Origin of the sequence: Rhizobium sp. 42MFCr.1 (assembly GCF_000377185.1) — a bacterium.
Lineage (GTDB): Bacteria > Pseudomonadota > Alphaproteobacteria > Rhizobiales > Rhizobiaceae > Rhizobium > Rhizobium altiplani.
Genome location: NZ_KB897828.1, coordinates 57,672 through 114,549 on the forward strand (window position 1 = coordinate 57,672; position 56,878 = coordinate 114,549).

General features: G+C 60.3%; 56 protein-coding genes and 1 pseudogene (2 of these 57 only partly in view). 27 read left to right on the forward strand and 30 right to left on the reverse strand.

The window, feature by feature from the left end:
• The 8 genes from C934_RS0113165 to C934_RS0113200 all read left to right on the forward strand — a co-directional run.
• Positions 1-254, forward strand: partial view of a GbsR/MarR family transcriptional regulator gene (locus C934_RS0113165; protein ID WP_018857153.1) — the final stretch only. It extends 325 nt beyond the left edge of the window; only the last 254 of its 579 coding nucleotides appear in the window; its start codon lies off the left edge, out of view; its stop codon occupies positions 252-254.
• A 4-nt stretch (positions 255-258) separates the two neighbouring features.
• Positions 259-1,953, forward strand: a complete 1,695-nt coding sequence (gene cydD / locus C934_RS0113170; RefSeq protein ID WP_018857154.1) for a thiol reductant ABC exporter subunit CydD — start codon at positions 259-261, stop codon at positions 1,951-1,953.
• On the forward strand, positions 1,950-3,641 hold the full coding sequence (gene cydC / locus C934_RS0113175) for a thiol reductant ABC exporter subunit CydC (RefSeq protein ID WP_018857155.1): 1,692 nt from the start codon (positions 1,950-1,952) through the stop codon (positions 3,639-3,641). Before cydD ends, cydC begins: the two co-directional genes overlap by 4 nt.
• Before the next feature lie 76 nt (positions 3,642-3,717).
• Entirely contained in the window at positions 3,718-5,298 is a 1,581-nt protein-coding gene (locus tag C934_RS0113180; protein ID WP_018857156.1) for a cytochrome ubiquinol oxidase subunit I, read from the forward strand.
• Between the two features lie 5 nt (positions 5,299-5,303).
• Complete coding sequence (gene cydB, locus C934_RS0113185) at positions 5,304-6,458, forward strand: cytochrome d ubiquinol oxidase subunit II (RefSeq protein ID WP_018857157.1); 1,155 nt, start codon at positions 5,304-5,306, stop codon at positions 6,456-6,458.
• 12 nt (positions 6,459-6,470) lie between these two features.
• Entirely contained in the window at positions 6,471-6,581 is a 111-nt protein-coding gene (gene cydX, locus C934_RS33645) for a cytochrome bd-I oxidase subunit CydX (protein ID WP_018857158.1), read from the forward strand.
• Between the two features lie 172 nt (positions 6,582-6,753).
• Positions 6,754-7,350 (forward strand): DJ-1/PfpI family protein, encoded by a 597-nt coding sequence (locus C934_RS0113195; protein ID WP_018857159.1) that lies wholly within the window; start codon positions 6,754-6,756, stop codon positions 7,348-7,350.
• Positions 7,351-7,371: 21 nt separating this feature from the next.
• Positions 7,372-7,722 (forward strand): ribbon-helix-helix domain-containing protein, encoded by a 351-nt coding sequence (locus tag C934_RS0113200; RefSeq protein ID WP_018857160.1) that lies wholly within the window; start codon positions 7,372-7,374, stop codon positions 7,720-7,722.
• A gap of 12 nt (positions 7,723-7,734) precedes the next feature.
• Here the strand turns inward: C934_RS0113200 and C934_RS0113205 are convergent, their stop codons facing one another.
• Positions 7,735-8,223: a GAF domain-containing protein gene (locus C934_RS0113205; RefSeq protein ID WP_018857161.1), complete on the reverse strand. Its 489-nt coding sequence runs from the start codon at positions 8,221-8,223 to the stop codon at positions 7,735-7,737.
• A 378-nt stretch (positions 8,224-8,601) separates the two neighbouring features.
• Here C934_RS0113205 and C934_RS0113210 point away from each other — a divergent pair, with 378 nt between their 5' ends.
• From C934_RS0113210 to C934_RS0113220, 3 genes are all read left to right on the forward strand, one after another.
• Positions 8,602-8,862 carry a hypothetical protein gene (locus C934_RS0113210; RefSeq protein WP_018116204.1) on the forward strand — a complete coding sequence of 87 codons (261 nt, stop codon included), beginning with the start codon at positions 8,602-8,604 and terminating at the stop codon, positions 8,860-8,862.
• Between the two features lie 60 nt (positions 8,863-8,922).
• Positions 8,923-9,408, forward strand: a complete 486-nt coding sequence (locus C934_RS0113215) for an NUDIX domain-containing protein (RefSeq protein WP_018857163.1) — start codon at positions 8,923-8,925, stop codon at positions 9,406-9,408.
• A gap of 117 nt (positions 9,409-9,525) precedes the next feature.
• Positions 9,526-10,512 (forward strand): DMT family transporter, encoded by a 987-nt coding sequence (locus C934_RS0113220; RefSeq protein ID WP_018857164.1) that lies wholly within the window; start codon positions 9,526-9,528, stop codon positions 10,510-10,512.
• Positions 10,513-10,592: 80 nt separating this feature from the next.
• Here C934_RS0113220 and C934_RS0113225 read toward each other — a convergent pair whose 3' ends face one another.
• The 5 genes from C934_RS0113225 to C934_RS0113245 all read right to left on the reverse strand — a co-directional run bounded on the left by C934_RS0113225 (position 10,593) and on the right by C934_RS0113245 (position 13,566).
• Positions 10,593-10,943 (reverse strand): hypothetical protein, encoded by a 351-nt coding sequence (locus tag C934_RS0113225; RefSeq protein WP_018116228.1) that lies wholly within the window; start codon positions 10,941-10,943, stop codon positions 10,593-10,595.
• A 168-nt stretch (positions 10,944-11,111) separates the two neighbouring features.
• Positions 11,112-11,411, reverse strand: a complete 300-nt coding sequence (locus C934_RS0113230; RefSeq protein ID WP_018857165.1) for a hypothetical protein — start codon at positions 11,409-11,411, stop codon at positions 11,112-11,114.
• Positions 11,412-11,513: 102 nt separating this feature from the next.
• Complete coding sequence (locus C934_RS0113235) at positions 11,514-11,936, reverse strand: secondary thiamine-phosphate synthase enzyme YjbQ (RefSeq protein WP_018857166.1); 423 nt, start codon at positions 11,934-11,936, stop codon at positions 11,514-11,516.
• A gap of 81 nt (positions 11,937-12,017) precedes the next feature.
• Complete coding sequence (locus C934_RS0113240; protein ID WP_018857167.1) at positions 12,018-12,371, reverse strand: DUF1428 domain-containing protein; 354 nt, start codon at positions 12,369-12,371, stop codon at positions 12,018-12,020.
• A gap of 199 nt (positions 12,372-12,570) precedes the next feature.
• Positions 12,571-13,566 carry a LysR substrate-binding domain-containing protein gene (locus tag C934_RS0113245; RefSeq protein ID WP_018857168.1) on the reverse strand — a complete coding sequence of 332 codons (996 nt, stop codon included), beginning with the start codon at positions 13,564-13,566 and terminating at the stop codon, positions 12,571-12,573.
• A gap of 488 nt (positions 13,567-14,054) precedes the next feature.
• On the opposite strand from C934_RS0113245, the gene C934_RS0113255 reads away from it, so the two are divergent.
• Entirely contained in the window at positions 14,055-15,080 is a 1,026-nt protein-coding gene (locus tag C934_RS0113255; protein ID WP_025659304.1) for a porin, read from the forward strand.
• A gap of 186 nt (positions 15,081-15,266) precedes the next feature.
• Here the strand turns inward: C934_RS0113255 and C934_RS0113260 are convergent, their stop codons facing one another.
• The 11 genes from C934_RS0113260 to C934_RS0113305 all read right to left on the reverse strand — a co-directional run bounded on the left by C934_RS0113260 (position 15,267) and on the right by C934_RS0113305 (position 24,856).
• The gene (locus C934_RS0113260) at positions 15,267-15,647 is read right to left on the reverse strand and encodes a DUF427 domain-containing protein (RefSeq protein WP_018857170.1); all 381 of its coding nucleotides are present in this window, start codon (positions 15,645-15,647) and stop codon (positions 15,267-15,269) included.
• Between the two features lie 111 nt (positions 15,648-15,758).
• Positions 15,759-16,646 (reverse strand): DMT family transporter, encoded by an 888-nt coding sequence (locus C934_RS0113265; protein WP_198011812.1) that lies wholly within the window; start codon positions 16,644-16,646, stop codon positions 15,759-15,761.
• Between the two features lie 69 nt (positions 16,647-16,715).
• Positions 16,716-17,516: an AraC family transcriptional regulator gene (locus tag C934_RS0113270; protein WP_018857172.1), complete on the reverse strand. Its 801-nt coding sequence runs from the start codon at positions 17,514-17,516 to the stop codon at positions 16,716-16,718.
• Positions 17,517-17,628: 112 nt separating this feature from the next.
• Positions 17,629-17,790: a hypothetical protein gene (locus tag C934_RS35140; protein WP_018116301.1), complete on the reverse strand. Its 162-nt coding sequence runs from the start codon at positions 17,788-17,790 to the stop codon at positions 17,629-17,631.
• Positions 17,791-17,870: 80 nt separating this feature from the next.
• Entirely contained in the window at positions 17,871-19,076 is a 1,206-nt protein-coding gene (locus tag C934_RS0113280; RefSeq protein ID WP_018857173.1) for a DUF930 domain-containing protein, read from the reverse strand.
• Between the two features lie 162 nt (positions 19,077-19,238).
• Positions 19,239-19,532: a GYD domain-containing protein gene (locus C934_RS0113285; protein WP_018116303.1), complete on the reverse strand. Its 294-nt coding sequence runs from the start codon at positions 19,530-19,532 to the stop codon at positions 19,239-19,241.
• Between the two features lie 210 nt (positions 19,533-19,742).
• Positions 19,743-21,794: an RNA polymerase sigma factor RpoD gene (gene rpoD / locus C934_RS0113290; RefSeq protein ID WP_007534225.1), complete on the reverse strand. Its 2,052-nt coding sequence runs from the start codon at positions 21,792-21,794 to the stop codon at positions 19,743-19,745.
• Positions 21,795-21,920: 126 nt separating this feature from the next.
• Entirely contained in the window at positions 21,921-22,196 is a 276-nt protein-coding gene (locus C934_RS34670; protein WP_156828755.1) for a hypothetical protein, read from the reverse strand.
• A 56-nt stretch (positions 22,197-22,252) separates the two neighbouring features.
• Entirely contained in the window at positions 22,253-22,600 is a 348-nt protein-coding gene (locus C934_RS0113295; protein WP_018857174.1) for a GFA family protein, read from the reverse strand.
• A 9-nt stretch (positions 22,601-22,609) separates the two neighbouring features.
• Positions 22,610-23,647 carry an L-threonine 3-dehydrogenase gene (gene tdh, locus C934_RS0113300; protein WP_018116225.1) on the reverse strand — a complete coding sequence of 346 codons (1,038 nt, stop codon included), beginning with the start codon at positions 23,645-23,647 and terminating at the stop codon, positions 22,610-22,612.
• 21 nt (positions 23,648-23,668) lie between these two features.
• Positions 23,669-24,856, reverse strand: coding sequence for a glycine C-acetyltransferase (locus C934_RS0113305; protein WP_018857175.1), 1,188 nt, complete (start codon positions 24,854-24,856; stop codon positions 23,669-23,671).
• Between the two features lie 194 nt (positions 24,857-25,050).
• On the opposite strand from C934_RS0113305, the gene C934_RS0113310 reads away from it, so the two are divergent.
• Positions 25,051-25,884, forward strand: a complete 834-nt coding sequence (locus C934_RS0113310; RefSeq protein ID WP_018857176.1) for a universal stress protein — start codon at positions 25,051-25,053, stop codon at positions 25,882-25,884.
• Between the two features lie 102 nt (positions 25,885-25,986).
• Here C934_RS0113310 and recQ read toward each other — a convergent pair whose 3' ends face one another.
• Together recQ and dnaG are read right to left on the reverse strand one after the other, a co-directional pair.
• Positions 25,987-27,843 carry a DNA helicase RecQ gene (recQ, locus tag C934_RS0113315; protein WP_018857177.1) on the reverse strand — a complete coding sequence of 619 codons (1,857 nt, stop codon included), beginning with the start codon at positions 27,841-27,843 and terminating at the stop codon, positions 25,987-25,989.
• The gene (gene dnaG / locus C934_RS0113320; protein WP_018857178.1) at positions 27,840-29,825 is read right to left on the reverse strand and encodes a DNA primase; all 1,986 of its coding nucleotides are present in this window, start codon (positions 29,823-29,825) and stop codon (positions 27,840-27,842) included. Before dnaG ends, recQ begins: the two co-directional genes overlap by 4 nt.
• 662 nt (positions 29,826-30,487) lie before the next feature.
• On the opposite strand from dnaG, the gene C934_RS0113325 reads away from it, so the two are divergent.
• Entirely contained in the window at positions 30,488-31,366 is an 879-nt protein-coding gene (locus C934_RS0113325; RefSeq protein WP_018857179.1) for a hypothetical protein, read from the forward strand.
• Here the strand turns inward: C934_RS0113325 and C934_RS0113330 are convergent, their stop codons facing one another.
• The gene (locus tag C934_RS0113330; RefSeq protein WP_026371789.1) at positions 31,367-31,819 is read right to left on the reverse strand and encodes a GatB/YqeY domain-containing protein; all 453 of its coding nucleotides are present in this window, start codon (positions 31,817-31,819) and stop codon (positions 31,367-31,369) included.
• A gap of 273 nt (positions 31,820-32,092) precedes the next feature.
• On the opposite strand from C934_RS0113330, the gene carA reads away from it, so the two are divergent.
• Both carA and C934_RS0113340 read left to right on the forward strand, forming a co-directional pair.
• On the forward strand, positions 32,093-33,298 hold the full coding sequence (gene carA / locus C934_RS0113335) for a glutamine-hydrolyzing carbamoyl-phosphate synthase small subunit (RefSeq protein WP_026371790.1): 1,206 nt from the start codon (positions 32,093-32,095) through the stop codon (positions 33,296-33,298).
• Between the two features lie 153 nt (positions 33,299-33,451).
• Positions 33,452-33,745, forward strand: a complete 294-nt coding sequence (locus C934_RS0113340; protein ID WP_018857182.1) for a hypothetical protein — start codon at positions 33,452-33,454, stop codon at positions 33,743-33,745.
• A gap of 55 nt (positions 33,746-33,800) precedes the next feature.
• Here the strand turns inward: C934_RS0113340 and C934_RS0113345 are convergent, their stop codons facing one another.
• Entirely contained in the window at positions 33,801-34,334 is a 534-nt protein-coding gene (locus C934_RS0113345; protein ID WP_018857183.1) for a dihydrofolate reductase family protein, read from the reverse strand.
• Between the two features lie 252 nt (positions 34,335-34,586).
• Between C934_RS0113345 and C934_RS0113350 the strand changes: the two genes are divergently transcribed.
• Complete coding sequence (locus C934_RS0113350) at positions 34,587-34,907, forward strand: antibiotic biosynthesis monooxygenase family protein (RefSeq protein ID WP_018857184.1); 321 nt, start codon at positions 34,587-34,589, stop codon at positions 34,905-34,907.
• A 13-nt stretch (positions 34,908-34,920) separates the two neighbouring features.
• Here the strand turns inward: C934_RS0113350 and C934_RS0113355 are convergent, their stop codons facing one another.
• The 3 genes from C934_RS0113355 to C934_RS0113365 form a co-directional block, all read right to left on the reverse strand.
• Positions 34,921-36,324 carry an MATE family efflux transporter gene (locus C934_RS0113355; protein ID WP_018857185.1) on the reverse strand — a complete coding sequence of 468 codons (1,404 nt, stop codon included), beginning with the start codon at positions 36,322-36,324 and terminating at the stop codon, positions 34,921-34,923.
• Positions 36,325-36,466: 142 nt separating this feature from the next.
• The gene (locus tag C934_RS0113360; RefSeq protein WP_018857186.1) at positions 36,467-37,714 is read right to left on the reverse strand and encodes a TCR/Tet family MFS transporter; all 1,248 of its coding nucleotides are present in this window, start codon (positions 37,712-37,714) and stop codon (positions 36,467-36,469) included.
• 156 nt (positions 37,715-37,870) lie between these two features.
• Complete coding sequence (locus C934_RS0113365) at positions 37,871-38,776, reverse strand: LysR family transcriptional regulator (protein ID WP_018857187.1); 906 nt, start codon at positions 38,774-38,776, stop codon at positions 37,871-37,873.
• A gap of 109 nt (positions 38,777-38,885) precedes the next feature.
• Here C934_RS0113365 and C934_RS0113370 point away from each other — a divergent pair, with 109 nt between their 5' ends.
• A complete protein-coding gene (locus C934_RS0113370; protein ID WP_026371791.1) occupies positions 38,886-39,881 on the forward strand; it encodes an aldo/keto reductase in 996 nt (331 codons plus the stop codon).
• A gap of 40 nt (positions 39,882-39,921) precedes the next feature.
• On the opposite strand, the gene ypfJ is transcribed toward C934_RS0113370, so the two are convergent.
• Entirely contained in the window at positions 39,922-40,839 is a 918-nt protein-coding gene (gene ypfJ / locus C934_RS0113375) for a KPN_02809 family neutral zinc metallopeptidase (protein WP_018857189.1), read from the reverse strand.
• Between the two features lie 159 nt (positions 40,840-40,998).
• Between ypfJ and C934_RS0113380 the strand changes: the two genes are divergently transcribed.
• Both C934_RS0113380 and carB read left to right on the forward strand, forming a co-directional pair.
• Positions 40,999-42,027 (forward strand): zinc-dependent alcohol dehydrogenase family protein, encoded by a 1,029-nt coding sequence (locus C934_RS0113380; RefSeq protein WP_018857190.1) that lies wholly within the window; start codon positions 40,999-41,001, stop codon positions 42,025-42,027.
• Between the two features lie 171 nt (positions 42,028-42,198).
• Positions 42,199-45,684: a carbamoyl-phosphate synthase large subunit gene (gene carB / locus C934_RS0113385; protein WP_018857191.1), complete on the forward strand. Its 3,486-nt coding sequence runs from the start codon at positions 42,199-42,201 to the stop codon at positions 45,682-45,684.
• A 57-nt stretch (positions 45,685-45,741) separates the two neighbouring features.
• Here carB and C934_RS35630 read toward each other — a convergent pair whose 3' ends face one another.
• Positions 45,742-46,191 carry a hypothetical protein gene (locus C934_RS35630; RefSeq protein WP_245267950.1) on the reverse strand — a complete coding sequence of 150 codons (450 nt, stop codon included), beginning with the start codon at positions 46,189-46,191 and terminating at the stop codon, positions 45,742-45,744.
• Between the two features lie 771 nt (positions 46,192-46,962).
• On the opposite strand from C934_RS35630, the gene greA reads away from it, so the two are divergent.
• Both greA and C934_RS0113400 read left to right on the forward strand, forming a co-directional pair.
• A complete protein-coding gene (greA, locus tag C934_RS0113395; protein ID WP_018857193.1) occupies positions 46,963-47,439 on the forward strand; it encodes a transcription elongation factor GreA in 477 nt (158 codons plus the stop codon).
• Positions 47,440-47,470: 31 nt separating this feature from the next.
• On the forward strand, positions 47,471-48,520 hold the full coding sequence (locus C934_RS0113400; RefSeq protein ID WP_026371792.1) for a glycosyltransferase family 4 protein: 1,050 nt from the start codon (positions 47,471-47,473) through the stop codon (positions 48,518-48,520).
• Between the two features lie 9 nt (positions 48,521-48,529).
• Here C934_RS0113400 and C934_RS0113405 read toward each other — a convergent pair whose 3' ends face one another.
• The 3 genes from C934_RS0113405 to C934_RS0113415 all read right to left on the reverse strand — a co-directional run bounded on the left by C934_RS0113405 (position 48,530) and on the right by C934_RS0113415 (position 50,952).
• The gene (locus tag C934_RS0113405) at positions 48,530-49,555 is read right to left on the reverse strand and encodes a glycosyltransferase (RefSeq protein WP_018857195.1); all 1,026 of its coding nucleotides are present in this window, start codon (positions 49,553-49,555) and stop codon (positions 48,530-48,532) included.
• A 17-nt stretch (positions 49,556-49,572) separates the two neighbouring features.
• Complete coding sequence (locus tag C934_RS0113410; RefSeq protein WP_018857196.1) at positions 49,573-50,382, reverse strand: glycosyltransferase family 2 protein; 810 nt, start codon at positions 50,380-50,382, stop codon at positions 49,573-49,575.
• A gap of 102 nt (positions 50,383-50,484) precedes the next feature.
• The gene (locus tag C934_RS0113415; protein ID WP_018857197.1) at positions 50,485-50,952 is read right to left on the reverse strand and encodes an Lrp/AsnC family transcriptional regulator; all 468 of its coding nucleotides are present in this window, start codon (positions 50,950-50,952) and stop codon (positions 50,485-50,487) included.
• 234 nt (positions 50,953-51,186) lie between these two features.
• On the opposite strand from C934_RS0113415, the gene trxB reads away from it, so the two are divergent.
• The 5 genes from trxB (at position 51,187) to C934_RS0113440 (ending at position 56,014) form a co-directional block, all read left to right on the forward strand.
• A complete protein-coding gene (gene trxB, locus C934_RS0113420) occupies positions 51,187-52,161 on the forward strand; it encodes a thioredoxin-disulfide reductase (RefSeq protein WP_018857198.1) in 975 nt (324 codons plus the stop codon).
• Between the two features lie 23 nt (positions 52,162-52,184).
• Complete coding sequence (locus C934_RS0113425; protein ID WP_018857199.1) at positions 52,185-53,081, forward strand: LysR family transcriptional regulator VtlR; 897 nt, start codon at positions 52,185-52,187, stop codon at positions 53,079-53,081.
• A 541-nt stretch (positions 53,082-53,622) separates the two neighbouring features.
• Entirely contained in the window at positions 53,623-53,916 is a 294-nt protein-coding gene (locus C934_RS0113430; protein ID WP_018857200.1) for an ArsR/SmtB family transcription factor, read from the forward strand.
• A gap of 97 nt (positions 53,917-54,013) precedes the next feature.
• Positions 54,014-55,138, forward strand: coding sequence for an alkene reductase (locus C934_RS0113435; RefSeq protein ID WP_018857201.1), 1,125 nt, complete (start codon positions 54,014-54,016; stop codon positions 55,136-55,138).
• Between the two features lie 72 nt (positions 55,139-55,210).
• Complete coding sequence (locus tag C934_RS0113440; RefSeq protein ID WP_018857202.1) at positions 55,211-56,014, forward strand: aminoglycoside phosphotransferase family protein; 804 nt, start codon at positions 55,211-55,213, stop codon at positions 56,012-56,014.
• Between the two features lie 40 nt (positions 56,015-56,054).
• On the opposite strand, the pseudogene C934_RS31945 reads toward C934_RS0113440, so the two are convergent.
• Positions 56,055-56,878, reverse strand: a pseudogene (locus C934_RS31945) (NAD-dependent epimerase/dehydratase family protein) (it continues 186 nt past the right edge of the window).

A 56,878-nucleotide genomic window follows, 5' to 3' on the forward strand; every position in this document is an offset into this window, starting at 1 on the left:
TCTCGGTGCTGCGGGAAATCCTGATGCAGCGCCCGGCAAGCGATGCCGAGCGCCATGCCCAAGAGCGCATGAGCGAGATGCACGCCCTGATCGAGCAGCTAACGCATTGGTACGAAGACGTAAAACAACTTGAAACAGAGCGGCTTGCAACGTTACTCTCCTTAGGTGCGAAAGTGACGAAGCTGCTAGAGGCCAAGGACCGAGTCGTTTCGCTCGGCCGCGGCCGCCGGCCCAATCCTGCGAACAAGAGTTAGCGCTATGGCAAGTGCTTGCTTAGACGCAAACGGAAAGCAGGCTTTCGGCAAGCCGTCGAAACCTGTGCCCAGACATGGTGGGCTACGCAAGGCAGCGGCTGTCCAGACCCTGGCATCGCTCATCTGGATCCCGCAGGCAGCGCTTCTCGCAACGGCAGTCGGCCGCATCGCGAACGGTGGCGGCTTCAACGACGTCTTGTGGCTCGCCATCTATATTGCACTGCTCGGGATAGTAAAAAGCTGCCTCGAGGCCACCGGTGGCCGTATGGCATTTCGCGCAGCGCGCGCCGAATTGTCGATGCGGCGTGAACTGGCCGTCGCAGCCCTCGCCCGACGCTCGCCGATCGACAGCAAAAGACCTAGCTCCGGCGAAGCCGCAAGCATCATCGGCGAGCAAGCCGATATGATCGTTCCCTATCTCTCGCGCTTCCAACCCGCCCGCTTCAAGGCGAGTGCAGTGCCGCTTGTCATCCTTGCCTGCGTGTTCCCCATTTCCTGGATTGCAGCTCTCATTCTCCTTTTTGCCATGCCGCTGATCCCGATCTTCATGGCATTGATCGGCTGGCGTGCGCAGGCGGCGAGTGAGAAGCAGTTGGCGGCGACTGGCGGCCTTAACGGTTTCCTCCTCGATCGCCTGCGTGGCATGGCCACGATCCGTTCGCTTCGTGCCGTCGATGCCACCGCGACGAGGCTCAGAGCCGATGCAGACTCGCTGAAGGCCCGCACCATGGCCGTTCTGAAAATCGCCTTCCTGTCGTCGGCGGTTCTCGAGCTTTTCGCTGCGCTGGGCGTCGCGCTGGTCGCCGTCTATGTCGGCTTCTCCCTGCTCGGCGAGATCCGTTTCGGTGCCTGGGCCAGTGGTTTCGACCTGACGAGCGGTCTCTTCGTGTTGCTGCTTGCACCCGCCTTCTTCGAGCCGCTGCGCGAGCTCTCGGCTGTCTGGCATGACCGTGCCGCCGGCGAAGCGGCGACCAAGGCGATCGAAGCGCTGAGTGCGGATGGACTCCAACTGCCCATCGTAAGCGATAAATCCGCACCCCAAACTGCAGCTGGTGCCATCCGCCTGGAGAATATCGGCTTCCGCTACAGCGAGGGCAGCAACGCCGCCATCGATACCTTCAATTTGAGCATTCGCCCCGGCGAGCATGTTGCTTTGCTCGGCGCCAGCGGCTCCGGCAAATCGACCCTGCTCGCACTGATCGCCGGCCACGCCGCCTGTGAGACCGGCGGCGTCACCCTCGACGGACAACCAGCCAGCCCCGCCCTTCAGGCCAAGATCTCCTGGGTCGGCCAGAAGCCGCATATTTTTGCCGGCACGGTCGCCGGTAACATTTCGCTCGGCCGGCCCGGCGTCTCCATGCAGGCCGTGGCAAGAGCCCTTGATCTCGCAAAGCTCGGCCGCTTCGCCCGCAGCCACGCTCGCGGTCCGCTTGGCGATGGAGGCACGGGAGTGTCCGGCGGCGAAGCCCTGCGCATCGCCATCGCCCGCGCCGCCTGTAATGCGGAGGGCTGCATCGTACTTGCGGACGAGCCGACCGCCCATCTCGACGCCGAAACCGCACGCGACATCACCGAGAGCCTGCTCGCTCTGGCCAAGGGCCGCACCCTTGTCGTCGCAACCCATGACCCACAGCTTGCCGCACGCATGGGCCGGACGGTCGTCCTTGATCGCGAAATTGCACGGGAGGCCGCCGAGTGAGCACATCGCTTTCCAGCCTCAAGCCGATCGTTAGGCTTTTCCTGACCGCACGCCGCCGCGGTCTGCTTCTTGGGGCCGCACTTTCCGCGACCACCGTTTCCGCGGGGATTGCCCTGCTCGGCCTCTCCGGCTGGTTCATCACCGCAACCGGCATCGCCGGACTTTCGGCCGCAACGATTGCCGCCTTCGACATCTTCATGCCATCGGCCGGCATTCGCCTGCTTGCACTCGGCCGAACCGCCTCACGCTACGGCGAACGGCTGGCCACTCATGACGCAACGCTGAGCGTCCTCGCAGCTCTGCGCGAACGGCTGTTCCGTGGATGGGCCGCGCCCGGTGCCGCACGCGAGCTCGCACGCCGACCGGCCCGCCTGCTCTTCCGCCTGACGGGCGACATTGATGCACTCGATTCCCTTTACCTACGCGTGCTGGTACCCGCGGGCGTCGCTATTGTCGCAGCGTTTGCAACAAGCGTCGCGCTTGGTCTCATGGATCGGCTTTTTGGACTGGCTGCCGGCAGTGTCTTGCTCGTCGCAGGTCTCGGCATTCCGCTGTTTGCTGGACGCCGGGCAACGAAGCACGTCCGTCGACGCACCCACGGCATCGAAGCCATTCGCGCCCGCACCATCGATCTCGTTGCCGGGCAGACCGACTTGCTGATGGCCGGACGCCTCGACGCGCAGCGTACGGCGATTGCCGATGCCGACCACTACGCCGCGGCCGCCGACGACCGCCTAAACCGCATCGAAGCCGGCATCACAATCGGCCTCGGTTTCACCGCCACTGCGTTGCTGACCGGTGCGCTGCTGGCAGTCGCGGCATTGGCCCATGGGGGCGCAGTCAGCCCACCAGTCGCCGTGCTTGGAATCCTGATCGCCTTCGCCGCTGTCGAGCCCTTTGGTGCCTTGCGCCGTGGGGCGATGGAACTTGGCCGTACGCTTATGGCTGCCCGCCGCATCGCGCCCCGCCTGTCGGCAGATGATGAAGAACTACACCACAGCGCCGCGCCACTTCCCGGCTTTGCGCTTCGCCTGAGCCGCGTCAGCGCGGGACACGACACGGAAACACCCGTGCTTCACAATATCGATCTCGATCTGCAATTGGGGGAGAAGCTCGCCCTAGTTGGCACCAGCGGCGCCGGAAAATCAACACTTCTTTCCCTCCTCGCAGCCGAAATGCGCGCCAGCCAAGGAAGCGTCGAGTGCCTCGACGCCACCCTGCTGACGCAGCGAACGGAGCTTTTCCAAGATAGCCTTCGCGGCAATCTCCTGCTTGCAAGCCCCGATGCACCAGACACCGCCCTGCGCGAGGCGCTCGCCGCGGCGGGCCTCTTGCAGGATGTCGCAGCTTTGCCGCGCGGCCTCGACACGCCGCTTGGCGAAGGCGGCATGGGGCTCTCGGGTGGTCAGTCGCGCCGCCTTGCCCTCGCCCGCCTCTTCCTGCGCGACACGCCGCTCTGGCTGCTGGATGAGCCGACGGAAGGTCTCGATGGCGCCACCGCGCGCGACGTCATCCGCCGTCTGGTGGAGAAGGCGAACGGACGCTCGCTCGTCATCGCCACACATATCCGTCGCGAAGCCGCGATAGCCGATGCCATCGCGGTCATGGAGGATGGTCGCATCACAGAAGTTTCACGCCGTGGAGAGACGGCGTTCGAAAAGGCTTTGAACCGGCTGAGACCGGACTGAGTCACACGACATGGCCGCCAGGCAATCCGGTTTGGCGGAAACTCTTCATACCCCATGGGGCCGTGGGAGAAAAACAATGGAACTAGACATCGTCGCGCTATCGCGCTTCCAATTCGCGCTGACCGCGCTTTACCACTTTTTATTCGTACCCTTGACGCTCGGACTCTCCGTGCTGCTCGCCATCATGGAGACCGTCTACGTCATGACGGGCCGCCACATCTGGCGACAGATGACGAAGTTCTGGGGCATACTCTTCGGCATCAACTTCGCGATCGGTGTCGCCACCGGCATCGTCATGGAATTCCAGTTTGGCATGAACTGGAGCTATTACAGCTACTATGTCGGCGATATCTTTGGTGCCCCGCTCGCAATCGAGGGGCTGATGGCCTTCTTCCTTGAGGCAACCTTCGTTGGCCTGTTTTTCTTCGGATGGGACAAGCTGTCGAGGGTCGGTCACCTAATGGCGACATGGTGTGTGGCACTCGGTTCCAATTTCTCGGCGCTATGGATTCTCGTCGCCAACGGCTGGATGCAGAACCCGGTCGGCTCGGCGCTCAATCCGCAGACAATGCGCATGGAAATCACCAGCTTCTTCGACGTGGTCTTCAACCCCGTCGCCCAGGCGAAGTTTGTCCATACCGTCTCGGCCGGCTATGTCTGCGCGTCGATCTTCGTTCTCGGTGTTTCGGCCTGGTACCTCCTCAAGGGCCGCCACCTCGAAATGGCGAAGCGCTCTATGACGGTTGCCGCCTCCTTCGGCCTTGCCTCGGCACTGTCGGTCGTCGTCCTCGGCGATGAAAGCGGTTACCTCGCAACCGAAAACCAGAAGATGAAGCTCGCCGCCATCGAGGCAATGTGGAAGACGGAACCGGCGCCTGCCGCCTTCACCGCCTTCGGCTTCCCCGATCAGGACGCGCGCGAGACACATTTCGCCGTTCACATTCCCTGGGTCATGGGTCTGATCGGCACACGCTCGCTGACGACGGAAATACCCGGTATCGACCAGCTGGAACGGGAGGCTGAAGGGCGTATCCGCGACGGCATCAAGGCTTACGACGCGCTGATGCAGATCCGTGCCGCCGCAACGCCGGACGCGGTTGCACCTCAACTCCGCACCTCCTTCGAGGAACTGGGGCATGAGCTTGGCTATGCCCTTCTTCTGAAGCGCTATGTCGACGATCCGCGCCAGGCGACTGACGCGCAGATCACCCAGGCCGCGCGCGACACCGTTCCGCATGTGCCGACGCTCTTCTGGTCGTTCCGCGTCATGGTCGGGCTCGGCATGTTCTTCATCGTCCTGACGGCGACCTTCTTCTGGCTGTCGGCACGGCGCCACCTGGATAAGTATCCACTGCTGCTGATGATCGCTGTCTTCGCCATCCCGCTTCCCTGGCTTGCCATTGAAGCAGGCTGGGTCGTCGCCGAGATCGGCCGCCAGCCATGGGTCATTGAAGGTGTGCTGCCGACCGCAATGGCCGTGTCGAGCCTAGGCGCAAGAACGGTTCTGCTGACGATCTGCGGCTTTGCCGCGCTCTATACAGTGCTGATCGTCGTCGAGATGACGCTGATGATCAGAGCCATCCAAAAGGGACCTGAGCCGGACAATGAGCCGGAAGCCGAGCTGATCTCCGAAACCCTCGTTCCAGCCGCGGAATAACGATCATGATCCTGCACGAACTCATAGACTACGAAGTCCTCCGCTTGATCTGGTGGCTGCTTCTCGGCGTGATCCTGATCGGCTTTGCCGCCACGGATGGCTTCGACCTTGGCGTCGGCACGTTGTTGCCCTTCGTCGCAAAGACGGATACGGAGCGCCGTATTGCCATCAACACGATCGGCCCTGTCTGGGAAGGAAACCAGGTCTGGCTGATCCTCGGCGGCGGCGCGATCTTCGCTGCCTGGCCGCCGCTTTACGCGGTCTCGTTCTCCGGCTTTTACCTCGCGATGTTCGCGATCCTCCTCGCGCTCATCCTGAGGCCGGTCGGCTTCAAATATCGCTCGAAGCGCGAGAGCGCCCGCTGGCGCAACAACTGGGACTGGGCGCTGTTCATCGGCGGTTTCGTTCCGTCGCTGATCTTCGGCGTAGCCGTCGGCAACGTGCTGCAGGGCGTACCCTTCCGCTTCGATCCGGCTGACATGCGCATCTTCTACGAGGGGTCGTTCTTCGGGTTGCTGAACCCATACGCGCTGCTTTGCGGCCTGCTTTCGGTCGCAATGCTCGTCATGCACGGTGCAGCCTGGCTGGTCCTGAAAGCCAGCGGTCCGGTCGCGGAGCGTGCAAGAAGCTACGGCAGCCTGGCCGCGCTTGGCGTGATCGCCCTCTTCGCGCTCGGCGGAGTTTTTTTGGCGCTTGGTGTAAACGGCTACAGTATCACCAGCGAGATCGATCCGGCCGGTCCGTCGAATCCGCTCCTCAAGACGGCAGCGCATGACGGCTCGTGGCTGGCCAACTACGGCACCTATCCGTGGATGATGATTGCGCCGGTCCTGGGCTTCCTTGGAGCCGCGGCAGCCTTTGTCGCCATGCGGGCGAAGTGGGAAGTCGCAACGCTGCTTTTCAGCAAGCTCTCGATCTTCGGAATCATCTCGACCGTCGGTCTCTCGATGTTCCCGTTCATCCTGCCCTCCTCGCTCGAGCCAAACTCGAGCCTGACGGTGTGGGATGCCTCGTCGAGCCACACGACGCTATTCGTCATGCTTGTCGTGTCGCTGATTTTTCTACCGATAATCATCGCCTACACTTCCTGGGTCTACAAAGTTCTCTGGGGCAAGGTCGATGAAGGGACGGTCAACGACAAGAGCGGCCACGCTTATTAAAGGAGAAAGACGATGTGGTACTTCGCATGGATCCTCGGCTTGCCTCTGGCCGCCGCCTTCGCCGTCCTCAACGCCATGTGGTATGAACTGATGGACGACGAGGCAAAAAAGAAGAAGCAATAGCGACTTTTTTTGTCTGCCTGGCAATAGAACAGACGGGGACGCGCTCGACCGGTGCTTCCCCTTTGCTTTTTGCGTGCGCGGCCTCATCGGAATCTCGGCTGTAGTATTCCCTTAGTACCCGTTCGCTCGCCTGCCTTGCTAAGCTCCTCCCGTTGGTTTTGGGAGGAAACAGATGCCAGCTTCGAAGATTCTGATGATTACCGGCGACTTCACCGAGGACTATGAAACGATGGTCCCATTCCAGACGCTGCTCGCCTGCGGCTATACGGTTCACGCTACGTGCCCCGGCAAGAATGCCGGCGAGACAGTCGCGACCGCTATCCATGATTTCGAAGGCGATCAGACCTATTCCGAGAAGCGCGGTCACAACTTCGCGCTCAACGCAACCTTCTCCAGTATTCGCGCTGAAGATTACGACGCGCTCGTGATCCCTGGCGGTCGCGCGCCCGAGTATCTGCGCCTCAACCCTGATGTCATCAAAGCCGTCCGGCACTTCTTCGAGGCCGGCAAGCCTGTAGCGGCGATCTGCCACGGCGCTCAGCTCCTTGCCGCAGCCGGTGTCCTCAAGGGCCGCACCTGCTCGGCCTATCCCGCTTGCCGCCCGGAAGTCGAACTCGCCGGCGGCATTTACGCGGATATCGCCATCAGCGACGCGGTCTCGGACAGCAACCTCGTCACCGCACCGGCATGGCCGGCACATCCCTCCTGGTTACGGCAATTCATGGCTGTGCTGGACGCATCGGCGCTGCTACAAACGGACGCCGCCTGAGGAGACGGAGGGAGAGACGAGATGTGCGAGCTGTTCATCAAGGCGGACGCGAAGCTCTGGGAGAGCACGACTCGATCGTTGCGGATTGATGGCATGGTGACAAGCGTTCGACTGGAAAACTTCTTCTGGTCGAAACTGGAAGAGATCGCCAGGCGAGACCGCATGAACGTTACGCAGCTGATTGCCAGGTTGCATCACGAATCCATCGATGCCGGCCACGATCTCGGGAACTTCACGTCTTTCCTGAGGGTGTGCTGCGCGCGTTACCTCGATCTCCAGCTGACAGGAGATATCCCGGCGGATGTCAACCAATCGATTGCCGGGCTGAATGCTCCGGCAATCCTCGTTCGCGAGCGGGAGAAATATCACTGAGCCCGAAAGGGTTCAGTAGCTCGCCTCGACGAAAATCCGCGCTATAGCCTCGACACCGGCCTGATCTTCAGCGTCGAAGCGGGACGCAGTCGGGCTGTCGAGGTCGATGACACCGAGGATCTTGCCGTTGTGATGGAGCGGCACGACGAGTTCCGAACGGGACGCAGCATCGCAGGCGATATGCCCGGGAAATGCATGCACGTCCTCCACGAGGATCGAAGTCCCCTTCTCCACAGCCGACCCGCAAACTCCCCGGCCAACGGCAATGCGGACACATGCCGCCTTACCCTGGAACGGCCCGAGGACCAGCTCGCTGTCCGACTTCAGGAAGTAAAAGCCAGCCCAATTCAGATCCGGCATCATTTCGAACATGAGAGCCGAGGTGTTCGCGGCGTTGGCGATCGTATCGCTTTCACCGTGCAGCAAGCCCTTCAGTTGCTGGCTGAGCTCCCCGTAAAAATCGGCCTTGTTGGCGGAATTAATGGTCGCAGCTTGAAACATGTCCGTGTCGCTTCTGTTTTTGTGGTGAGCGTCGATATAGTGACACGCATGCCGATTGCCAAACGCAATCGTGATGGCCGGGACGGAGCACTGTGTCACTAGATGGTGATAGTTATCGCCAGCCACCTTGTCGGTCGATGATCCGACTCTATCTAGTTCCCTATCACGACCTATTGCGGTCGTGACCCAAGTCGGCCGGCAGCTGCGGTTTGCGCACACGGCGATATCGGGCGATGGTCAGGTAACGCGCCTGCCGCCCCTCATTGTTAGGGCATTCCGACGAGCGGAGCAGCTATGTCGACCAGAGCTGCGCACGAAGTCATGAAACCGCTTCGGCTGGGCAGATAGATCCATTGATTTCAAGCAGAGGTAAGAACGATGACACCGGAAGACAGACGGGCGGTCTTTAGCCACCGCCAGATAGCGGCAATCATTGAAGGTATCATGCAGGAAGATGGCACCGAACTCCCGATCACGGGAAAATCACTTGGCGAGGCGATCCTTTTCGTATCGGAGGAAGCGGCAACCAGCGCGTCCAGCGCCCATGTCATTTACGGCGAGAACGGCTCGCTTAGCTATACCGATTGCCTGAGCGTTTACCGCGACTATGGCGTGGCCCTTCGCCAGACCCCAAATTAAAAGCAGGACGCTGGGCCTTCACGCCCAGCGTTCCTCCCAGAGCAAAAGGATGCAGTCGAGATGGCCAAGCGGAGTGCAGGCCTGCTGATCTACCGCCTCCGCGATGGTAGCTACGAGGTCCTCCTGGTTCATCCCGGAGGCCCCTACTGGGCTAAGAAGGACATCGGCGCGTGGTCGATCCCCAAGGGCCTCGTGGAAGAGGACGAAGATGAGCTTGATGCCGCAAGACGTGAAACCCGCGAGGAGTTGGGCGTAGACGTCGAAGGCAGTTTTCACCATCTCGGGGAATACAAACAACCCGGTGGCAAGATTGTCGTTGCCTGGGCCATCGAGGCCGACACCGATCTCAAAGCCATTGCCAGCAATCACTTTCAGATGGAGTGGCCGCCGCGCTCCGGCGTGATGGCGGAATTTCCCGAAGTCGACCGAGCCGAATGGTTCACACTACCGGATGCGGAGCAAAAGATCCTGAAAGGGCAGCAACCGCTGCTCGCGGATTTCCTTCGACGGCGGTTGCAGAGCCCGCTGGAGGTATATGCGACCTGAAAGCCGGTGAGAGCCTGGGCTTGCGATTGCGCATGGCAGCTATTCGCAATCGGCAATCGCTTTGCCGCCAGCTGTCCGTAAAAGTTGGAAGTCTCTCCTCCCGGACGAATCTGATTCATGACAGCCCTCTCTTCAGCAACGCGCGGTGTTCTCGTCGCGTTTGGCGCCTATGCCGTGTTCGCGTTCAGTGACGCATCGATCAAGATCCTGCATGGCGGCGTGCCCGCCTATCAGATCGCCTTCATCGGCGCGCTGTTCGGTTGCGCCGCATTGCCCTTCATCAAAGACAGGGATGATTCCTGGCTCGATATCGTCAGGAGCACGAACCGTACTCTGTGGCTGATGAGATTCTTTTGCGGCGCGATAGGAGCAATAGCTTCGATCATTACATTCACAAAGCTCCCGATGGCCGAGGCTTTCTGTCTGCTGTTTCTTCTGCCGTCCTTCGTAACCATTCTGTCCGTCATCTTTCTCGGCGAAGATGTGCGCTGGCAGCGCTGGGCGGCCGTGGTCGTCGGTTTCATCGGCGTTCTGATCGTGCTGCGTCCGGGTTTTCGCGAGTTGTCCGCTGGTCACCTTGCGGCGGCAATCGGCGGCCTGGTTGCGGCAATCTCGATCGTCATTATGCGAAAGATGGGGCCCGCCGAAAAGCGCCTGTCGCTGTACGGTGCAGCGCTGCTTGGCACACTTGCCGTCAGCGGCATATTGATGCTCTCGGAGATGGTCGTTCCAACTCCGCGCCAATGGCTGTTCATTGCAAGCTACGGCCTGCTCGGTGGGGCGGGCAACGTCATGCTGATGACCGCGGCCAGGCTGGCGCCGGCCAATCTCGTTGCCCCTCCACAGTATAGCCAGATGCTTTGGGCCATCGCGTTCGGATATTTGATCTTCCACGACGCCATCGACCTTGCAATGGCTGCCGGCATCGTTCTCATCATCTGCTCGGGCTTGCTGACGCTGGCTCGTGAAAAGAAACGCGGCACGCCGCTGCCGCGGGCGGTCGTTTCCGCTGACAATCAGGCGTCGCTTGCGACCTCAACCGACGAGACCGGCGACATTGAGCAACCGGCTCAAACGGCTTCGCACGCGATTCCTCAAGCCTAAAAAGAAACCGCCCTTGCCGAAGTCGAAAGACGTTTGCGAGGGCGGTTTTCTATTTTCTCAGGGTCTGGCGATCGTCGCCGTCAGCGGCGCAGGACCGGGCAGCCGCGGGCGTTGGCGAAGCTGATTTCGTCCGCGCCGCGGCGCGTCCAGCCCTCGACGATCACACGGCGAGGCGTGACGTCGACCACACGTGCACGACGGAAGCCGTAGTCACGTGCGATGTCTTCTGCCAGCCGCGGGTCACAGCCGCGGCCACGCGGCGGCGGGCGGTTATAGTCGGGCGGTGGCGGGCGGTAGTAACCCGGAGGCGGTGGCGGGCGGCCACTACCAATATAGACGTCTACCTGGGCGGAAGCCGGCGCAGTCACCCCGGCAACCGTGCCGACAACGAGCAACGTCGCAAGGCCGGCCTTGGCCAGAAATTGCATCATCGAAATTCTCCCTCGGGTACGGCAAAGGCCTTCCCCATTCGCTACACTCTTGCCGGCAAGGTCATGTCCAACCCTTCCGGATTTGCGCATTCATATGCGATTCGCACAGAGCAGGCCGAAAATGGCGCGGGCAAGGCAAGCCGAGGGCGCCATTGTGGACGAAGTCATTTAGCGGCGGATCACGGGGCAACCGCGAACGTTGGCGAAGACCATCTGGTCCCAGCCGCGATGGTCGCGGCCCGAAACGACGACACGGCGCGGCGTAACGTTGGTGACGCGCGCTGAGCGCAGACCCGACCAACGTGCCTTCTGAACCGCCTGCACGGGCGAGCAGGCATGCATTGGACGGTGCTGAACATGGACTGGTGGACGTCCCCATTCCGAAGCCGAGGCATTCGGCGTAGCGAACGGAATCGAGGCCAATGCGATAAGAGCGGCAAATGAAGCCTTGGTGATGAAATGGGTCATGATACGACTCTCTAAATGGTTGCTTACATCTCCCGTACGGGATTGTGCAGACCATAACCCTATGAAAATGAATGATCTTCGAACTGGCCGTTCAGTTCAGGTTCAGCCGCCGAGATGCAGCACGATCTCGCGCCGATGCGGCCTGTCGCGGTGTTCGAACAGGTAGATTCCTTGCCATGTGCCGAGTGCGAGCCGACCGCCGATAACCGGAACGCTGATGGAAACCTGCGTCAACGCGGCTTTGATATGCGCGGGCATATCGTCGGGACCCTCCGTCGTATGGACAATCCAACGCATCGAAGGATCGGAACTGGGTGGCACCAATCGACGGAAGAATCCGTCGAGGTCGGTGCGAACATCCGGGTCGGCGTTTTCCTGGATGAGCAGCGAGCATGAGGTGTGGCGCACGAAAACCGTCAGCAGCCCTTCGGCCGCGCCAGTGGCGCGAACGAAAGATGCTGCTTCTGCTGTAAACTCGTAAAATCCTTGCCCCCTGGTGGAAATGCTGATGATCTTCTGGGGCATGAACGATGTTCCACTTGCATATCTCTTGCGAGACGAGACGTTCGGCTGACCTTATGTCAGTACCGCATTTCCTCCGAACTCTCAAAGCTGCAGGAAGGGAACGAATCCACCGAAAATCATCCGTTTGCCATCGAAGATGGACTTCCACGCGTCGCCTTGAAGGCGCGGGTCTGCCATCACCTTCTTCATGATGTCGTCCCGGTCCTGGCGTGAGCTATAGACGATCCAGGAAAAGATCACGACTTCATCATCTGCCGCCTGGACCGCACGGGGAAACGAGGTCAGTTCCCCATATGGCACATCATCGGCGATGCATTCGACATATTCCTTGGCCCCATAGGACTTCCAGACTGCGCCGGTGGTGGCGGAAAAGGCCTTGTACGCCTCGATGTTCTTCTGCGGCACAGCCACGACGAACCCATCGACATAGGACATGTTTTTCTCCCTTAGCGTTGTTGCGCGTCCAAGGACGAACGGAGGCGGCTTGGACCGACATCCCTCTTCAACTTAAGATTAGGCAGGATCGGCGATAGGCAAGAGAATTGCCGCCGGGAATAATTTCGAGCCGACTGTCGACAGCTTCTCTAGGGCGCGGCGAATGGCGAAGATCGGCGTCGCTGCGCTCGGGCGCGGGCTAAGCGCCGGACAACTCGATAAGCCGCTGCGCCTGCATGTCGGCCTCCTGGCACTGCGTGGTGACGCGCAGCGTTCGGAACTGTTCCACGAGAAAGTCGACGAGCGCCCGAACCGCAGTCGGCAGTCCTCGAGAGGCCGTAAAGACGAGATAGATCGTGGCCTGCGACATCCGGTAATCCGGCAGAAGGCGGACCAACCGGCCGTCGCGTATCCCCTCGGCGCAGATGTGGTCGGGCAAAAGCCCTACCCCGACCCCGGCATAGATAGCCTCTAGAATCGCCGACACGCTGCGGCAACTCATGCGTGGCTTGTGCTGGTGCCGGTATCGAGTGCCATCCGGTCCGGTGAATTCCCAGACATCCAAATCCTGCCACTCCGTCATCGGCCCGGCAAACGATACCGTTGGTGCATCGGCAAGACATTCGACGCCTTCGATCGACGGCAGCGAGCTCGCAACCTTCTGGTTGGCCACAAGGATCAAATCCACCTTGCTGAGCACTCGCATCGTCAGTTCAGAATCGGTCTCCTCGGTCAATTGCGCCCGAACTGCAAGATCAAGGCGCTCATCGATGATGTCGACTCGCCGATCCGTGGTGAGTATCTGCAGCTGCACCTTGGGGTATCTATTGAGAAACTCCGGGATCATGGTGCCAAGAGAGCCGTCCAGCAATCCGTGCGGCACGCTTATGCGGATTTGCCCCTGTGGCTCGCCGGTTGCATCGTTGATCGCCTTGGCGGCGCGATCGGCTTCGCGCAGCATGTTTTCGCAGTGATTGTAGAAGGCGCGTCCGATTTCCGTCACCCGGAACCGGTTGACCGTTCGCTCGAGCAGCCTGACACCAAGCCGCGTCTCCAGCGCAGTGATGTGCCGGCTGAGCTTTGATTTCGGCATGTTCAGCACCCGCCCGGCGGCGGAAAAGCCGTTGTGACGAACAACTGCGGCAAAATAGACGAAATCGTTCAGATCCTGGAAAACACCCTCTGCATTGAGCATGGGGCACCCCTTTCAGTAAGCACGACAGGCCGGCGGCCCGTTATCGCTTACCTGTCCCGGCAGATGATGCCAACCGCCACGAACAAGATTTCGTTCCAAATTTGGAACACTGCGTTCCAATCAGCGCCCTTCAGTTCGACCGGCGGCGGGACTATCTGCGGGGAGATTTCCTTTGGCGCCATTGCAATGATGGCGCCAGACGCGCTCCCACGAGCCTCCGAAAACAGCACCGGCCACCGCGATGTCCCGCAGAGTTGCGGCGCAAGGTGTCTTTGCGCCTAAGTGTTTGATATTGTTACATAAAAACCACACAAAGAGCCAAACGGCTGTCTCAACGAGGGATTTTCATACCGGGAGAATTGATAGATTTAATCAAGGATGAAATTAAGGCTTCGGCGGTTCGCTGATCCGCCAGCCGAAAGGCAGACTATCGGAACCGCCCCGTCTCCCACGGTGGCAGTTCACTCGAAAAGGAAATGGATTTTCAAATGAACATACGGATGGCTTTGCTGACCTCCGCCGCAGCATTTGCTGCTGCGTCCACGCCGGTCTTTGCTGCTGACGCAATCGTCGCAGCTGAACCCGAGCCAGTTGAATACGTCCGCGTCTGCGACGCGTACGGCACGGGCTACTTCTACATCCCGGGCACCGAAACCTGCCTCAAGGTCAGCGGTTACCTGCGTTTTGAAGTCTATGGCGGCCCGGATCAGAAGGGCACCTCGGACTGGAACGCCCGTACGCGCGCTCAGGTTCAGTTCACCGCCAAGAGCGACACCGAGTATGGTCCGCTCACCGGCGTTATCGTTCTCCGTAACAACGGCGACAACGCTTCGACCAACTCGACCCTGGACTCGGCATATATCGACATCGCCGGCTTCCGCGCTGGTCTGTTCTACAGCTGGTGGGATGACGACCTTTCCGGCGAGCCGGACGTTCTCTCCAGCTTTGAAACCCTGCACAACTCCATTCGCTACCAGTATGAAAACGGCGATTTCTACGCCGGCATCAGCGTAGACGAACTGGAAGACGGCTACTTCAAGGACGGTGAAAACCCGAACAACGTTGGCGTCGCCCTCGGCGTTGGCGGCAAGGCTGGCGTAGTCAGCTACCAGCTCATCGGCGGCTACGACACCGACAACGAAGAAGGCGCTGTTCGAGGCATGATCTTCGCTGATATCGGCCCTGGCACCCTCGGCCTGGCAGGTGTCTATGCATCTGGTCCGAACTCCTACTACTCTCAGTCGGAATGGACTGTTGCGGCAGAATACGCGATCAAGGCGACCGACAAGTGGACCATCACCCCGATGGCCCAGTACTTCGGCAACTACGTTCCCGATCTCGACACCTTCCACGGCAACTCGTTCGACGGCCTCGGCGATGCCTGGAAGGTCGGCATCACGGTCGACTACCAGATCGTCGACAATCTCTATGCCAAGGCAACCGTCGACTACACCGATCCGGACGACGCTGACGAAGTAACGAAGGGCTTCTTCCGCCTGCAGCGCGCGTTCTAATCAAACTCCCCGGCGCCCTGGATCAACCTAGGGCGCCGCCTGGTACTGCGTTTTCTGATCCGATTGACCTCCGATCAGTTACGGGGACTGGTCCGGTTTCCCTGCCGGACCGTCCTTGTTTCCTCCCAAGAATCCGCGGCTCCGCGGCGAACACTACCTTATTCGGCGTTTCGCCCATGAGCTGCACTAGCCCGGAAACTCCTCAACCGAGTCGACCCGATCGGGATAGAAAGCGAGGTGCTCCTTGATCTCGCTGACAGCGGCATACGGACTTTCATAGGTCCAGATCGCATTCACGACCTCCGCACCGCCCAAAACAATGTTGAAATACGACGCCTCGCCCTTATACGGGCAGTAGGTATGGTGATCACTCCGGGTGAGAAGCGCCATATCGACATCAGCGCGCGGTATGTACTGAACGGCAGGATAGGACGCTTCCTTCAGCGACAACGCATTGCGACTATCGGCAATAGCCTGCCCGCGCAGCTTTATGACGACGCGCGCAGGATTGGGCGTGACGGTAATCGGGTGATCGGGACCGGGTATCTTCATCGATTGTGCAGACATCGGCAGCTCCTTCGGCCAGAACTCAGATATAGGAGCCGCGCCATCAAATTGCAGGAGCGGCCGTGGCGGGTCCTCGCTTCCGCCGCCCGTGAACGGCACCGGCAAACAACGCTACTTTGCCGCCATCGCCCGTCGCTGAAACAAGCCGAGTCCTAGGACAGCCGCCAGCACGCAGCCGACGCCGGCAACTTGGTTGGAATGCAGCGGCTCACCGAGTATCACGAAGGCCATCAATAACGCGGAAACCGGTGCGACTGCGGTGAAAAGCGACGCCTCGACGCCGCTCACACGCTCCGCCCCGGCATACCAAAGGATGAAACCGACAACGGTCGGCACCAGCGCGTAGTAGATCACTGCCGACATCGCACCTGCCGAGAATTCCCGTGGCACACCTTCTGCCAAGACGGCCGCCACCATGGCGACGCCGAAGCCAATCCCCGTCATCAATGCAGACTGCGTCAGCGCCGAGATCGGTGTGCTGAGGTTCTTGTTCAGGAGTATGAACAGGCTTTCGCAGATCACGGCTCCGAAAACCAGTGCGTTGCCAGGCAGGGATCCACTTCCGGCATCGGGTGAAAGCGCGATGAACAAAACGCCGGTTGTCGCCAGCACGATCGCCAACACCATCGACGAACGAGGCGTTTCGCGCAGAACAACGACGGAAAGCGCCCCGGCGACAACCGGCAACGTCCCGATGATGACGCCCGCGTCGGCCGCGGTGGTCAGCTTCAGGCCTGAGATCAGCAAGGTCGTGTAGCCAACACTGCCCGCACCGGCCTGAACGAAGACGATGATCCAGTCGCGAAGCGGCAAGCTTGGCAGGCGGGTCCCGGTCATACCCATCAAAAGCAGGAAGAACGGGAAGGCAGCGGCGAAGCGCAGAGCTGTCGCCGTGAACGGCGGCATGCCTGACGCAATGACCCGGCTTGCGATAACGGTGCTGCCAACCGTGATCATCGCCAGAGTCAGATAGAGGTAACCTTGCAAATGTCGCTGCATCGCCTTCTCCTGTTTGCGCAGAAGAAAGACCATAATTATCTAGCGATCTTGTATGAAATTGCAGCGCAGTCAGGCGACCGCATTGGCATAGGCGCGCGGAGAGACCCCATACTTCCGCACAAACACGCGCGTCATGTGGCTTTGGTCGACGAAGCCGCTGGCAATGGCGGCCTCCGCCAAGGGTGCGCCGCCCGCGATCAGACGCCGCGCAAGATGGATGCGGCGCTGGACCAGATAGGCATGTGGCGTCATGCCGGTTGCTTTCGCGAAACCCCGCAATACCTGAAACCGGCTGAGCCGGCTCGCACGGGCCAGGTCGGACAGAGAGATTGCCGCTGTAGGATCGCAGTCGATCATTTCCTGCGCGGTCCGAATGGCCTGGGGTGCACCCGGCCGATCGTTCGGGACGGCCTCCGCAAAGACGCGGGCGACGAGTTCAAGCAGGACTTGCTCCAGCTGCAGTTGCCGCCCTCCCTCGTTGGTCAAGAGCGCAAAAACTGCCTCGAAGTGCGCCGCGATCGCCTTGTCATGCAGCACCGGATGCGCAATCTCGACCGCCGATCGTCGTCCCCCTGTAACTTCGGAGAGGTTGGCAGTGATCACCGCAGGGTCGAAGTAGAGGATTCGCCACGACCTGCCCTCACCGATCGGCGTGCCATCATGCACTTCGTTCGGATTGACCGTGATGATGTCGCCGGCACCAGCCTCGACCATCCCACGCCCGCTCAGCGATTTCTGCGCACCTGACGAAACCAGCCCGATGCCGAACTGCTCATGAGTATGGCGCGCGAAGCTCCGGCCGCTACTGGCAGCCACGGCCTCAATGCCGGCAACCGCCGACCTGAACATGCGAAATTGACTGCGGGCCATGAGTGGGCTTTCAGAGATGAAGCCGCATAGTGCCAGCCGAAGCCACCGAAAACAACGGCAAGCGACACCCCTCGCTGCCCATCGCCTCAAGCGATCATGCTGGCCAAAGTGCTCAATGGAGCGTTTCGCCCAGATCCTTGTCTGCCAGAATCGCCCAGACATCATCGAGCGCGGCAACCAGGATATCGGTGAGCTCGTCTCCGCGATTCTCGAAAAAGGCAGCCTTGGTCGCTTCATCCTGCAGTTCGAAGAAGCGCTCGATTTCGTTCGACATCTCATTGTCCTTTCACGCGCCACCGACATGTGGCGATGGGAAAGGGTTAAAGGGACTGTCTTGCGCCGAACTGGTGAACGCTAGTCCATCGGGAAACGGCGGCTCGCCCATTCGCTCCTTGGAACCGGATTGCCGACGGCAAAGCTGAACGATTGGATTTTCGTGGCCCCATCGTCCACCTCGCAACGGAAACTGACATCATACCAGCGGCCCGCAGCCCGAAATGCGCCTTTCCGGACCTGGAGAACGGTGCCCTTTGACAAGCGGTAGGATGGCAGGAGTTCCGGCCGATATGACGGGGAACCATGCATCAGCTGCTGCCGAAGCTCCGTGCCGCAGAGTTGGTCGACACGAACACTCCGCGGCAGATCGCCCATTGCGGTTCTCGCCACTGGATCATTCGTCATATTCTGCGAGAACAATGTCTTCGCCTCCGTCAGCTCGACGGGCTTGTCCGCCTGTGCGGTTGCCGTCGCATCGGGCTTCGTTGCATTGGGCGGTTTGCCCTGCTCAAAGCTGGTCTTGGCCTCGCTTTCGGCGCCGGCGGCTGGACCGTTCTTCTCGGCATGGCTTTCCGCCAGGTCGACCCGCGGCAGGTCGACATCATCAGGGACCGGATTGGCCGGCGGTTCCTTGCTTTCAGGTGTCTTGGCTGCCTCTGTCGTTTGCTCCGGTTTCACCTGATCTTCCTGGGTTTCAGGCTTGGGTTCAGGTGAAGGCTTCGGCGTATCAGACTTTACACCCGCGACGGAAGCATCCCCCTCGGTCGATTTCTCCGGGCCGGTATCCTTGTCGCCAAATTCCGTCACCGGGCGCAGCACCGGCAGCGGCTGCCCCTTGCCAGACTGCTCCTTGGACTTGGCATCCTCTGCAGCTGCTGCTTCCGGTGGTTTTTCCGGCGGTTTCTCTTCCGGCGTCTTTGCCTGCTCCGGCGGTGGTGGCGGTGGTGGCGGAGGCGGCGGCTGCTCGGCCTTCTCTTGCTTCGGCGGTTCCGGCGGCTTCTCGGCCGGCTTTTCCTCCGCCTTCTTCTCCTCGGGTTTCGGCTCCTCTGGCTTGGGCTCTTCCGGCATCTTCAATTCCGGCAGCTTCTCCTCGGGTTTCTTTTCCTCTGGTTTCTTTTCTTCTGGCGGTGGCACGAGGTCGACGCTGACGGTTTCCTCCTCCGGCTGAGGCGCAGGTACGGGCAGCTTCACGAGAAAGAAGCCGACGACGGCAAGGTGCAGCAGAACGGAGGCAAAGATGCCCCAGCCGAATGCTCCCCATTTCTTTCCCGAAGTCTGCTGCATGCCTACGAACGATGCCCTGCGCCACGCTACCGATGTGGCCTTTTAAGAAGGCATCATCAAGCCGTAAAACAAAAAAGCCTCGTGCCACGCGAACGCAACCGTTTTCGCGCAGCACGTCCTCCACATGTTTGCGCGTATTCGCCTCTGCGAGAAGGTCAAGGGCTATCCGAGCGAGCCTATGATCTCGCGATAGGCAGCCTCCGGAAACGCCTTTAGCGTCTTGGTGCGCACATTACCCGCCATCCCAAGCGACAGCCCGAAGCGCGCCATGACAGCATCGTCAGGCGCCTCGCAGACAGCAACCATGTCGTGATCGCCCAAGGTAAGGAAGAAATTCTGGAAGGATCCGCCCATGTCGCCAAGCAGCTTCTTTGCCGCGTCCAGGCGCTTTGCCGAGTCGCGAACGTTGCGAATGCCCTGATCCGTCCAATTAATAAGCACGATGTAAGTGGTCATTGCACACCTCCCACCGGAGGGTCTTGGCCCTACGCAACAGGCTATGGCGACCTTCGCTCACGCGCTGTGGTCGGTCCTGTCCCCCGTAGTGTCTACCTTACTCCTGTCCCCATGCGACAACAAGAAATGCCACGGCCCGCAAGGGTGCCAGAAAAGCAAAAGCCGGGCACAGGGCCCGGCTCTTGGATGTTTCCAGTCGAAGGTGGAAGCTTAGCTGTCCAGGAAGCTGCGAAGCTTTCTCGAACGGCTCGGGTGCTTCAGCTTGCGCAGCGCCTTCGCTTCGATCTGACGGATACGTTCGCGGGTAACCGAGAACTGCTGACCGACTTCCTCGAGCGTATGGTCGGTGTTCATGCCGATGCCGAAACGCATGCGCAGCACGCGCTCTTCGCGCGGCGTCAGTGATGCCAGAACGCGGGTCGTCGTTTCGCGCAGATTCGCCTGGATGGCGGCGTCGATCGGCAGCAGCGCGTTCTTGTCCTCGATGAAATCGCCGAGGTGTGAATCCTCTTCGTCACCGACAGGGGTTTCGAGCGAGATCGGCTCCTTGGCGATCTTCAGGACCTTGCGGACCTTTTCGAGCGGCATGGCAAGCTTTTCGGCCAGTTCTTCCGGCGTCGGCTCGCGACCGATTTCGTGCAGCATCTGGCGCGACGTGCGGACGATCTTGTTGATCGTTTCGATCATATGCACCGGAATACGGATCGTGCGGGCCTGGTCGGCGATGGAACGGGTGATCGCCTGACGGATCCACCACGTCGCGTAAGTCGAGAACTTGTAGCCACGGCGGTATTCGAACTTGTCGACCGCCTTCATCAGGCCGATGTTGCCCTCCTGAATGAGGTCGAGGAACTGCAGACCACGGTTCGTGTACTTCTTGGCGATGGAGATGACGAGGCGAAGGTTCGCTTCGACCATTTCCTTCTTGGCGATGCGGGCTTCGCGCTCGCCCTTCTGCACCATGTGCACGATGCGGCGGAATTCCGAGATCGAGATGCCGGTTTCCGTTGCGAGATTCTGGATCTCCTGGCGGATGTCGCGGATCGTCGTGTTTTCGCCCTTGGCGAATTCCTTCCAGCCGCGTGCCGCCAGATTGCCGATCGACTTCATCCAGTTCGGATCGAGTTCGGCGCCCTGATACTGCTCGAGGAACGAGTCGCGCTTGACGCCGTAGGATTCAGCGAGACGCAGCAGGCGGCCTTCGTTCTGAACGAGGCGCTTGTTAATGTCGTAAAGCTGCTCGACGAGGGCGTCGATGCGGTTCTGGTTCAGCGACAGAGACTTGACGGCCTTGATGAGCTCATCCTTGAGCTCCTTGTACCGGCGCTCCTGGGCAGACGACAGCGTGCCGGTGGCAGCGAGCCGCTGCTCGACCTGCTGGTCCTGAAGCTTGCGCAGCTTCTTGTAGGTCTCGGCGATGATGTCGAGCGTTTCCATGACCTGCGGGCGCAGTTCCGCTTCCATAGCGGCGAGCGACAGGTTGGACTCGTCTTCGTCTTCTTCTTCCTCTTCCGGAGGAAGGCCTTCGCCGCCGACATTGGTGATGTCGTCGTCGCCAGAACGGACGCGGCGCGTCTTTTCCTTCTCTTCGGCGGCCTTGCGGTCAGCCTCGATCTTCTCGGGGCTTTGGAACTGCGGTGCAGCCTTGGCTTCCGGGCCGGAATAGGTGGTTTCGAGGTCGATGATCTCGCGAAGCAGCGTCGTGCCTTCGTTGAGTTCATCGCGCCAGATGATCAGCGCCTGGAACGTCAGCGGGCTTTCGCAGAGGCCGCCGATCATGGTTTCGCGGCCGGCCTCGATGCGCTTTGCGATCGCAATTTCGCCTTCGCGCGACAGCAGCTCCACCGAGCCCATTTCGCGCAGATACATGCGAACCGGATCGTCGGTGCGGTCGGTCGGTTCCTTCTTCTTGGCGGTCGCAAGGGCAGTGCCGCCGGAAGGCGCGAGCTCGCCGCCTTCGCTCTCGTCGTCGGAGCCGGAATCATCATCGTCGCCGCCGGCCGTGGCTTCCTCGGCTTCTTCGTCTTCGATGACGTTGATGCCCATGTCCGACAACATCGACATCGTGTCTTCGATCTGCTCGGACGTCACTTCTTCTGACGGCAGGACGGCGTTCAACTCGTCCATCGTTACATAGCCGCGCTTCTTCGCGGCCTTGATCATCTTCTTGACCGCGTCATCGGAAAGATCGAGAAGAGGGCCGTCGGTGCCGCCGTCGCGTTCGACTTCCGCTTCTTCGTTTTCTTTGACCTTGGTTGCCATTTATGTCGTCGCCTTCCTGACGCTATTCAAACTCGTCGCAGTGAACGGCCGCACGCAGCCGATACGCCGCAAACGACCGTCTCGAATCACCTAGTCTCACCTAACGGGATGAGATTTAATGCCTGATTAACCACGATTGCCGGCGCCGGACGACAGAGCTTCATTGTCATCAAATGTCCGGCCATGGTTGTGCGATCCGCCCTTGACCCAGTTCACCGCTTTCCAAGTCGAACGGTGATTCCCACATTTTTTGTTCTCGTCAAGCTTTTCTAGCAAAAAAGCCTCACAAAACCCGGAAAAAGCCTTATCCACAGGCCCGGAACCGCCCAAGCGATTGCCAACCATAAATAGGATGTCACCACGAGAAGACAAGGGCAGCAGGCATTCTTCCTGAACAGCCAAGTCGCCGCCAAGATTCGACGTGCCCGCCGTTTGTTTTGTCCGACCTCCGTCGAAGCTTAATGCGACTGCCCATCCCAGGGCTGGATCTCCAGACTTGCAAGATCAACAGCGGGAATGCAGCGAACGTTGATGCAGGCCATCTCGGCACCGTCCGGCATCTTAGCTTCCGCGAAGGGAGCGATGCCGCAAGTGCCGCAAAAGCGGTGCCGGATCGTGTGGGTATTGAACGTATAGGTGGACAGCTTCTCACGCGGCGTTCTCAGGGTGAACTTGTCGCGGGGAACGAAGGCGAGCAGCCCTCCGCGCCGTCGGCATAGCGAACAATTGCAATCAAGGGCGGAGGTGAACTCCCCCTCCACCTCAAATGCGATGTTGCCGCAATGGCAGCTTCCTTCGTACTGCATCGATCCTCCTCAGTTCCAGTCCATAACCACCTTGCCTGAATTGCCCGAGCGCATCGCCTCGAATCCCTCCCGGAACTCATCGATCCCGATCCGGTGCGTGATAACGGGCGACAAATCCAGCCCGCCCTGCACGAAAGCAATCATCTTGTACCAAGTCTCGAACATCTCGCGACCGTAGATGCCCTTCAGGTTAAGCATCTTGAAGATGACTTTGTTCCAGTCGATCTCGAAGCCGGCAGGCGCAATGCCGAGGATCGCGATCTTGCCGCCATTGTTCATCTTGTCGATCATGTCGCGAAAGGCCGGCGCAGCGCCGGACATTTCAAGCCCGACGTCGAAGCCCTCGGTCATTCCGATCGACTTCATCACGTCGGTGAGGTTCTCCTTCGAGGCATCGACGACATAATCGATGCCGAGCTTGCGGGCGAGATCAAGCCGATGCGGGTTGATGTCTGTTATGACCACCTTGCGGGCGCCCGATCGCTTGGCGACCAGCGCCCCCATGATGCCGATCGGGCCCGCGCCGGTGACAAGCACATCCTCGCCGACGAGATCGAAGGAAAGAGCTGTATGCACCGCGTTGCCAAACGGGTCGAAGATCGCGGCGATCTCATCGGAAATATCGTCCGGAATCGGCACCACATTCGCCTCGGGAATGCAGACGAACTCTCCGAACGAGCCGGGGCGGTTGACGCCGACGCCGAGCGTGTTGCGGCAGAGGTGGCCCCTGCCCGCACGACAGTTGCGGCACTTGCCGCAGACGATATGCCCCTCGCCGGAAACACGTTCACCAACATGGTATTTCGTAACCGCCGAGCCGATCTCAGCGATCTCGCCGCAGAATTCATGGCCGACGACCATCGGCACAGGAATGGTCTTCTGCGCCCACTGGTCCCAGTTCCAGATATGGACATCGGTACCGCAGATCGCGGATTTCTTCACCTTGATCAACACGTCGTTCGGTCCGACCTCGGGAACCGGGACATGTTCCATCCAAAGCCCCACCTCCGGCTTCGCCTTGACCAGCGCCTTCATCATGTTCGACATGATCTAACTCTCCCAAACCCTTTAAATGACACCGAGTTCGCGGCCGGCTTCGGCAAAGGCCGCAATCGTCCGCTCGACATCTGCACGTGAATGCGCCGCCGACATCTGCGTGCGGATGCGCGCCTGTCCCTTTGGCACGACAGGGAAGGAGAAGCCGATCACATAGACGCCCTTCTTCAACATGAGCGCCGCCATGTCCTGCGCCAGCTTGGCGTCGCCAAGCATGACAGGAATGATCGGATGCCCCTCGCCCGCCAAGGTGAAGCCGAGCTTCGTCATTTCGGAGCGGAACAGCGCCGCATTGGCTGCCAACCGCTCGCGCAGCGCATCACCGTTCTCGATGAGATCGAAGACCTTGAGCGACGCAGCCGCAATTACCGGTGCCAGCGTGTTCGAGAACAGATAGGGGCGCGACCGCTGCCGCAGCCAGTCGACGATTTCCGCCTTTGCCGAAGTATAGCCGCCGGAGGCACCGCCGAGCGCCTTCCCGAGCGTGCCGGTGATGATGTCGACCCGGCCCTCAACCCCGCAATGCTCGGCTGACCCGCGCCCATGCTTCCCGACGAAGCCGACGGCGTGGCTGTCGTCGACCATGACCATCGCACCATATTTCTCGGCGAGGTCGCAGACGCCCTGCAGGTTGGCAATAATGCCGTCCATCGAGAAGACACCATCAGTAGCGATCAGCTTGAAGCGGCTGCCTTCCGCCTTCTTCAGCTCTTCCTCCAGCGCCGTCATGTCGTTGTTGGCATAGCGGAAGCGCTTCGCCTTGGAGAGACGCACGCCATCGATGATCGAGGCGTGGTTCAGCGCGTCGGAGATGATTGCATCCTCCTCGCCGAGCAGCGTCTCGAAGAGACCGCCATTGGCGTCGAAACAAGAGGAATAGAGGATCGTGTCTTCCATGCCGAGGAAGGAGGAAATGCGGGCCTCGAGCTGTTTGTGCTCTTCCTGTGTACCGCAGATAAAGCGCACCGACGCCATGCCGTAGCCATAGCGGTCGAGCGCCTTCTTCCCCGCTTCGACAAGCTCCTCATTATCAGCGAGCCCGAGATAGTTGTTGGCGCAGAAGTTCAGCACGCGCTCGCCGGAGGCAACGGCAATCTCGCCTGCCTGCTTGGAGGTGATGACGCGCTCGGACTTGTAAAGTCCGGCATCCTTCAGTGCGGCAAGTTCGGTGCGGAGGTAGGAGAGGAATTCCGAGGTCATTGAATGCCCTTCTTGTGATGTTTCCCGATGCCCTGCACTAGCACATAGCCAAGAGCCTGTCTTGCCGTCGTCAACGCCGGATTTCGCCGCCATAGTTCGCCAAAGCATATCCGCGGTACGATTTTGACAGAGATCAATGCAGGTCGGCGCGAAAGGAGTAGAATCAGCTTCATCCAACAGAAAGGCGGGTCAAAATGACGATCAAAACCGTTCTAGCTGTTCTCGGCGTCGACCATTGGGCCGACGACCTCAGCAACGCCGTGAAGTTCTGCGAGGGTCACGACGCACATCTGACAGCGCTTGTGATGAGCATGGGTGCCGTGCCCGCGATCGCAACATACCAGGCGATCTCCACAGCGTGGCTCGACGAGCAGCAGCGCGAAATCGAACACCTCGGCGAAGAAGCTGCGGCAGTCAAAGCGGAACTGCGGAACGCCGATCTTTCAAGCGATGTGCAGGAAATCTACACAGAGTTCGCCTGGGTCGATGACGACATCGCCGAACGTTCCCTTTATGCGGACCTGGTTCTTGTCGAGGCTCAGACGGCGCGCAACGAGCCCCTGCGAAAACGCGTTATCGACGGAGCACTCTTTCAATCGCCGACCCCGATTTTGATCAATCCCGCCAAGAGATCGATGACGACGTCTCCGAAGTCGGTATTGCTTGCTTGGGACTCCAGCAACGAAGCCGCCCGTGCGGCGCGGCAATCCCTGGATTTCCTGAAAGCCAGCGACACGGTTCACGTGACACTTATTGATCCGGTCTCTTCAGCAACAGCAAACGGTGAGGAACCTGGAGCCGACATCGCGGCCTATCTTGCGCGGCATGGGATCAATGTCGAAGTTGACCGCGTGCCCAGCGGCGGACGGCGGGTGGACGAGGCATTGAGGCAGCACGCCCTCGATGTCGCGGCAGATCTCATCGTGATGGGTGCCTATAACCACCCACGCCTGCAGCAACGCCTCTTCGGTGGCGTAACACAGTCCATGCTGAAAGACAGCACCGTTCCGATGTTTCTATCTCGGTAAAGTTTGGTAAAACGCGTGGCTCGAGACGGGGGGCTTTGGATCCTAAAGACCTTGAAAGCGTCAGCATGTCATGCCCGATCCAACCGTCCCCCTCGGCGCAGCCTAGTCATCGTGACCGAGGATCACATCCAGAAACGCATCACCGTAGCGCTCGAGCTTCGACTGGCCTACCCCCGAGATGTTGAGCATCTCCTTGTGCGTCCGCGGCCGCTCGGTCGCGAAGGCGATGAGTGTCGTATCGGGGAAGACAACATAGGGCGGCACGCCGAGCGAGCGCGCGATCGCCGTCCGCTCCGCGCGCAAGGCTTCGAAGAGCACGCCGTCTCCGCCTGAAAGAACGGAGCGCCGCTCGACCTGCGCCGTTCGTTTCGAACGTCGTTCCGCAACCGGACGATCCTTGCGGAAGAAAACCGGGCGTTCGCGCTTGAAGACGGCGCGGGCCTCCGCCTCGAGCTTCAGGGCGCCGAACGCTTCATTGTCGACGCGGACCAATCCCATCGCAAGCAATTGCCGGAATACCGATTGCCACGTGCGGGCCGGCAGATCATTTCCGGCGCCAAAGACCGGCATTGTCGTGTGGCCGAAGCGTTCAGTCTTCTCGTTGACGTTGCCGAGCAGCACATCCACGACATGCCCGGTGCCGAACCGCTCGCCGGTCCGGTAGATCGCGGCAAGCGCCTTGATGGCTGCCTCCGTCCCGTCCCAGGTCTCGACCGGCTTCAGGCAGGTATCGCAGCCACCGCACTTGCCGGCATGCGCCTCGCCGAAATGCGCAAGGATTGCCTGACGGCGGCACGAGGCGGTTTCGCAGATCGCCAGCAGCGCGTTCAGCTTGGAGCGCTCAACGCGTTTGATCTCGTCGGCCGCACCACCGTCGTCGATCATCCGGCGGCGCTGGATGACGTCGGCCATGCCGTAGGCCATCCAGACTTCGGAAGGCAGGCCGTCGCGCCCGGCGCGGCCCGTCTCCTGGTAGTACGCCTCGACCGAGCCCGGCAGATCGAGATGCGCGACGTAGCGCACATTCGGCTTGTCGATCCCCATGCCGAAGGCGACGGTGGCGACAAGGCAAAGCTCATCCTCTTTCAGAAAGGCATCCTGATTTGCATCGCGAAGCACCCTGTCCATGCCGGCGTGATAGGGAAGCGCCCGAATGCCCTGCCCGTTCAGCCACTCGGCCGTATCCTCGACCTTGGCGCGGGACAGACAGTAGACGATACCGCTGTTGCCTTTGTGTCCGGAAAGAAACCGCAGCAACTGCTGGCGCGGCTGATCGCGCTCGACGATTTCGTAGGAAATGTTCGGGCGATCGAAGCTGGTCGTAAAGACCTGGGCATTGTTCAGCGCCAACCGTTCGACGATATCGTCGCGGGTGTGCGAGTCGGCCGTCGCCGTCAGCGCAATGCGCGGCACACCCGGGTAGTGCTCCGCCAGCTTGCCAAGCTCGCGATACTCGGGGCGGAAGTCATGGCCCCATTGGGAAACACAATGCGCCTCGTCGATCGCGAAGAGCGAGATCCGCGCGTTACCGATCGTGTCGCGAAAGCCATCCATGAGAATGCGCTCCGGCGTCACGTAAAGGAGATCGAGCTTGCCTGCGGCAATCGCGCGACGAACCTCGATGAACTCCTCGCGTGACAGCGCCGAGTTCAGTGCCGCGGCCCTGATGCCGAGCTGCTTCATCGCCTCCACCTGATCGCGCATCAGCGCAATCAGCGGCGAAACGACAATGCCGACACCTTCGCGGCAGAGCGCCGGAATCTGGAAGCAGAGCGATTTGCCGGCCCCCGTCGGAAAGAGAACGACGGCATCGCCGCCGGCGACGACATGCTCCACCACCTGCTGCTGCTTGCCGCGGAAGGCCGGATAGCCATAGACACGGTTAAGAATGCCAAGAGGCGAGCGCTCCGCGCCGAACAGCGCATCGCCGGCAGAAAGTTGCTCTGTAGAATCCCTCAATGGCTAGCCGCTCCCTTGACGCGGCCGGAGAGCACGCCGAATCCATCGATGATCGCTTCCTGGTTCTCTAAGCGAAGCCCCTCGAAATGAACCTCCTGCAATGCGCGCATCAACTGATCGATCACCTCGCCGTTGCCGGCCTCGGTTGCCTCGGCGATCTCGCGTTCGAGCTCGATCTTCTGGAAACGCAGCGCTTTGGCGCGTTTGTGGAAGGCGAGCGCCTGCCGGTAGCCTTCGCGCGCATCCTCCATCGCAGCCTCCGATGTAGCGATCCAAAGGCGGGCATTGCGGATCTGCTGCTCGAGCCCCTGCAGCAATGAGCCGAAGCCTTGCTCTTCCATGCGCTCCAGCAGGTGCTCTCGCGTGAGGTGCGGGCCGGCCACGGCCGCGGCGGCGCCGAGCATGACAGACCAGAGCCGCTGAAGCTCGCGATTGTCGTAGTCGATCGAGGCGATTTCGTCGTACTCGTCCTGCATCAAGGCCGGATGATTGATAACTGTCAGCGCCAGAACGCTCTCGCGCAAGGCAGGCGTCTCCTGGTGGCCTCGAACCAGACCGGAGCGGGCGAGCCGATCGGAAATGCCTCCGCCGGAAAGGCGCGGGCCGCGTGGCCCCTCGTTGCCACGGCCACGGGATTGTCCACCGCCACGATCAAAGCTTCGCCGCTCATTGCCGCGATTCTGGAATTGCGGCTGGAAGAAGCCGTTCAGGCGGTCGCGCATATCCTGCTGGTAGTGACGGCGCACATTCTCATCGGCAATGACACCAACCAGCTGCTTCAACCGCGCTTCGAGCTCGGCCTTCGCTTCAGGCGTCTCGAACTGCCCGGTATTGATCTCACGGCCCCAGATCATCTCTGCCAGCGGCTTGGCCTGGCTCATCACCTTGTCGAAGGGCGCACGGCCTTCGTTGCGCACCAAATCGTCCGGGTCCTTGCCGTCGGGCAACAGGGCAAAGCGCACGGTGCGCCCCGGCTTGATATGCGGAAGCGCCAGATCGGCAGCGCGATTGGCGGCGCGAATGCCGGCGCCGTCGCCATCGAAGCAAAGCACGGGCTGCGGCGTCATCTTCCAGAGGAGTTCAAGCTGGTTCTCGGTCAATGCCGTGCCGAGCGGCGCCACGGCATTCTCGACGCCGGCCTGATGCAGCGCGATCACGTCCATATAGCCTTCGACGGCGATGATCGTGCCCTCGCCGTTCGCACCCTGCGTCGCCCGGCGGGCGCGTGCGAAATTGTAGAGCACATTGCCTTTGTGGAACAGCTCTGTCTCGTTGGAATTGAGATACTTCGCGGGCGCATCCGGCGACATGGCACGCCCCCCGAACGCAATTACCTTCTCGCGAGATGACAGGATCGGGAACATGATGCGGTCGCGGAAGCGATCGTAGGAGACCGGCACCTCGGGACCATGGACCACCAGCCCACATGCTTCGATCTGTTCCTTGGCAATGCCCTTGCCCGCCAGAAACTCCTTGAGTGCGTTTCGGCTATCGGGGGCAAAGCCGAGCCGGAAGGTCTCGATCGTGCGTCCCGTCAGCCCGCGGTCGCGAAGATAAGCCCGCGCCCGCGCGCCGTTTGCCGTCTGCAACTGATCCTGAAAGTACTTGGTCGCAAGCTCCATCACGTCGAGAAGCGAAGTGCGCTCCTTCTCGCGCTTCTCCATAACCGGATCGGCAACCGGCATGGCAACGCCCGCCATGTCGGCGATCTGCTGCACCGCCTCCGGAAAATTCAACCCTTCCAGATCTGTGAGAAAGCGGAAGTGATCGCCGGTGACGCCGCAGCCGAAGCAGTGGTAGCGCCCCTTTCGGTCCTCGCAGTGGAAGCTCGGCGACTTCTCGCCGTGAAACGGGCAGCAGGCCCAATAGTCGCCGCGCGACACGTTGGTCTTGCGCTTGTCCCAGCTCACACGACGGCCAATCACGTCCGAAATCGGCACGCGATCGCGTATCTCGTCGAGAAAGGAATTGGAAAAGCGCATGTGAACCTCTTGATTGGGTCCATATAAGCAGGTTCATACGCAGATGCCACGGCATTTGGGCGAAAGCCGCGCTATTCACAGGACCATTGCCTGCTCAAAATTCTCCCGAAATGAGTGTTCAAAATTGCGTTACCGCCCCTGCGACAGGGGGTGCGACACTGACGGCAATAACCCCACGTTTTGCGTGTATGCAAGCAGGCGTCCCGACCGTCTCAGTTCTTGACTATCGTCAAAAACCGATTTCGGAACAACGGCTTCCGAATTGCTCCGACCGACGAATTTCATGTCGGCGCGCAGTAGCCTCCATCGCGGTTGCCACACCTAAGGCAGCCCCGTCGCCAATCATTATTTTTTTGTAATTTGAATCAGTTGCCGCGTCGCAATAACTTCAATGGGAAAGAAGCGATCCCCAAGCGAGGCACCATCCCTACCCCCGGCGCCGCCTCGCAAGGGTGTCTTTGCGAGTAACCGGTGGCTTGGATCTCGGTCCTGCGTCGCCACCGGAAGCAAAGAGCAAGAAGGCAGGAGCACCCCCAGCTCCTGCCTTCTATAATTTCACCTAAAAGTTTTATCTTCGATGTCTCCATGTCCGCTGTGGGCAGTGGATGGCATTGACAGTTCTCCTTCGATGCCCAATGAAAGTATCCTACCGGGATCATCGAATGCCACATAGAGTTGAGGATTTTTTAGAAAGCGACGCCTTTTTCGTGGCCGTGCTGAACTGCGCCCGCGAAATGCTGACGATCTACCGCGAGAGCCCGCGCATCGCATCGATCTTTGCCGCGCAGCAACGCTGGTTGATGGCCCATGCCGGCTTTGCACTCCACTTCGGCTATCCCGGCGAACCGAAGCTCGGCCTTTATTCGCGCCGTTTCATCGCCTTTGCCGTTGCGAACAAGATTGCGAGCCGCAATACCGCCGCAGCCTTTATCCAGGAAATGCTAGCCTACCGGTTCCTTAGTCCGGTCTTGAGTACCAGCGACAAGCGCACGCGCCTGTTGGAGCCGACGGAAACCGCTCACGAACACTTTTACAGGTGGCTCGCCACCCACCTTTTTATTCTCGACAGTCTTGACGGCGGCAATCGGCTGGACCGGATGAATGCCGACCCCTCGGCCTTCTCGAGGATGCAGCCGCTGATCTCCAAGGGGATTATCGATAGCGATGCCGTGCGCGACCCAGGCGCTACATACAATCTGTTCAACTGGGCAAACTCCGGCGGCCTGATCATGGACTACCTTATGATCAGTATCGACAACTTCGATCGCAACTCGGAACGGGCCCACATCGGCCCCGTGTCGCTCAAGGAAATCCGTGACCAGTTCATGATCTCCAACACGCATTTGAAGCGCCTGCTGACGACGGCATCCGAAATGGGAAGCGTGGGTTGGACACAACCGCCCTATAAGGGCGATACTTGGATTTCGCGCGCGTTTATCATGGAGTATTGGGGTTATCAGGCCGCGAAATTCGCCATTGTCGATGCTGCCGCAGAAGCGGTTCTGGGGCTCGCCGCCAGAAAGACGGCGAGCCTGCGCTGATTAGTTCAGCTGTTCCTTGACGGCGCCGGAGGCCTTGGAGAAATCCATCTGGCCGGCATAGCGCTCCTTCAGGACGGCCATCACCTTGCCCATGTCCTTCGGGCCGGCGGCGCCGATTTCCGCGATGATCGCGGTAATGTTGCTGCGAACCTCCGCATCCGAAAGCTGTTTCGGCAGGAAATCATGGAGCACCGCAATTTCGGCACGCTCTTTAGCGGCCAGTTCGGGGCGCGCGTTTTCTTCGTAGATCTTCGCCGATTCGTCGCGCTGCTTCACCATCTTGGCGAGGATCTGCAGGATTTCGTCGTCGCTCGCTTCTTCCTTGCCGGCGCCACGATTGGCAATATCCCGGTCCTTGATGGCGGCCTGAATCAGGCGAACGGTCGAGAGCCGCTCGGCATTCTTGGACTTCATGGCATCCTTGAGGGCGGCGGCGAGTTGATCGCGCAACATCATAATCACTCCTGTTTGAATGCCGCTTCATAAACCACGCGAATGCATGGGATCAAATAAATTGCGGAAAATGACGGCAGAAAGCGCGAGAAAACCCGCAGAATGTGCGCTACAAAGATTGACCTCGCGCAACAGCGTGGCTATTTACCGCCACCTGCACCAAAATTCGTGATCAGGCCTGAGAGCGCGCGCCTTGCCGCGCGCATATGCTTGCGAACCAAATGGCCGGCCAACGTTGCCCAAGGACGTGTGGCTGCCGGAAACGGGATGAAGATGACCGCGACAGCACCCTGGACAACCGAAAAGCCGACTGCCCTGCTCGTTCTTGCAGACGGAACCGTCATCGAAGGCAAGGGCATCGGCGCGACCGGCAAGGTCCAGGCTGAGGTGGTCTTCAACACGGCGCTGACTGGCTACGAAGAGATTCTGACGGACCCCTCCTATCTCGGCCAGATCGTCACCTTTACCTTCCCGCATATCGGCAACATCGGCACCAACGAAGAAGACATCGAGGACCTGACGCCAGCAGCACGCCACGGCGCCGTCGGCGTCATCTTCAAGGCCGATATAACCGATCCGTCCAACTACCGCGCCGTCAAGCACCTCGATGCCTGGCTGAAGGCTCGCGGCATCATCGGCCTCTGCGGTGTCGACACACGCGCGCTGACGGCTTGGATCCGCGAAAACGGCTCGCCGAACGCCGTTATCGCCCATGACCCCAACGGTGTGTTCGACGTTGAGACGCTGAAGGCGGAAGCCAAGGCGTGGAGCGGCCTCGAAGGCCTCGACCTCGCCAAGATCGCTTCGTCAGGCCAAACGTCGCAGTGGGCGCAGACCCCGTGGATCTGGAACGAAGGTTACGGCGAGCTTACCCCAGAAAATGCGACGTATCACGTCGTCTGCCTCGACTACGGCGTCAAGCGCAACATCCTGCGCCTCTTTGCCGGCCTCGACTGCAAGGTCACCGTCATGCCGGCAACGACGAGTGCCGAGGATGTGCTTGCCATGCAGCCCGACGGCATCTTCCTGTCGAACGGCCCGGGCGACCCGGCCGCAACAGGCGAATACGCCGTTCCTGTTATCCAGAAGCTGATCAAGACCGACATCCCGGTCTTCGGCATCTGCCTCGGTCACCAGATGCTCGGCCTCGCGCTCGGCGCCAAGACCGAAAAGATGCACCAGGGCCATCATGGCGCCAACCACCCCGTCAAGGATCACACCACAGGCAAGGTCGAGATCGTCTCGATGAACCACGGCTTCGCGGTCGACACGAAGTCTCTGCCCCATGGCGTTGAAGAGACTCACGTTTCCCTCTTCGACGGCACCAACTGCGGCCTGCGTGTCGCTGGTAAGCCGATCTTCTCGGTGCAGCATCACCCGGAAGCCTCCCCCGGCCCGCAGGACAGCCACTACCTCTTCCGTCGCTTCATCAATCTGGTGCGCGCGAAGAAGGGCGAGGAAGCTCTCGCCGAGCGCTGAGACGGATCCCTTCACGCAATTCGAAAGCCCGCTTCCCAGCGGGCTTTTCTCGTTTTAGCTATTGCGCGCATCCGCGGCTGCCGCCACGCGATATCCGTTTGAATAGCGTCGAGAGTGCTGATTTACTGAGTTTCGGTCAGGAGGCCGCCAGCCATGAGATGCTTGGTTCTAGTCGTTGCGTGCTTGCTCCCGACGGTATCCTTTGCCGCCGGGCCTGTGAAGGTCGATGCGAAAGACTACAGCTGCGCACAGCTCGCGCAGATTATCCGCCAATCCAAGAAGGTCTATGTCCGCCTCGGCTTCGGAGGCCGCAACTTTCGCTATCCGCCAGCTCAATGCGGCCCAGGCGACAAGCTGAGCACCGCCAGCTTGCGTGACCGTACGGGCAAGCAGTGCCTCCTGGACTACGCCTGCATCAACGATCCAATGTCGATGTACAATTACTAGGTCGCAGATTATAAGCGCGCGGCCACCGCCGGACTGAGGCGGGTCGGTCGCGCGACTATGCCAGAACGTATGTCAACCTGATCACGTCCCCGCCAATTCGATCGCTCGCCACGAGGCGCAGCGGCGGCCGCGGGCCGGCGAAGAACGGCTTGCCGCGACCAAGCACGACGGGATGGAGATACATTCGATATTCATCGACCAGACCGAGGTCACCAAGACTTCGCGCCAGTTCAGGTCCGGAAACTTCAATCACTCCGTCCAGCTGAGCCTTCAACCCGCGGATGGTCGCTTCGATGTCGTCCGCGACAAGCGTGGCGTTCGGGCCGACTGATTGCAGCGAGCGCGACACGACCCATTTCGGTTGGCGCCGCCACGCCGCTGCGTAGTCGCACTCCGCCTCGTCCCATTCGGCATGGTCTTCGTCCCAATACCGCATCGCCTCGTACATGCGGCGACCGTATACGCTTCCGGCAAGGCCGCGCACGTCGTCGATGAAATGACGAAAGAGAACGGGATCGGGCGGCCCAAATTCTAAATGGTCGACATAACCATCCAGGGACTGGTTCAAAGCGAACACGAGCTTGGACATGCTGCAGGACCTCCTCCCAAGTTCCTCACAACGGTCTGACCGATGCTACGCAGAAATGAATTTGCTTACAATCTGACGTCGCTTGGTTGGTGCGACCAAATTAGAGCTCCGTTCCAACCTCTACGCACAAGGCAGACCGGCCCTAACCACCCACGGGTCACCTACAGTGGCCATTTGTGTCGACCTATTGACCTCAACTTAACTTGAGGAATTACACCCGCGCTTGTGACATCCAAAGCAAAGGAGACAGGGATGAACGGAGCGTTTTACCGGATCGACAAGTTTGCTGTTCCGGAGGCTGCGCGGGAGGAATTCCTCATGAACGTGCTGAAGACGCACGAGGTCTTGCAGGCGCAGGAGGGCTTCATCAGCCATCAGGTGCTGGAGCAGGTTTCAGGGCCTGGCGAGTTCAACTTCGTGACGATCGCGCAATGGGAAAGTGCCGAGGTGATCGACCGGGTCAAAGCGGTGGTGCAGGCAGCCCATCGCGCCAGAAACTTCGATCCGCAGGCGCTGTTCGAACGCCTAGGCATTCGCGCCGACATTGCCAACTACAAGCCGATCGCGGCTTGATCCGAATGGCCGGCTAGACGCCGGCCATGTTCTTTTCGCGGCGGACAAGCAGGTAGAAGCGTCCGCAAAGCATCACGGCTGCCGCCGCCAGCCCGACCAAGAAGCCGAACCAGATGCCGATTCCACTGAAGCCAAGCGGGAACGCAAAGGCCCAGGCGAGGAAGAAGCCAATCGGCCAATAGGCGATCAGCGCCAGGATCATCGGTACGCGCGCATCCTTCAAGCCGCGCAGCAGGCCATTGGCGATTGCCTGCAAGCCATCGACCAACTGGAAGAGCCCTGCCACAACGATCAGCGGCCCAGCATAGGCAAGCACCTGAGGTGCCTCCGGCAGGGTCGTATCAAGGAACCAGCTTCCCAGGAACTCGGGAACGGCAGCAAACAGAATGCTGCCGGCCGCCGCGATCAGGCAGGCGATGACGACGACAGCGATCGAAGCCCGAACGACTGCGGTGTAGTCGCCCTGCCCGTGCGCGACGCCGACCCGAACGGTGGCCGCCTGCGACAGGCCAAGCGGGATCATGAAGGCAATCGACGCCCATTGCAGCGCGATGCCGTGAGCGGCGAGCTCGATCGTTCCGATTTGCCCCATCAGCAGCGAGGCAACGGTAAAGAGGCTCACTTCGGCGAGGATCGTCACGCTGATCGGCAGGCCGAGACGCACGACTTCCCAGAAGGCCTTCCAGTCGGGACGCCAGAACCGGACGAATATCTCGTAGCGCCGCGTCTCCGCCCTGCTCTGCACATAGCCAATGATAAACAGGAAGCCGGCCGCCTGCACGACGACCGAAACGATCGCCGCTCCCTCTAGGCCCATTGCCGGGAAGCCGAAATGGCCGAGCACCAGCGCATATGCGAAGAAGGCGTTCAGCACCAGCATCGCGATCGTCACGTTGAGAATGACCGCCGCGCGGCCGATCGCGCTGACCAGCGCACGCATGACATTGTAAAGCAGCCCCGGCAGCACGCCGAATTGACCGATCAATATGTAGCCATGCGCGAGTGCAGCCACTTCGGGCTTCTGTCCAGCGGCAAGCAGGATCCGCTCGGAATTGAAGAACGCTGGCAGCATGATCACCCAATAGGCCAGCACGACCCAAAGGCCCATGCGTAGCGACCGGCGCACGCTGACGACGTCGCCCTTCCCGTAGGCCTGCGCAACCATCGGTATGACCGCGATGGCGAAACCCGAGCCGAAAACGAGGATCGTGAACAGGAACTGCGCCGATAGCACCATGGCAGCGAGGTTTTCAGCACCGAGACGGCCGACAATCATCACGTCGGTCGTGTTGATGCCGAGCTGGGCCAGCTGCGCGCCAATCAACGGGACTCCGAGCGCCAGCGTGGCGCGGAAATGCGCAGCCCAATGGTTATCGTTTTTCGGCGCTAGCTTGCGCGCGTCGATCGGCGTGTCCATGACACCAGTCCTGTGATTGAATCGCTGACGGCCGCAAGTTGCGGCAAAACATCAAGAGGAATTAGATCAAAGCTCCGCAAAGAGCCATTCAAAACTAGGCAAATGATGAAAAATTCATCATCGCATCACGAATTCTGATGGCTCACTCGGCCGGCTGCTCGACGGCTTCTGCGACCTTGACCGTGCGTACCTTCGTCAAGAACACAATGGCCGCGATCAGGATGATGATGGCCGACAGCAGGTATGGCGCCCCAGCGAAACGCACCGGCGCCTCGGGTCCAGTGAAGTAGCCGAACAGCTGCGTAAAGATCAGCGGCCCGACGATCGTGGTGATGCTGCTGAGGCTGGTGAGCGCCCCTTGCAATTCTCCCTGAGCAGAGGGGGGCACCTTGGCGACTGCTATGCTTCGCAGCGGCGGATCGGCGACATTTTCCATCACCGTCAGCACGATGATCGTGTAGACCATCCAGCCCTCCCAGGCGAAGGCGTAACCCGTCAGTCCGACGACGGAAAAACACAAGCCCAGCACTGCTGTCTTCCACTCGCCGAGTACCGGCACGATCTTCGGCAGAATGACGCCCATGACAAAGGCTGCGCCGATGCCGTAGATGCCGAGAGACAGGCCGATCTGGCCCTCGCTCCAGCCATAACGGAAAGTCGATACGAAGGCCCAGACCGCCGGATAGACGGCATGCGCCAGCCAGAAAAGGAACATGACCGCACAGATTGACCCAATACCGGGGTAGTTTCGCATCTGCTTCAGCGCGCCAAGAGGATTGGCACGCTTCCACTCAAACGTCCGACGATTCTTTGCCTCCAATGTCTCGGGAAGCATGAAATAGGCGGCAACGAAATTGAGGAACGAGAGCGCCGCTGCCCCAAAAAACGGTACTCGGGGGCCGAACTCGCCGAGGAAGCCGCCGATGACAGGGCCGATCGTGAAACCGACGCCAAACGCAATGCCGATCAGGCCGAAATTCTTGGCCCGATTGTCATCATTGCTGATGTCGGCGATGTAGGCGGAACAGGTCGCAAAGCTGCCGCCGCTGAAGCCAGCCAGCGCACGACCGATAAAAAGCATCCAGAAGCTCGTCGCCACTGCGCAGATGAAGTTGTCGATCGCAAAGGTCAGCACCGACAGAAGCAGAATGGGGCGCCGCCCGAAGCGGTCGCTGAGATTGCCCAGGAACGGCGCAAACAGGAACTGCATGACCGCATAGACGACAAGCAGCCAGCCACCATCGAGAGCTGCATCGCTCACGGACCCACCGGTCAATTGCTCAAGATAAGCGGGCAGCACAGGCATGATGATCGCGATCCCGATCACGTCGAGAAACAGGATCATGAAGACAAGGAACAAGCCGCGACGAACGAATTTCGGATCAAGCATGAGGCATCTCTACAGCAGGCTATTTCTGAAAAGACGATCTCGTCGCCGGCATTTGTTACATAGCTCACGTATATTAGCGAAACAATCCGTGAACATTTCAAATCTTTTGATAGGCTCACGAGTTAAGTTGATCGAGAACCGGAACAAACGGGGATTCTACCCCTCTTTCCGCGGTTCGCCTTTGACGAAGTCGACGAACGCCCGAAGCGCAGGCGGCATGTGTTTACGGCTCGCATAGTAGAGAAACGGACCTGAGAATTCCGTCACCCAATCATCGAGGATCGGCACCAATTCTCCCCTCTCGATGGCGGGCATCAGAACCTCCTCGAAGGTCCTGATGATGCCGAGCCCGGTGACCGCAGCCGAGACTTGCATTTCGATCGTGTTGGCGATGATCGGCCCCTTCGGCGTAATCACTAGAGTCTCGTCTGCCCGCTCGAACTCCCAGGGCAACGCAGCTCCGCTGAGGAAACGATGCCTGACACACTCATGCTCGAGCAGGTCGCGCGGGTGACCAGGGATACCGCGGCGCTCGAGGTAGTCAGGCGCGGCCGCCGTGACATATCTTTGACGGCGCGGCCCGATCGGCACTGCGATCATGTCGCGCTCAAGCCGCTCGTCATAGCGGATGCCGGCGTCATACCCGGCTGCGAGCACATCGACGAACGTATCCTCTCCGACGATCTCGAGCGAGATCCGCGGGTAACGCTTCAGAAAACGGCTGGCGAGATCAGGCAGGAAAAGCCGCGTGGCGATGATCGGCACGTTGAGGCGGAGGGTTCCGCTCGGGCTATCACGGAAAACGTCGAGTTGCTGGAGCGCCAAGGAGATTTCGCTAAGCGCAGGTGTCAGGCGTTGGAGCAGCCGCTCCCCAGCCTCCGTCGGCGTGACGCTGCGGGTCGTCCGGTTGAGCAGGCGAACACCGACATGCTCCTCCAGCCGCCGCAGCGAGTCGCTCAGTGAAGAAGCGGAGACACCGCGCTTGCGGGCAGCGGCGCGAAAGCTGCGCTCCCTTGCAATGGCCGTGAAGGCATCCAGATCATTGAGAGGAAGGTCTTCCATTGTGCATTTCCCCGTACAGCTCGTTCGCATTCATATGGATTATCGCACGAGGCCGGGCGCGATAAAACTATTCCCGGCGATCAACATCGGCGTGACGAAGGAGAACGAAATGGAAAAGCATCGTTTGGGAGAAACCGGCCCAATGGTATCGGCCATCGGCCTCGGCTGCATGGGCATGTCCGGCATGTACGGGCCATCCGACCGCAGCGAGAGCATTGCCACGATTCATGCTGCTCTCGACGTCGGCATCAACCTGCTCGACACCGGCGACTTCTACGGCATGGGCCACAACGAGATGCTGATCGGCGAAGCGTTGAAGGGCCGCAAGCGGGACGACGTCGTCATCAGCGTCAAGTTCGGCGCCCTGCGCGATCCAGCCGGCAACTGGAGCGGCTACGACTCCCGGCCCGCCGCGATCAAGAACTTCCTCGCCTACACGCTGAAGCGTCTCGACGTCGACTACATCGACATCTACCGCCCCGCCCGCCTGGATCCCAACGTTCCCATCGAGGAAACGGTGGGCACGATCGGTGACATGATCAAGGCAGGGTACGTCAGGCATGTCGGCCTTTCGGAAGTCGGCGCAGATACCATACGCCGCGCAGCCAGCGCCCATCCGATTTGCGATCTGCAGATCGAGTATTCACTGATCTCGCGCGGCATCGAGAACCAGATCCTGCCAACCTGCCGTGAGCTCGGGATTTCAATCACCGCCTACGGTGTTCTCTCCCGCGGCCTGATCAGCGGACATTGGCATAAGGGACAGGCAACCGGCTCCGGTGATTTCCGCGGCATGAGCCCGCGCTTCCAGGACAGCAACATCGATCAGAACCTCGCGCTCGTCGAGGAACTGCGAAAGATCGCGGACGAGAAGCGGGTATCTGTCGCTCAGATCGCCATCGCCTGGGTGGCGGCCCGCGGGCAGGACATCGTGCCCCTCGTCGGCGCGCGCCGACGTGACCAGCTTACCGAAGCGCTCGGTTCGCGCGCTGTGCAATTGTCCACCGAGGATATGGCGGCCATCGAACGCGCCGTGCCGAAGGACGCCGCGGCGGGTGCACGCTACCCTGACGCACAGATCAGACATATGGACAGTGAAAAGTGATGCTGGCCAGCCTCTCCACATAAGGAGAGGCTGTCTCAAATCACACGGGGCCTGAGAAGGTATCGCAGGCCGACAACTGCCCGCTGTCGAAGCCACGCTTGAACCAACGCGCCCGCTGCTCCGAAGTGCCGTGGTTGAAACTCTCGGGCACGACGTAGCCCTGGCTGCGCTTCTGCAGCCTGTCGTCGCCAATCTGCTGGGCTGCGTTCAGCGCCTCCTCCAGATCGCCGGCTTCGAGAATGCCCTTCTGATCGGTAAATTTGCCCCAGATGCCGGCGAAGCAGTCGGCCTGCAGTTCAACGCGGACGGACATCTTGTTGGCCTCCGCCTCGCTCATCCGCTGACGCGCCTCGTTGAATTTCGGCAGGATGCCCAGCAAGTTCTGAACATGATGGCCGACTTCATGCGCAACGACGTAGGCTTCGGCGAAATCGCCGGAGGCGCCGAACTGGCGGCTGAGCTGGTTGAAGAAGGCCGTGTCGAGATAGACCTTGTGGTCGCTCGGGCAGTAGAAAGGACCGGTCGCCGCTGAGGCAAAGCCGCAGGCAGACTGCGTCTGTCCGGAAAAGAGAACGAGGCGAGGCTCTTCGTACTGACGACCAAGGGACTGGAAGATCCCGTTCCACGTGTCCTCGGTCTCGGCAAGAACGGTACGAACGAATGCGGTCATTTCATCGTTGGCAGGTGTCTGACTTCCCGATTCGCTTTGCTCATAGGCGGGGCCGTTGGTCGTCATGCCGCCATCCATAACCTGCAGCAGGTCTATGCCCATGGCCTTGAGGATAAAATAGATGACAACAAGAAAGATGATGGTGCCGATGCTCAGGCCGCCGCCGCGCCGGCCCATGCCGCCGCCGGTAGGAAAGCCGAAGCCTCCACCTCTGCCCAATCCGCCCATGGAAGGATCGCCACGACGATCCTCGATGTTGTCGGACTGACGCCGGCCTTTCCACTCCATGACGGTTCCCCTGGGCTAAACCTTCGATCGGTAGGTATATATCTCGATGATCGGGAAATTCCAGTTAACCTGAGAGAACCCGTACACCACTGTGGACCAGCTTGACGAGACATCGACATTCGGGCCTCCTTGCGAGAAAGAAGTCTGAGGAGGAGAGACATGAAGGCACTTCGGCTCGAAGCGACGGGCAAGCTGGCTCTGCGCGAGGTAGAGCGTCCCGACCCGGGTGTTGGCGAGTTGCTGGTTCGTGTGGAGGCTTGTGGCATTTGCGGCACCGACCGGCATCTGTTCCTCGGAGAGTTTCCTTCCAAGCCGCCCGTTACGCTCGGCCATGAGTTCTGCGGCATCATCGAAAGAGTGGGCGATGGCGTGAGCGGCTTTCGCGAAGGCATGCGCGTCACCGGCGATCCGAATATCGCATGCGGTCAGTGTCCAGAATGCCAGCGCGGCCGCGTCAATCTCTGCCATAACCTGCAGGCGACCGGCATCCATCGCGACGGTGGCTTTGCGGAATATGTCTGCATCCCGCAGCAGCAGGCTTTCGAGCTGCCCTTGGCACTGCCGCCTCTGCATGGCGCCTTCTGCGAACCTCTCGCCTGCTGCATCCACGGTGTCGACCTTGCGGAAATCCGAACGGGCTCGTCGGTTGTCGTCCTTGGCGGCGGCGTGATCGGCTTGCTGGTCGTCCAGTTGGCCCGCCTGGCGGGAGCGACAAAGGTTGTTCTCGTTACCCGCAGCGAAGAGAAGCGGAGGGTCGCCGAAAGGCTGGGAGCGACCGCGAATGCGGATCCCTCGGTCGGCGATATCGTGTCCCGCTTGACCGCGCACGACGGTTTGTTGCCGGGAGGCGCCGATGTCGTCATCGAATGCGCGGGCGTAGCGGAAACGATCGAACAGGCACCTGGGCTTGCGCGGCGCGGCGGCACGGTCGTGATCCTCGGAGTCATGCCGCAGGGTGTGAAGGTCGCAATCGAGCCGTTCGATCTCCTCTTCCGAGAGATCAAGCTGGTAAGCTCATTTATCAACCCGTTCACTCACCGGCGGGCGGCCGAACTGATCGCGTCGGGAACGATCCAAGTCGAGCCACTAATCTCCCGCCGGATCGGTTTCAAGGAGGGCGTGGAAGCGATCTCCAATCCCGCCCGGAAAGGCGAGATCCGGGCACTTGTCGTACCGGGCATCGACTAGGCTCTCACAAGAGCTGCCAATTCCTGTCGATTCCGCAAATTATGGGGTTCCGTTTACAAATACATTTGCCTATAAGCCGCTTCTAGCCTGAAAAGACCATCATATGCGCGACCCGGCCGGTGCCTCCCACCCTGGCCGGCTTTCTGCGCAGCTAGGAAACGGAAAACGCCCATGCCGAAGCGCCAAGATATCAAATCGATCCTCATCATCGGCGCAGGACCGATCGTCATTGGCCAGGCTTGCGAATTCGACTACTCCGGCACCCAGGCCTGCAAGGCGCTGAAGGAGGAAGGCTACCGCGTCATCCTCGTCAACTCCAACCCGGCAACGATCATGACCGACCCGGGCCTCGCCGACGCCACCTACGTCGAGCCGATCACCCCCGAAGTCGTCGCCAAGATCATCGCCAAGGAGCGCCCCGACGCGCTGCTGCCGACCATGGGCGGCCAGACCGCGCTCAACACCGCGCTTTCCCTGAAGAGAATGGGCGTCCTGGACCGCTACAATGTCGAAATGATCGGCGCCAAGCCCGCCGCTATCGACAAGGCCGAAGACCGCGCCCTGTTCCGCGAGGCGATGGAAAAGATCGGCCTCGAAACCCCGCGCTCGATGCTCGCCAACGCCACCGACATCAAGGATGCCGACCGCAAGACGCATGAAGCCGAGCGCAACAAGCTGAAGGAAAGCCTCTCCGGCGCCGAACTCGACAAGGCGCTCGACGAACTGGAAAACCAGTGGAACCTCGGCGAGACCGACCGCAAGCAGCGCTACATCAGCCACGCCATGGCGATTGCCGCCCAGGCGATCGACGTCGTCGGCCTGCCCGCCATCATCCGCCCCTCCTTCACTATGGGCGGCACCGGCGGCGGCATTGCCTACAACCGCTCGGAGTTCTTCGAAATCATCGGCGGTGGCCTCGATGCCTCCCCGACGACCGAAGTTCTGATCGAGGAATCGGTTCTCGGCTGGAAGGAATACGAAATGGAAGTCGTCCGCGACAAGGCGGACAACTGCATCATCATCTGCTCGATCGAAAACATCGACCCGATGGGCGTCCACACGGGCGACTCGATCACCGTCGCGCCGGCTTTGACGCTGACCGACAAGGAATACCAGATGATGCGCAACGCCTCGATCGCGGTCCTGCGCGAGATTGGCGTGGAAACCGGCGGCTCGAACGTCCAGTTCGCCGTCAACCCGAAGGACGGCCGCCTCGTCGTCATCGAAATGAACCCGCGCGTCTCGCGTTCGTCGGCGCTTGCCTCGAAGGCCACCGGCTTCCCGATTGCCAAGGTCGCCGCCAAGCTCGCCATCGGCTACACGCTCGACGAGCTCGACAACGACATCACCGGCGGCGCGACGCCCGCCTCCTTCGAACCGTCGATCGACTACGTCGTCACCAAGATCCCGCGTTTCGCCTTCGAGAAGTTCCCGGGCGCCTCGCCGGTTCTCACCACCGCCATGAAGTCGGTCGGTGAAGTCATGGCGATCGGCCGCACCTTCGCCGAATCGTTGCAGAAGGCGCTGCGCGGCCTCGAAACCGGCCTGACCGGCCTCGATGAAATCGAAATCCCCGGTGTTGAAGAAGGCGAATCCAGCCAGAACGCCATCCGCGCCGCGATCGGCACACCGACGCCGGATCGCCTGCGCATGGTGGCCCAGGCGCTTCGCCAGGGCATGAGCCCCGAAGAGGTTCACGAGGGCTGCAAGATCGACCCGTGGTTCATCGCCCAGTTCAAGGCGATCGTCGATATGGAAGCCCGCATCCGCGAGCATGGCCTGCCGACAGACGCCACGAACCTGCGCACGCTGAAGGCAATGGGCTTCTCCGACGCCCGCCTCGCCACGCTGACGGGCAAGCGCCCGAAGGAAGTCGCCGAGCTGCGCAACAGCCTGAACGTCCGCCCGGTCTTCAAGCGCATCGATACCTGCGCTGCCGAGTTCGCCTCGCCGACCGCCTACATGTACTCGACCTACGAAAGGCCTTTTGTCGGTGAACTGCGCTCTGAAGCCGAAGTCTCGGCCGCCAAGAAGGTCGTCATCCTCGGCGGTGGTCCGAACCGTATCGGCCAGGGCATCGAGTTTGACTACTGCTGCTGCCATGCCGCCTTCGCGCTGCGTGACGCCGGCTACGAAGCTATCATGATCAACTGCAACCCGGAAACGGTCTCGACCGACTACGATACGTCGGATCGCCTCTATTTCGAGCCGCTCACGGCTGAAGACGTGATCGAGATCCTCCGCGCGGAGCAGGAAAAGGGCGAAGTCGTCGGCGTCATCGTCCAGTTCGGCGGCCAGACCCCGCTGAAGCTTGCGGAAGCGCTTGAGAAGAACGGCATCCCGATCCTCGGCACTGCGCCCGACATGATCGACCTTGCCGAAGACCGCGACCGCTTCCAGAAGCTCCTGATCAAGCTCGACCTGACCCAGCCGAACAACGGCATCGCCTACTCGGTCGAACAGGCTCGCCTGGTCGCCACCGAGATCGGCTTCCCGCTGGTCGTGCGCCCGTCCTACGTTCTCGGCGGCCGCGCCATGCAGATCCTGCATTCGGAAGGCCAGCTGCAGACCTACCTGCTCGACACCGTGCCGGAACTGGTGCCCGAAGACATCAAGCAGCGCTACCCGAACGACAAGACCGGCCAGATCAACACCCTGCTCGGTAAGAACCCGCTGCTGTTTGACAGCTATCTCTCGAACGCCATCGAAGTCGACGTCGACTGCCTCTCCGACGGCAACGACGCCTTCATCGCCGGCATCATGGAACACATCGAGGAAGCTGGCATCCATTCGGGCGATAGCGCCTGCTCACTGCCGCCGCGCACCCTTTCGAACGAGATGATCGACGAGCTCGAGCGTCAGGCAAAGTCGATGGCCAAGGCGCTGAACGTCGTTGGTCTGATGAACGTACAGTTCGCCATCAAGGACGGCACCGTCTACGTGCTGGAAGTGAACCCGCGCGCCTCACGTACCGTTCCCTTCGTCGCCAAGACCATCGGCGCCCCAATCGCCAAGATCGCCGCCCGCGCCATGGCCGGCGAGAAGCTCGACGCGCTGTTCTCGACCTACGGCCAGAAGCCGGATCCGCGCAACCTCAAGCATATCGCCGTCAAGGAAGCCGTCTTCCCGTTTGCCCGCTTCCCCGGCGTCGACACACTGCTCGGCCCGGAAATGCGCTCGACCGGCGAAGTCATCGGCCTCGACACCGATTTCGCGCTGGCGTTTGCGAAGTCGCAGCTCGGCGCCGGCGTTGAACTGCCGCGTGACGGAACGGTCTTCGTATCGGTCCGCGACGAGGACAAGCCGCGCGTGCTGCCGGCCATCCGCGTTCTCGTCGGCGAAGGCTTCAAGGTTCTGGCAACCGGGGGCACGCAGCGCTTCCTGGCTGAGAACGGCATCGCGGCTACGAAGATCAACAAGGTCCTGGAAGGTCGCCCACACATCGAAGATGCGATCCGCAACCGCCAGGTCCAGCTCGTGATCAATACGACGGACGGCAACAAGGCGATCTCCGACTCCAAGTCGCTGCGCCGCGCAACGCTGATGCAGAAGGTCCCCTACTACACCACGATGGCCGGCGCCGAGGCGGCCGCCCAGGCGATCAAGGCGCTGCGGGCTGGCAACCTCGAAGTTCGTCCGCTGCAAAGCTACTTCTAATAAAGAATTGGACCGGCGCGCCATCCGCGCCGGTCCGCTCTCGAGGCGTCGGAGCCGTTAGATTCGCGCCCTTGCATCCTGCGCGTCCGCCTTGACGTTCCAGGCATTCTGAAAGGCCGGTCGCCGCCGATCCTGCAAAATCAGCTTTCCGCCTTCTTCACGCCGCGTCGGAATGGCGTGACGATCGATAGCGCCTTCCAGAGTCATCGCAAGGTCGCGGGCGAAAACCCGATTGCCGATATGCCATGAGTGGGTCCATGAACCAATCTGGGGCTGCGAAGCTGGATCGACCGTATTGAAATACTCACCGCAATTGACGTCGACCGCTCTAGCGTTGACCAACGCCGGCAGCCCAACGCGACCGACACGCGGCGCAACGCCGAGCCTCTTCGCGTTGGATACGGCAAGGACGGAATCGAAAGGATTGGAGTAGTTGGTGAGCCGCATGATCCGGCGGAACATCGGCTGATTCCAGTCGCTCGCAAGCGACAGGCTATCCGTGGACACATCGCCGCCAATGAACGCAACTGCCTGATGCGCTTTAGAACGGTCGGAATGTCATTGTTGTAGCCATGCACAAAAATAAGCACATCGCCCCGCGGACCGATCGAATTCGGATTCTCGTCGCCATCCGCGAGCCCCTGCACCTCGGCGACCCAATCCTTCGCACTGGATACTGCCTGGCGCGCATCGTAGCTGTCGAGCACATCAGGCACCTTCAGGAACTTGATCGGCCCGGGTTCCGCGATCAATGCATCACCCGTTCGCTTTCTGGCACTGATGATGTAGTTGTCGCCCATCTTCCCCTCCTGCGCCAACAAGCCCTACGCCCAAGACGATCGTACAGCTTACAGATTCAACCCAAAGACGCCAATGCAGCGCCGATGCGGGCAGTATCTCGGCCGGCGTTCTTCCTGACGGCGATAGAGCCAACAAAGACGCCTCAGCCCATTGGAGCCTGTACCAACGGTCGAATCACGCTTTGCGATCCCGAGGGAACGGCGAAATATGCATCATTTTTAGCGCCATCGAGAGAATTGCCAGTCAGTCCTTCAGAGGCGTTCTCAGCGAACCGTCCACCTCAAAGTCAATATTGCTCAGGTTTGCGGTCGTAACGGAGCGCTTCCGGGTAGCGATACGAATTTTATGGAAATCAGCGGTGGCGATCTGCTATAACCACAACAGTCAGGATTGTTACACGGTTCCGAAGTTCCCCTTCGGGACCTGTTTTCTTTTGTGTCTGCGGCTAAGCGGACACGGGGAGTGAAGGACAGAAAAATGGTTGATAAGGTACCGATGACGCAGGGTGGTTTCGTCAAGCTGCAGGAAGAACTGCGCTGGCGTCAGCAGGAGGAGCGCCCCCGCATCATCGAGGCAATCGCCGAAGCCCGTGCCCATGGTGACCTCTCGGAAAACGCCGAATACCATGCGGCCAAGGAAGCGCAGAGCCACAACGAAGGCCGCATCAGCGAGCTTGAAGACCTGACCGCACGCGCGGAGGTCATCGACCTGTCGAAGATGTCCGGTGACAAGATCAAGTTCGGCGCGAAGGTGAAGCTCGTCGACGAGGACACCGAAGAAGAAAAGACCTATCAGATCGTCGGCGATCAGGAAGCCGATGTTAAGGCCGGCCGGATCTCCATCTCGTCGCCGATCGCTCGCGCGCTGATCGGCAAGGAAGTCGGCGACTCGATCGAAGTCAACGCACCCGGCGGCTCCAAGGCCTACGAAGTCCTTTCCATTTCCTGGGGCTGATTGATCCGTGGAAGGTCGCGGCCAACCGGCTATCGTCAATGTTAGTGACGTCGAGATTATTGCGCCGAACTTCAAAAAACGGCTCTCCGGCGTCACCTCCACCATCATTCAGCTGATCCCGGTCCAGCGCGTACTCGGCGAGAAGATTGCGACCCTCGGCCCGGGCCTTCCAGCATCTCTGCCGCACATTCGCTTTCGCGACCTGCCGAAGCTTTGGCGCGCGCCGCGCTGTCGGCCCTTCCGCATATGGCACGCCCGCCGCAACATCGAGATGCTGCCGGCCATTTTCATGCGCGATGTCCTGCGCATGCCCCTGAAGATTGTCTTCACGTCGGCCTCTCAGCGCCGCCACACCGGCTGGACGAAATGGCTGATCTCCAGAATGGACGCCGTGATCGCGACCAGCGGCAAGACGGCAAACTATCTGGAAGTGCCGAACACCGTTGTTCTGCACGGAATAGACACGGCCCGCTTCTCTCCGGCGGAAGACAAGGCGACAGCCAAACAGCTGCTTGGTCTTGACGCCACGAAGAGGATCGCCGGCTGTTTCGGTCGCGTTCGTCACCAGAAGGGCACGGATCTTTTTGTCGACAGCATGATCCGCCTGCTGCCGACCCGACCGGACTGGATCGCGGTTATTGCCGGACGTGCAACATCCCAGCACGTCGAGTTCGAGAAGGAGCTGAAGGCGCGCGCTGCAGCCGCAGGCCTGGCCGATCGCATTCTATTCGTCGGCGAGCACACCAATATCAATGACTGGTATCGGACGCTCGACCTCTTCATTGCTCCACAGCGCTGGGAAGGCTTTGGTCTGACACCGCTCGAAGCGATGGCAACGGCGGTCCCCGTGGTCGCTACCGACGTCGGTGCGTTTCCTGAACTGCTGGTAACGGGCGCCAACGAAACCGGCCTCATCGTCCCGCGCGACGATCTCGGTACAATGGTTCAAGCGTCCAGTCTCTTCATGGATGACGAAAGCCGCCGACAGCAGGCATCGGCCCGCTCCCGAACTCATGCGATGAATACCTTCAGTATCGAAGGCGAAGCACGGAAGCTTGGCGCCATTTATCGGTCGCTTTAAGCGACGACATCAAGGCTTGCGCTTGAAAAGCTCGAGATAGGCGTTGGCAACTGCGTCTTCGGAGAACTGCTTCATCAGCGTCTCCCGCCCCCCCGCAGCAACCTTCGCGGCCAGTACCGGATCGTTGATCAGCCGTTCGATGGCGTGCGAGAAACCATCGGCATCGCCGATGTCAACCAGTAGCCCATTGTCACAGTCACGCATGAACCACGAGGGTCCCTCGGAGCGGCTGGAGACAACAGGCTTGCCCTGCGCCCAGGCCTCTAGAATGACATTGCCAAGCGGCTCGTGCTTTGACGGCATCACGAAAATATCGGCAGCGGCGACGAACGGCCGCGTATCCTTCTGCCAACCGAGAAAACGTACGCGGTCCATAACGCCAAGGTCCGCTGCGACCTTCTTGACGTTCTCCAATTCTTCGCCTTCGCCCGCAAGCCACAAATAGACATCAGGCAGCTTCGCCACCGCCGCCGTCAGCAAGGCAAATTCCTTGCGTGGTACGAAACGGCCCATCGACATCACGACGGGCGCATCAACCGGCGTGTTCAGCGACGCGCGATCGACGGGCGCCACTTGTTCAGTATTCGTGAAGTTCGAGATCACCTCGACGCCGCGTGTCCAGCCCAGCTTATTACGCACATGCTCGCCGATACCAGGCGTATTGCAAACGAGAATGTCGGAGTTTTTAAAGTAGCTGAGGTTTGTCGGGTAATCCCCAAGACGGGAGAGCTTGATACATCCCTTATAGTTCGGCATCAGTCGGCTGCCACGGGTCGCCCAAGAAAACAGCGCATCGGGCTTCTCCATACGCGCCATGTGTTTGACCCGCAAAGGCAATAGGATCCTGTCGGGTGAGAGATTTCGAAACTTGCTTTCGATGATGCGCGACGACTGCTCGATGTCCTTCCGCCATAGCCGGTTCGGACGGATGACCGCGGTTTGCTCGACGCCCCGGCGTGCCAGGGCGTTGACCAGATGAACAAAGAAACGCTCAGCACCGCCATCCTTGCCGAAATGATAATGCATCACTTTCATGATTGAACCTTTGGACCTTAGTGCCTTCCCGCATCATCAAAATTCGGATGCCGCTCGGCTGCCTTACGCTGATACAGCTTCGCCTGCGTCAGAAAGGCGTACACAGCACCTGTCATAGCTTCTATGAAGCCCGACGGCCCGCAACGCCATAGACCGTTATGAAAATAAAGGCGCCAGAAATAGAGCACCGGGCTGAAAATCAGTCTGAGGAAGGTCGTCCCCTCGCCTAAGGCGAAGTGCTGATCGGCCTTCAGGGTCGAATACTTGTTTTCCTTGAGGATCTGATCATCGATGATCAGTGGCCGGTAATGAAGAAGGCTGCCGGACTTTGCGTCCTCGACACGCCCCGTCGGCACTATGCCTTCATGAACAGCTTGCGTGAGATCATATGCGCCCCTGCCCTTGCGGATCAGCCGCAGGTTCCTGCGCTCGTGCACATGCACAGGGGTGTAGCCGTAACCGACCAGATAGGGGCGACGCGCCAGCCGCCACCCGACAATATCCTCGGAAGCGGCAATGAGCTCCGGCAAAAGCTTCCGCAGGGGTGCATCGAGCCGTTCATCGGAATCGATATTCAAGCGCCAAGGCTGCGTACACTGATCGAGTGCGAATTGCTTCTGCCCTGCGTAACCGCGCCAATTCTCGTGAAACACCCGGATCGGCCAGCCATTCTCGATATAGGACTCCAGCAGAGCAATCGTCCCGTCCGTCGAACCGGAGTCAACGACCACAATCTCCGCGCACTTATCCAGGCTCTCGATGCAATTGCCGAGATACGCTTCTTCGTTCAAGCAAATGATGAACGCGGAAATGGGCAATTTGGTCATTGGAATGATCTTCGTGTCTTTTTCCGCGGCAGAGCTAGCAAAGCGCCTTCACTACGGCATAAGCCGTTTCATTCATAGAGCAATGCTGCTTCTCTTGGCCGCTCAGACTTCGACCAGGCCCACCCGCTTGACCTGTCGGATCGTCAGCATCGTCCGCACGGTATCCACATGCTCATTCGCCGTCAGTACCTCGATAACGAAATCCTGGAAGCGCGTCAGGTTCTCTGCAACACAGTGCAGAAGGAAATCGCTATCCCCGGAAACCATCCAGGCCTGCCGCACGAGAGGCCACTGCGTAGTGGCGGCGGCAAAAGCCTTGAGGTTGGCTTCCGACTGATGCTTGAGGCCGACCATGCAGAAGGCGACAAGGTCGAAGCCGAGCTTCGGGCTGTTCAACATCGCGTGATAGCCTTCGATGACGCCAGTCTCTTCGAGCTTCCGCACGCGACGCAGGCACGGGGGCGCCGAAATCCCGACGCGGTCGGCGAGCTCGACATTGGTCATACGTCCGTCTGCCTGCAGCTCACGCAGTATCTTTATATCGATGGCATCGAGTTCGGCGCGAAGCACAATCCTGCCCTTCCTTTAATTCCTGGTCGCCAGCTTCTATATAAAGCGACGGAATTCGCAAGAAAGTTTCAACACGGCGATGGATTGTTGCACAGCGCGCCGAGAAAGCCTTGTTGGTAACGCAGGGCTGCCCTTGAATAAAAGCACTGGACGTTCATAAATGGCGAATGGATCGCGAAACGGCCTCATTCGCCTCTTAGCCGCCGCTCTCCCGACAGTCGAAAGGAAATACCCATGTCCGCCCGCCACACCAAGGTGCTCATTATCGGCTCCGGCCCTGCCGGCTACACGGCTGCCGTCTATGCAGCCCGTGCAATGCTGAAGCCAGTGCTGATCGCCGGCATGGAGCAAGGCGGACAGCTGATGATCACCACGGATGTGGAGAATTATCCGGGCTTTGCCGATCCCATCCAGGGACCTTGGCTGATGGATCAGATGCTGCAGCAGGCAAAGCATGTCGGCGCCGAAATCGTCAACGACATCGTCACCGAAGTCGAGATGAACCAGCGCCCGTTCGTGGCCCGCACCGACAGCGGCCAAGTCTGGACCGCCGATACCCTGATCATCGCGACCGGCGCCAAGGCAAAGTGGCTGGGCATCGAGAGCGAGCAGCATTTCCAGGGCTTCGGCGTCTCGGCCTGCGCGACCTGCGACGGTTTCTTCTACCGAAACAAGGACGTCATCGTCGTCGGCGGCGGCAACAGTGCCGTGGAGGAAGCGCTATACCTCTCCAACATCGCGAAGTCGGTGACGGTCGTTCACCGCCGCGACAGCTTCCGTTCGGAGAAAATCCTCGAGGAACGGCTGTTCTCGAAGGAGAACATCAAGGTCCTCTGGAACACCGAGGTCGCTGAAATCACCGGCACGCCGGCCAAGCCGCCGATGCCGCCGTCCGTTACGGGCGCTCGCCTGCGCGACACGCGCACGGGTGCGATCACCGAGGTTGCGGTCGACGGCGTCTTTGTTGCTATTGGACACGCCCCGGCAACCGAGCTCTTCAAGGGCAAGCTGAAGCTGAAGGATAATGGCTATCTCTGGACCGCACCGGATTCGACGGCGACCAGCCTCGAAGGCGTTTATGCCGCTGGTGACGTGACCGACGACACGTTCCGCCAGGCGATCACCGCCGCCGGCTTGGGATGCATGGCAGCTCTCGAAGCCGAACGATATCTGACGGGCCATATGCCCGTCGCCGTGGCCGCAGAGTAGGACCGGCTATGAGGGGTGGGGGAATGCCATTGGATTGGGACAAGCTGCGTATCTTTCACGCAGCTGCCGAAGCGGGTTCGTTCACGCATGCGGCGGATAAACTGCATCTGTCCCAGTCCGCGATCAGCCGTCAGGTCAGCGCACTCGAGCAGGATGTCGGCACAAAGCTCTTTCACCGCCATGCGCGCGGTCTGATTCTGACGGAACAGGGCGAACTGCTTTATCGCACCGCCCACGACGTGCTCCTGAAGCTCGAAACCGTGAAGATGCAGCTAACCGAGACGACGGAAACGCCGACCGGCAAGCTGCGCGTAACGACGACGGTCGGCCTTGGCCAGGGTTGGCTGACCGACAAGATCCAGGAGTTCATGCAGCTCTACCCGGATGTCCAGATCCAGTTGATCCTCGACAACGAGGAAGTGGATGTGAACATGCGCTACGCGGATTGCGCCATCCGCCTGCGCCAGCCGGTGCAATCCGACTTGATCCAGCGCAAGCTGTTCACCGTTCACATGCACGTCTATGCGGCCCCCTCCTACATCAACCGCCATGGCGAGCCGCAGACGGTCGAGGACCTCGACAACCATCGTATCATTACCTTTGGCGAGCCCGCGCCGAGCTACCTGCTCGATGTCAACTGGCTTGAGGTCGCTGGACGCTCGTCCGACAACAAGCGCATCCCGCATCTGCAGATCAACAGCCAGACCTCGATCAAGCGCGCATGCCTGCTCGGCATGGGCGTTGCCTGTATGCCCGACTACATCGTCGGACGAGATCCTGGCCTCATCCAGCTGCCGATTAACGCTGACGTTCCGTCGTTTGATACGTACTTCTGCTATCCTGACGAAATGAAAAATGCCGCCAAGCTGAAGGCTTTCCGCGACTTCATCGTCAGCAAGGCACGCAACTGGAACTTCTAGTTGCTCACCCTAGAAATACAAGCTGTGCAATATGCGCATGTCTGGCATGCATAAACTGGGGTTGCCGTTTGCTCATTAAAGCACCATATCGCACACAGCTGATGCACACGGTGGCTTTTCCTCCCAGTTCCACCGCATTAGCTGTTCCCCTCTGGAGGTTTTGACCTTCACACCTATAAGGGCCCCGATCTTTCGGCGGCCCTCTTTTTTTGCCCGATTTTTTCGCATTGCAGCAGAAAATTGTGCAGCGCATAGCAGGCATGCGCAAACATGCATTGCAATCTGCCTCTTGAAGCAGCATATCCCACTCAGCTGATGCATTTCGTGGCTTCTCTCCCAGTGCCACCGCGTTAGCTGTTCCCCTCTGGAGGTTTATTGACCTTCACACCTTTAAAGGGCCCCGATTTTTCGGCGGCCCTCTTTTTTTGCCCAGAATTTAGCCAGATCCGAAAGAGCAGCAAATCACGCCGTCGTGTCTTGCATATCGAGTGTTGCCGATCCATATATCGTCTACGGACGATTTATAATTCGAAGAACGACGATGGAAAAAGACGAGATCCTGAAGGCGATCGCCCATCCGACCCGGATGGAAATTCTGAACTGGCTGAAGAAACCTGAGGAGCATTTCTCCACACAGGAACATCCGTTTGAGATGGGCGTCTGCGCCAGCCAGTTTGAGCGCTGCGGCCTGTCTCAGTCGACCGTATCAGCGCATCTCGCGACCCTGAACAGAGCAGGGCTTGTGACGACGAGACGCGTTGGGCAGTGGATCTTCTACAAGCGCAATGAGGAGACCATCGCGGCTTTCCTCAAGCAACTTTCGAAGGATCTGTAGCGTATGCGGCTGCGGCCCTAATTGGGCTCGCATCGTAACCTCCTCCCCCATCTTCGGCCTCGGCCGAGTGATCCTCCCGCACCAAGAAAGGACTCTCATGAGCAAGCTTTTCGAACCGACAAAGGTTGGCGACATTGCCATCAAGAACCATATCGTGATGGCGCCGCTGACGCGCAACCGCTCGCCGGGTGCCGTTCCGAACGACCTGAACGTCGAATACTACCGCCAGCGTGCGACGGCCGGCCTCATCATCACCGAGGCAACGGCCATCACACATCAGGGTCAGGGTTACGCGGACGTTCCCGGGCTTTACAAGAAGGAAGCGCTAGACGGCTGGAAGCGAGTGACGGATGCCGTCCACGCAGCAGGAGGCAAGATCGTCGTGCAGATGTGGCATGTCGGCCGTATCTCGCATACGACGCTGCAGCCGAACGGCGGCAAGCCCGTCTCTTCGACGAACCGCATCGCCAAGGCCAAGACGTACCTCGTCAATGACGATGGCACTGGCGCCTTTGCCGATACCTCCGAGCCGCGCGCCCTTCAAACCTCGGAAATCCCGGGCATCATCGAGGATTACCGCAAAGCTGCGCGCGCCGCGATCGACGCTGGCTTTGACGGTGTGGAAATTCACGGTGCAAATGGCTACCTGCTCGACCAGTTCCTGCGCGACGGCGTCAACGACCGCACCGATCAGTATGGTGGCTCGATCGAAAACCGCGCCCGCTTCACTTTCGAAGTGGTAGACGCCGTGACCAAGGAAATCGGCGCAGGCCGTACAGCCATTCGCATTTCGCCTGTCACGCCTTCGGGCGAGAGCTACGACTCCAACCCGCAAGCGCTCTTCACCCATGTCATCGAAGGCCTGGCGAAATATGATCTTGCCTATATTCACGTCATCGAAGGCCAGACCGGCGGCGACCGCGACTTCAAGCAGGGCACCAACGCCGCCTTCGACTATAAGGCTCTGCGCCAGGCCTATGAAAAGGCTGGCGGCAAGGCGAAGTGGATGGTCAACAACGGCTACGACCGGGACCTGGCGATTGATGCCGTCGAGAGCGGCCGCGCCGATCTCGTCGCTTTCGGAAAGCCATTCATCGCCAATCCGGATCTCGTGGGACGTCTGGAAAAGAACCTGCCACTGAATACGCCCGTGCAGGCCACCTTCTACGGCGGCGGACCAAAGGGTTACATCGACTATCCCGTGATCGAAAAGGCCGCCTGAACCATCAAGTGCCAACGGAATCCCGCCATTCGGCGGGATTTTCTTCTTCTAGCGCCTAGCTAACATGGCGCCATGTTCGAGTCGTACATCAAGCGCTGGCGACTGACCGTCGACGGCGAACCGATCATCACTCATTCCAGCCACCTCCTGCCCGTTCTCCGGGACGGCAAACCCGCCATGTTGAAAATCTCCAATGACGAGGCCGAGCAGGCTGGCGGCGCTTTGATGCAATGGTGGGGTGGCATCGGGGCAGCGAAAGTCTACGCCCACGACAACGAGGCAGTTCTGCTCGAGCGTGCAATGGGCCATCGCTCGCTGTTGGGAATGGCAATGGACGGCGCGGACGATACGGCGACCCGCATCATGTGCCGCACCGTCGCAGAACTTCACGCCCCACGCGAACAGCCTTTGCCGGACCTCACTCCACTGGCCCGCTGGTTTCGTGACCTGGAGCCGGCAGCACGTGCCCATGACGGCATTCTGGCCGAGTGCAACCACATCGCTGGAATACTGCTTGGAAATATCAGCGATCCCGTGGTCCTGCACGGCGACATTCACCACAGCAACATCCTCGATTTCGGCGAGGACTGCTGGCTGGCAATCGACCCCAAAGGCCTCATCGGCGAGCGTGGCTTCGACTACGCCAACATCTTCGCCAACCCAGATCTTCCGACAGTCACTTCCCCGGGCCGTCTGCAGAGGCAACTCCGGATCGTCGCGACCGAAACTGGCCTAGAGCCGAAACGGCTGCTGCAATGGATAGTCGCCTATTCCGGCTTGTCGGCGGCCTGGTTTCTGGGCGGCGGATCGACGGAACTGGCCCAAAGCCCCCTCGCAGTCGCGCGCATTGCGCTTGCCGAACTACAGCAGGGATAGGCACGCCGTAGGAGCCTCGCCGAGGCAGGCAAAAACAACACTAATACACCGCCTGCGCGGACGCGCGAGCCTCGAGTTCGTTCGGCTCAGCCGCCAGACACCCGAGTGCGACCAGGGAGCTACGAACAGCGTCGTCGATCGGGGTATGAGGCTCGCTGCCGAGTTCGGCAACCAACCGTTCGTTCGACATCCGCAGCGGCTCGCGCCAAAGGTACCGCATTTCCTTCAACTCGCGCATGAAGGTGACGAACGGGGCGGCCAGAGGCACGATCCACCACGGGAAGGCCCGCGTCTTTATCCTACTGCCGACAACCCGCTTGATTGCAGCGGCCATCTGGCTGCCATCGGCATCCCAGAAGCCATCCATGTGATACACGGCGAAGGGCGGAAGGCGATCACCACGCTCGACCAGACGGATCATCGTCTCAGCAACATCGGGCAGGTACGCCCACTGGTGTCCGACACCCGGCCGGGCCGGGTTCTTGACGGCCTCGACCGACTTTCCCGGCGTGACCATGCCTTGCGAAAACCAGCTGTTGGCAGCCCCCGGCCCGAAGTAGTCGCCGGCCCGAACGATGATGACGCGCGCGCCACTGCGCGAGGCAATCTCCAGTCGCCGTTCCATTTCGGCGCGGATCGCTCCCTTCATCGTCACGGGCTGCTGTGGACTATCCTCCCGAGAACCGGAAAGGCATCCGGTCCGAAATTATAGACCGTGCCCGGCAGAACGATGCGCGCACCAACCGAATGTGCAGCGGCGATGGTGTTGTCGAGCATCGGGAGAACGAGCTTTTCCCAATCGCGGTAGCCCGGCGGATTGACAGCATGAATGATAAGGCTGACGCCGCGCGCCCCGGTCACGAG

Coding starts and splice junctions, on each gene's coding strand:
- rpoD (WP_007534225.1), bottom strand. CDS start 21,794: ATGGCAACCAAGGTCAAAGAAAACGAAGAAGCGGAAGTCGAACGCGAC.
- C934_RS0113295 (WP_018857174.1), bottom strand. CDS start 22,600: ATGCAGTACGAAGGAAGCTGCCATTGCGGCAACATCGCATTTGAGGTG.
- C934_RS0113325 (WP_018857179.1), top strand. CDS start 30,488: ATGCCACATAGAGTTGAGGATTTTTTAGAAAGCGACGCCTTTTTCGTG.
- carB (WP_018857191.1), top strand. CDS start 42,199: ATGCCGAAGCGCCAAGATATCAAATCGATCCTCATCATCGGCGCAGGA.
- C934_RS35140 (WP_018116301.1), bottom strand. CDS start 17,790: ATGTCGAACGAAATCGAGCGCTTCTTCGAACTGCAGGATGAAGCGACC.
- ypfJ (WP_018857189.1), bottom strand. CDS start 40,839: ATGGAGTGGAAAGGCCGGCGTCAGTCCGACAACATCGAGGATCGTCGT.
- C934_RS0113285 (WP_018116303.1), bottom strand. CDS start 19,532: ATGACCACTTACATCGTGCTTATTAATTGGACGGATCAGGGCATTCGC.
- C934_RS0113215 (WP_018857163.1), top strand. CDS start 8,923: ATGGCCAAGCGGAGTGCAGGCCTGCTGATCTACCGCCTCCGCGATGGT.
- C934_RS0113310 (WP_018857176.1), top strand. CDS start 25,051: ATGACGATCAAAACCGTTCTAGCTGTTCTCGGCGTCGACCATTGGGCC.
- C934_RS0113410 (WP_018857196.1), bottom strand. CDS start 50,382: ATGACCAAATTGCCCATTTCCGCGTTCATCATTTGCTTGAACGAAGAA.
- cydD (WP_018857154.1), top strand. CDS start 259: ATGGCAAGTGCTTGCTTAGACGCAAACGGAAAGCAGGCTTTCGGCAAG.
- C934_RS0113255 (WP_025659304.1), top strand. CDS start 14,055: ATGAACATACGGATGGCTTTGCTGACCTCCGCCGCAGCATTTGCTGCT.
- C934_RS0113380 (WP_018857190.1), top strand. CDS start 40,999: ATGAAGGCACTTCGGCTCGAAGCGACGGGCAAGCTGGCTCTGCGCGAG.
- C934_RS0113350 (WP_018857184.1), top strand. CDS start 34,587: ATGAACGGAGCGTTTTACCGGATCGACAAGTTTGCTGTTCCGGAGGCT.
- tdh (WP_018116225.1), bottom strand. CDS start 23,647: ATGTCGAACATGATGAAGGCGCTGGTCAAGGCGAAGCCGGAGGTGGGG.
- C934_RS0113195 (WP_018857159.1), top strand. CDS start 6,754: ATGCCAGCTTCGAAGATTCTGATGATTACCGGCGACTTCACCGAGGAC.
- C934_RS0113340 (WP_018857182.1), top strand. CDS start 33,452: ATGAGATGCTTGGTTCTAGTCGTTGCGTGCTTGCTCCCGACGGTATCC.
- C934_RS0113270 (WP_018857172.1), bottom strand. CDS start 17,516: ATGGCCCGCAGTCAATTTCGCATGTTCAGGTCGGCGGTTGCCGGCATT.
- C934_RS0113430 (WP_018857200.1), top strand. CDS start 53,623: ATGGAAAAAGACGAGATCCTGAAGGCGATCGCCCATCCGACCCGGATG.
- C934_RS0113425 (WP_018857199.1), top strand. CDS start 52,185: ATGCCATTGGATTGGGACAAGCTGCGTATCTTTCACGCAGCTGCCGAA.
- C934_RS0113330 (WP_026371789.1), bottom strand. CDS start 31,819: ATGTTGCGCGATCAACTCGCCGCCGCCCTCAAGGATGCCATGAAGTCC.
- C934_RS0113345 (WP_018857183.1), bottom strand. CDS start 34,334: ATGTCCAAGCTCGTGTTCGCTTTGAACCAGTCCCTGGATGGTTATGTC.
- C934_RS0113235 (WP_018857166.1), bottom strand. CDS start 11,936: ATGCCCCAGAAGATCATCAGCATTTCCACCAGGGGGCAAGGATTTTAC.
- C934_RS0113305 (WP_018857175.1), bottom strand. CDS start 24,856: ATGACCTCGGAATTCCTCTCCTACCTCCGCACCGAACTTGCCGCACTG.
- carA (WP_026371790.1), top strand. CDS start 32,093: ATGACCGCGACAGCACCCTGGACAACCGAAAAGCCGACTGCCCTGCTC.
- C934_RS0113205 (WP_018857161.1), bottom strand. CDS start 8,223: ATGTTTCAAGCTGCGACCATTAATTCCGCCAACAAGGCCGATTTTTAC.
- greA (WP_018857193.1), top strand. CDS start 46,963: ATGGTTGATAAGGTACCGATGACGCAGGGTGGTTTCGTCAAGCTGCAG.
- C934_RS0113360 (WP_018857186.1), bottom strand. CDS start 37,714: ATGCTTGATCCGAAATTCGTTCGTCGCGGCTTGTTCCTTGTCTTCATG.
- dnaG (WP_018857178.1), bottom strand. CDS start 29,825: ATGCGCTTTTCCAATTCCTTTCTCGACGAGATACGCGATCGCGTGCCG.
- C934_RS0113230 (WP_018857165.1), bottom strand. CDS start 11,411: ATGACCCATTTCATCACCAAGGCTTCATTTGCCGCTCTTATCGCATTG.
- C934_RS0113180 (WP_018857156.1), top strand. CDS start 3,718: ATGGAACTAGACATCGTCGCGCTATCGCGCTTCCAATTCGCGCTGACC.
- C934_RS0113365 (WP_018857187.1), bottom strand. CDS start 38,776: ATGGAAGACCTTCCTCTCAATGATCTGGATGCCTTCACGGCCATTGCA.
- C934_RS0113435 (WP_018857201.1), top strand. CDS start 54,014: ATGAGCAAGCTTTTCGAACCGACAAAGGTTGGCGACATTGCCATCAAG.
- trxB (WP_018857198.1), top strand. CDS start 51,187: ATGTCCGCCCGCCACACCAAGGTGCTCATTATCGGCTCCGGCCCTGCC.
- cydX (WP_018857158.1), top strand. CDS start 6,471: ATGTGGTACTTCGCATGGATCCTCGGCTTGCCTCTGGCCGCCGCCTTC.
- C934_RS0113405 (WP_018857195.1), bottom strand. CDS start 49,555: ATGAAAGTGATGCATTATCATTTCGGCAAGGATGGCGGTGCTGAGCGT.
- C934_RS0113440 (WP_018857202.1), top strand. CDS start 55,211: ATGTTCGAGTCGTACATCAAGCGCTGGCGACTGACCGTCGACGGCGAA.
- C934_RS0113260 (WP_018857170.1), bottom strand. CDS start 15,647: ATGTCTGCACAATCGATGAAGATACCCGGTCCCGATCACCCGATTACC.
- C934_RS0113355 (WP_018857185.1), bottom strand. CDS start 36,324: ATGGACACGCCGATCGACGCGCGCAAGCTAGCGCCGAAAAACGATAAC.
- cydB (WP_018857157.1), top strand. CDS start 5,304: ATGATCCTGCACGAACTCATAGACTACGAAGTCCTCCGCTTGATCTGG.
- C934_RS0113240 (WP_018857167.1), bottom strand. CDS start 12,371: ATGTCCTATGTCGATGGGTTCGTCGTGGCTGTGCCGCAGAAGAACATC.
- C934_RS0113210 (WP_018116204.1), top strand. CDS start 8,602: ATGACACCGGAAGACAGACGGGCGGTCTTTAGCCACCGCCAGATAGCG.
- C934_RS0113225 (WP_018116228.1), bottom strand. CDS start 10,943: ATGATGCAATTTCTGGCCAAGGCCGGCCTTGCGACGTTGCTCGTTGTC.
- C934_RS0113265 (WP_198011812.1), bottom strand. CDS start 16,646: ATGCAGCGACATTTGCAAGGTTACCTCTATCTGACTCTGGCGATGATC.
- C934_RS0113280 (WP_018857173.1), bottom strand. CDS start 19,076: ATGCAGCAGACTTCGGGAAAGAAATGGGGAGCATTCGGCTGGGGCATC.
- C934_RS0113220 (WP_018857164.1), top strand. CDS start 9,526: ATGACAGCCCTCTCTTCAGCAACGCGCGGTGTTCTCGTCGCGTTTGGC.
- C934_RS0113245 (WP_018857168.1), bottom strand. CDS start 13,566: ATGCTCAATGCAGAGGGTGTTTTCCAGGATCTGAACGATTTCGTCTAT.
- C934_RS0113200 (WP_018857160.1), top strand. CDS start 7,372: ATGTGCGAGCTGTTCATCAAGGCGGACGCGAAGCTCTGGGAGAGCACG.
- C934_RS0113370 (WP_026371791.1), top strand. CDS start 38,886: ATGGAAAAGCATCGTTTGGGAGAAACCGGCCCAATGGTATCGGCCATC.